Source organism: Shewanella sp. 38A_GOM-205m (assembly GCF_000518445.1).
Lineage (GTDB): Bacteria > Pseudomonadota > Gammaproteobacteria > Enterobacterales > Shewanellaceae > Shewanella > Shewanella algae.
This window is the reverse complement of the sequence record NZ_KI912441.1, coordinates 14,518-71,406: the sequence shown is the minus strand read 5'-3', so window position 1 is coordinate 71,406 and position 56,889 is coordinate 14,518. Positions and strand designations below refer to the sequence as shown.

Below are 56,889 nucleotides of genomic sequence, written 5' to 3'. Positions count from 1 at the left end.
CAAACAGGGCAAGCCAATAAAGATGAATAGCTGAAGATAGCGGCCGGAAAAAGCATCAAGGCGCCCTTGAACAATGAAAGCGCCTTGATGTGTTTGACAGCCTTATTCGCCCTTGAGGCGCCGGTCCAGTTGATCTTTTAAGTTGGCGGGCACGCCTTTGATCAAAATGGTATCCGAGATAGGGTCGTAGATGACCCGTTCGCCCAGATGTGAGCTGTCAAAGCTCAGGGTCAGGCCGCCGCCGGTGCCGGAGAATTTCTTCAACTGCCTCAGGGTGGATTTATCGGCCGGAAACTCCTCTTCCAAACCGTAATCACCGCCAACGGCAAAGTCATAGAAGGAATCCATGCCGGATTCTGCCAGTTCATCGGCCAGATCCTTGAGCATGACTTCACTGCCGCTGTCGACCTGGGAGGTGCAGTATTCAAACACCCGGTCGCGGCAGGTTTGACGCTCTTCTTTGGTCAGTTCACCGCCACCGACAAAGTCTTCCACCGCCTGCATCAGGGTCTTGCTCTGCTGCTTGGGGTTAACCCCTTCGACGCAGCCCATAAAGTCGAGGAAGAAGTCGGCCACCTTGCGACCGGCTCTGCCGCGGATAAAGGAGATATATTTGCGTGACTCACTGTCGGCTTGCCACTCGGTGAGATCGATTCGGGCCGCCAACTGGATATTATTCAGATCCAGATGGTCGTTTTGCGACAGCTCCATATCATCCAGCACTGTCATTGACGACTTGGCATTCAGCAGTGCCACAAACAGGTAGTCGCTGGCCATAAAGGTATAGCAGGCCAGCAGCAAAAATCCGCCCTGGCTGAAGTCATACTTGGAGAGTTCTTCCTGCAGCAGTTTGCCGGCAGTGGCTGAGAATTCTACAAAGCCTTGCTGCCCATCGCGATAAGACTTGAGTGCTTCCTTGAAGGCGGGGTTGGCTTCGCCATCATCACCAGGGACGCCAAAATAACCAAAGCCTTTTCCCGCTTTGCTGGAATAGCTTTGGTGCAGCTCATCAAGCATGGTCTCAACGGCCTGGCTGTTCAGCAGTGGTTGAGGGCGCAGACGGCAGCTGAGCTGGCCTTCGCCGTTTTGGGTGATTGCGTGAATAATCGCTTGTTCGACGTGAATACTCATAAGCCCCGATAGTGATACTCTGTTGTAAATCCGCTATTATATGCCGCTAATCCTAATCTGAGTGAATCATTTTTTATTTATGGCTATCCAATCAAAATATACCAATGCTCAAGTTGAATCCCTGATCGCCGAATTGCTGGCTGTGCTGGAAAAACACCAGGCTCCGACCGATCTTGGCCTGATGGCGCTGGGGAATGCGGCTTCGCATCTGTTATCGACCAAGGTGCCCAAGGAAGCCCGTCAGCAGGTGGCGGAACAATTTGCCAAGGCATTGACACAATCCCTGCGTTGACTTGTAACAACTGAAATGCGCTAAATAGTGGCGTTGTAAGTCAAAAAGCACATAATAGCAATCAATGTAAGATACACAGGCAACTTACAAAAAGCGGATCCATATGGTCGAGCGAACAAAGCAGTTGGGCAAGGATAGGGTTTCACGCCTAATCAATTGGGGGCACTGGTTTGCCTTCTTCAATGGCTTTTTGGCCATGATAGTCGGCAGTCGATATCTGGAAAGTGTCGGCTACCCGGAAACCTGGATTGGTTGGGGTTACCTTGGCGTCAGTACCATAGGCCATTTCAGCTTCCTGGCGTTTATTGTCTATCTGGTGTTGCTGTTTCCCGTTACTCTGTTGTTGCCTTACTCGCGTATCCTTCGGGGATACGCGGCAGTGGTGGCCACCCTTGGCCTGTGTATCATGCTTTATGACACCATAGTCTATGACGACTATGGTATGCATTTGAGTCCCTTCGCAGTCGATTTGGCCTGGGCTGACCTCAACAGTCTGCTGCATGGCACTTCCTATATCGTCACCCCCCTTGGGATCCTCGCTCTGGAGTTGACCGCCGCCAACTTTATCTGGAAGCGGATTGAGAAAATTCAAAAGCGCAATTATGGCAACAAGGTGGTGGCCTTTATCGGGGTTTGCTTTGTCAGTAGCCATCTTATTCATATCTGGGCCGATGCCGCCGATGTCACTGAAATTACCCGTTTCGATGATGCCTACCCGTTATCCTATCCGGCAACGGCGCGCACCTTCATGGAAAATCACGGTATCGATGGCTCCAGCAGCTTGAAGGTGGATACCGAAACCAGCTTTAAATACCCAAGAGCGCCGCTGACCTGCAGCGCCGAAGAACATCCCAATGTGCTGCTTATTGCCATCGACAGCCTCAGGGCCGATATGGCCGACGAGCAGACCATGCCGTTTTTCAGCCGCTACAGCAAACAAAACCATGAGTTTATGAATCACCTCAGCGGTGGCAATACCTACCGCAGCGGCATGTTTTCCCTGCTTTATGGGCTGCAGGGCAGTTATATGGACGCGGTGGAACTCAATTACACCAGCCCCTTGCTGGGGCAGAGCCTCAAGCAGCAGGGTTATAATCTGGGGCTGTTTACCAGCAGAAGCAATTATGCAGAGGCGCGGCCCCAGGCAATTTTCCGCGACTTCGACGCTCATATTGCCGAAGATGAGGGTGGCAGTGCCATGGCCGATATTCAAAATATCGACAGTTTCAAGCAGTGGCGGGCCCAGCAACAAGCTCCTTGGTTTGCACTGCTGAACCTCAAATCACCGGAAGACTATGATACCCCGGTAGGTTTCCTCGGCGTGCAGACGGTAAAACCCGACAGTGCCCTCAAGCCGGCGCAGAAGGTGTTGTTCAATCAATATCGGCAATCGCTGAACTTTATCGACAAACAGCTGGAGCAACTCTTGTCTGCTATGCCGGAAAATACCCTGGTGATTATCACAGGTGTCAATGGCAAGGTGTTCACCAGTAATGCCGATGAAGCCAGGCGCGACCTGTCACCGGCCAATGTCAATGTGCCTCTGGTGATCCATTGGCCCGTCGGCGGCCACGCCCAGGCTAAATACCGCACCAGCCACTATGGTTTGGTGCCAACCTTGATGAGCCAGGTGCTGGGGTGCAGCAATCCGGCCACAGATTACAGTGCCGGTCGTCATTTGCTGCAACCGGACAGTCTCACTTGGGTCTATGTCGGTGATGCCAGAATTTTTGCCATCTATCAGCAGTCGGAGATCACTGTGATTGACCGTCACGGTCAATATCGTATCTATGACAAGGCTTATCAGAACCGCCTGGACAAGAAGATGAGTGCCCCGGAACTTATCGAAGTGATGCGTGAAGGGCGGCGTTTGTACAACCATTAAGCGCTGTGGATTAAAGACTGTACGATAGAGAAAAAACAGACCACAAACTAGGCAGTTAAACTAAAAATCCTCAGATGGAGCTTGCACAGCCTCGCGACTGTTGATAAAGTTCTGCCTCGTTGAGACGGCACACTGCGCCAGCCGCTCAAGACAAATATCGGTATGTAGCGCAGCCTGGTAGCGCACTGTCATGGGGTGTCAGGGGTCGGAGGTTCGAATCCTCTCATACCGACCACATTCAAAACAAAAAAGCCCAATCTTATGATTGGGCTTTTTTGTGGCTGTTTTTTGTATCTGTCTTTGGGTAAACAGCGAAGTCAGCAGTCTTGCTGGTTTATGCTGCTGTGCCTGTTAATGGTCAAGGTTCCCAAGCCAGGAGAATGAACGGCGGATAAAGCGGTCGGCATCCCGGGACTGACATTCGCCGTGGGCTATGATGAGTTTCTCCGCTCGCCAGCCAAGTATAGTCGCCAGGGCCTTTCGGGCCTGAGGCTTGCCAAAGCTGAAGCTCAGGCGCCAATCCAGCGGTGTCTTGCCGTTAGGGGCCAGTATGCCGCTGATGCGTGCCAGCGGTCTTTGCCAGGCTTTGAAGCACTCGGGCTGAAAGTTCTCAATCAAATCTGTCAGGATCAGTGTGCGGCTGTGGCGATGAAAGAATACAGCCTCCTGCATCACAGGGCTGCCCTGAAACAGGCAGAAGTCCAGCTCGTCAAGCCAAGGGGCTTTGGCATTGTGTTGCGAGTCTGCCAATTCGCTGAGCAGCAGTTGGTCGAAATGCAGATCGCTGCGTTTTTTTGCCAGTTCTTCGGTCGCGTAGCTTAGAGCGTTGGGAAAGGCTTGCTGCCAGTCTTTGACAAACAGATGGTGCAATGAGTTGGGCGCCAGCAGATAGCCGACTTCACCGAGGGCCTTGACCTCCTCGAGCAGTTCGCGGCTGAGTTCAATGGGGGAGTGGAGCCAAAGCGTGCCATCATCAAGCCTGACCACTGTCATCCGGGTACTGTAAGGCAGGCCAAAGAAAGGCACTGTCTTGCCTGCAACTATCCAGATGTTATCACCGAAGGGTATGAGTCTGTGATTTGGCATTCCGGCTCCTTGGTCTCACTTCTTCCATGGCATTGTCATCTAACGCCGATGATCCCGCCCATTGTCAATGTTACTCCTGTGGGTTTTTTAATTCCCTCAGGTAGCGGTAAATGGTGTGCACAGAAATATCCAGGCGCTTGGCGGCCACTTGGGCACTGTCCTTGAGCTCAAAAATACCGGCATCGAAGAGGCGAGTCACTATTTCACGGCTCTTTTTCGATGGCGGGATCAGTTCACTGTGGCGTACTTCCTGGTTGACCTTGTCTATGGTGCTGTGCAGCGCCTCTTCGATATTACGGGCAAAGACTTCCGATGTGCCACTGCTCTCTGTGAGCGGACATTGCTGCGGCAGCATGGAGCGCAGTACAGACATCAAGGGCGCATCCATATCCGTATTGATACACAAAAGGCCTATGGCCATCTGCTTTTCGTTGCGAATAACCGTGGTGATGGATTTCAAGGTCTTGCCGTTGCTGCTCTGGCTGAGATAGGCCTCGGAAATATCGTGGCCGCTCTTGAGCTTTTCCAATGCCAGATTGGTAATTGGAGCGCCGACACTGCGGCCGGTGACATGGCCATTGGCTATTTTGATGATTGAAGGGTGGTCTCGGTCCAGACTGTGCAAAACCACTTCTGTGTGTTGCCCATACATGGTGGCTATACCATCGACCACATTTCCCATGGCGTTGAGTATGTCCATATCTTTGGGGGTCAACTTATGAAGTTTCACAGCTATCCTCTTGCGATGGCCCGGCAATTGCCGGGCGTCGGAGATTAGGCAGACATAATACTGATAATGGTACTGTCGGTCGACACCATTCCATCACAGATCATCTGTCCCAGATTCTTGATTGTTTGTTCGACATCGGCGGCGACTATGCCCTGAGTCGATACGGCATGCTGGTTAAGCGCCATCAAAAACGCCCTGACTGCTGTGCTTGATGAGGTACTGACCTTCATGGCGCAGGAGGCTTTGGCGCCGTCACAAACCATGCCGGCACTGTCACTGATAACGTTCTGAATGGCGTAGCAACCTTGCTCAAAACTGCCTCCGGCGAGATAAACCATGGCCATGGCAGCGGCGGCACTGGTTACTGTATTGCCGCAAAAGGCTGACAGTGGCGGATAGTGGGACTTGATATAAATCGCGCCCAAGTGGCTCATGATGAGTGCCCGGGCCAGCTGCTCTTCACTGCAGTTGAACTTCTTGGCCGTTACAACCACAGGCACGGTGGCGGCTATCCCCTGGTTGCCACTGCCAAAATTGCTCATGGCCGGCAGGGTGGCGCCACCCATGCGGGCATCAGAAGCCGCGGCCGTATACATGACTATGGAGTTGAGCAGGTCATCACTCAGCAAGCCGGTATCTATGTTTTTCTTCAGCGTTCTGCCCACCTCCAGGCCATAGGCCGAATTCATGCCTTCGTCGGACAAACGGGAATTCAGATCCGATGCCGCCAGAATAAATCTGATCCGGTTAACATCTATCCCGGTGGCAAACTCATATATTGAGGCGATGCTGATATCGACCCCGTCGCATACCGAAGCGGTACTGCCCTTGGCAGAGGCTTCTGCCCGATACAATAGTTGGCCGTCGAGCCATTTCTCGGCAATTCGGGTATGGCTGCCACTGATAACGATTTTGGCCTGGTGCTTGTCGTTGGCAGCTGTCACAGCGCAGTAAATAAACTCGTCGGCCTGAATGCGGCATACCTTGACCTTACCTGCGTCAATAAGCGCCTGGGCCTTGGCCACTTGTGCCGGGTTGATATTCGCCAGCACTTCAAGGCCGGCATTGGCATTGCCCCCAAGGGCTCCTGCAGCTGCGGCAATGGCCAGGCCTATCTTGCCTGTGCCGGGAACAAATACTCCCATGGAGTTTTTGTAGAGGTTGTCCGAAACCTGAACTTCCAGGCTCAAAGGCTTGGCGCCCAAGGTTTCGGCTGCAACGGCCGCGGCATAAGCCGCCGCGATAGGCTCGGTGCAGCCCAGCGCGGGACGCACAACTTGATTAAGGATATCTATATATTGTTGCCACTGTGGTTTCATCACTAGGTTCCACCGAGTCTGGTTTAAGGATTGATATGGGCAATGGCTTCGACTTCCACCAAGGCGCCCATGGGCAGATCTTTCACCGCAAAACAGCTGCGGGCAGGGCAGTCTTGCTTGAAGAAGGTCTTGTAGACTTCGTTGAAGGCGGCAAAGTCATTGATGTCGGATAGATAACAGGTGGTTTTGAGCACGTTTTGCAGGCCACTGTTGGCGGCTTCAAGCACATATTGCAGATTCAAAAGCGATTGGCGGGACTGTTCACTGATCCCACCTTCGACCAAAGCACCTTGTTCACGGCAGACTGGCAGCTGGCCTGAGGTGAAAAGCAGCTCACCATAAGCGGCTGCATGAGAATAGGGGCCTATGGCTGCGGGGGCTTTGTCTGCATTGATAGTCTTTTTCATGATATTCCTTGCAAATATATTTGAGTAACAAGCGATTTTGTCTGCACAATTATTTGCAAATAGGCTTCTTCTTGCAAATTTATTTTATAAAAAGGTGGGCTGTAATTGCTTTTAGTGTGACGGTGATCTTATAAGTTGGCGGTTTTGTGGTTAAATTCTCGGCATCAGCAAAAGTTGCAAAAATCTGGTTGCTGCTGTCAGTTGGTTCAAATATATTTGCAAAAAATAACATGTTGGGTATCCAACAATAACTAAGGTTGTTATATGAAAACTGACACTTTGACATCAGAGTGGGGCGCAACAATTACTCGGGAAGACACGCAGGCCTGGAAGGAAGCGACCCGATTCGACAGTACTGACTGGGGCTGGATCATCATGTCCATCGGCATGGCTATAGGCGCGGGCATAGTATTTTTGCCTGTGCAGGTGGGGTTAATGGGATTATGGGTGTTTCTTTTGTCTGCCGTGGTGGGTTATCCGGCCATGTACATGTTTCAGAAGCTGTTTATCAATACTCTGGCCGAGTCCCGCGAATGTCAGGATTATCCCAGTGTGATCAGTGGCTATCTGGGGAAAAACTGGGGCATATTTCTCGGCGCACTCTACTTTGTCATGTTGGTCATCTGGGTGTTTGTCTACTCGACGGCGATCACCAATGACAGTGCCTCTTTCCTGCAGAGTTTTGGAGCCACCAAGAGCCTGCTGTCTGAAAACCCCTTTTATGGTCTGGGGCTTATTTGTCTTCTGGTCGCATTGGCCTCCCGCGGCGAAAACCTGTTGTTCAAGATTTCTACCCTTATGGTGCTCACCAAGTTGGGTGTGGTGGCGCTGCTCGGCTTAATGATGGTCGACAAGTGGGATATCAATAATGTCGGTGCAGTGCCCACTACGACTCATTGGATCCGTGATGCCGTGGTGATGTTGCCCTTTACCTTGACTTCCATTCTGTTTATCCAGAGTCTAAGCCCCATGGTGATCTCTTATCGTTCGCGGGAGAAGTCGATTGAAGTGGCGCGCTTCAAGGCGATGCGAGCCATGAATATTGCCTTTGGTGTGCTGTTTGTTACCGTGTTCTTCTACGCCGTTTCTTTCACTCTGGCGATGGGCCATGAGCAAGCTGTGAGGGCCGAGCAGGAAAATATCTCTGCCTTGGCCATGGTGGCTCAAGGTATGCCTGGCCAGACGCTGAAACTCCTGAGCCTGACGCTGAACATCTTTGCCGTGATGACGGCTTACTTCGGGGTGTATCTGGGTTTTCGGGAGGCGTGCCAGGGGATCACCATGAACCTACTGCAGCGGGTTATGCCCAAGGAGAAGATCAACGCCAAGCTGGTGGGGTATGGCATCATGGTATTCACCATACTGCTGTCCTGGGGTGCGATTGTGCTGAATGCCCCTGTGCTGAGTTTCACCTCCATCTGCAGCCCGGTATTTGGTTTGGTGGGCTGTCTGATCCCTGCCTATTTGGTTTACCGGGTACCTTCGCTGCACAAATACAAGGGCGTTGGCCTGTATGTGATTATCGCCACTGGTATCTTGCTGTGTATCTCGCCCTTCCTGGCGTTCAGTTGATAGATGCAATTGGCTTTAAGAACGCAGTCTTAAAATCAGTGCCAAAGAGCCCCGCAGATGTGGGGCTCTTTAAGCTTCAGGCGGCAGACTCAGGCTTGGTCCTGCTGCTGCAAAAACTCATGAAATTCCTCTTCATAGAGACGGAACAGCACCAAGGTAACGGCAAAGATGATCGGGCCGTAAATCAGACCGATTAGACCAAATAGCTGCAAGCCACCCAGCAAAGAGAAGAAAATTAACAGGGTGCTCATTCCGGCAGATCCCTGCATCAGAATCGGCCTCAGGAAGTTGTCAATGGAGCCAACCACCAATATGCCCCAGGCGCAAAGGAACAGCCCCCAGCCCCAGTCTCCGGTCAATGCCAGATAGAGCGCCGCCGGCACCCAGATAAGTGCGGTACCCACCACAGGAATAAAAGAAGCGAATGCCATCATGGAGCCGAGGAACAATCCCGGCAGGCCGACTATGGCCATGGCAATACCACCGGCAAAACCCTGTGCCAAGGCCGTCAGGAATGAGCCGAGTACCGCCGACTTGGCGACTTTTTCCACCTCATCGAGAATTTTGTCTTCCTGACTGCGGGACAGGGGGATTACGTGTCTGAGACTGGCAATAATCTGTTCGTTGTCCCTGAGGAAGAAAAACAGTACGAACAACATCAGGGAGAAATTGACAAAGAAACCTGTGATATTGCCGAGCAATGCCGTGCTCAAGCCAACCAGACGGGTGCTGAGCTCCGTAAGCGCTGCGGTGGCTTTTTGCAATATCTCCTGCGGCTCTATGCTGTCAAACGGCAGCCATTTATTGGCCAGCGCCAGTGCCGACTGTACCCAAGGATGTTCCAACAGCTCCTTGGCACCACCATGGGTCAGCCATTGATAGGCATGGGTGGCGGAGCTGACGCCCTGTTCAATCACGGAAATCAGCATGAACAGCAAGGGGATCAAGATGATCACCGTCAGCAAGATGCAGGAAAGCAATGCACTCAGGTTGGGATGTTTGGGGAGTTTCGCTTCTATGCGCTTGTGCACAGGCAAAAACAGCAAGGAGACGATAAATCCCAGCAGTATCGCTCCCAGATAGGGAGCGACCAATAGATAACAGGCGTAGGCAGCAATGGCCAACGCGGCGAGGATCAACCAATGGCGGGGTTCAACCCGAAAACGTACGGACACGGGAATTCCTTTTAATCAAGAGTGTGTTGAATTTGCCATCTGCAGGGAAGGGCATGGTTTATAGACTCATCGGTCTGTTGCCAAGGACTCCAGCTTTTAAGCCAAGCATATCCGGGACTTGCTTGTACCTTCCCCTGCCCGTCCGGGCGACCCAGACTCGGTTACAGCGGAAGTTATTAAACCACGGAGCGACGGGGCAAGAGAAGCACAGCTTGGTTGATAAGGGGGATTGGCGCTGGTTTTGTGTGCTATGCGTTGCCGCCGGTGCCTTAGGGGGCGGATACTGGGGAAAAATGCTTGTCAAACTTAGGTTTTTTAGTTGCATTGCCGCATAACTGGCGGAATAGACTTTTAGAACCGTTTTTTATAGGCTAACTCATTGAAATTAGGAAACGAGCGTTAATCCCGTTAGCAATAAACCTATAGCAGATATGAGCAGATGTAAGGCTATGTTTAGATCATAAGCCGCTGTTAACTGGTATGCAGACTGAGAAAATAAATTAGCCATGAATCTACTTTTTGTATGCAGTGAGAATCGCTTGCGAAGCCCTACCGGAGAAGAGGTTTTCTCGGCATTTGAGGGGATTTACGCGATTGGAGCCGGTACAAAGGAAGGTGTGAATAAGTCCTCGCGGCCTTCTCTTTTGTAGAGAGTGGCTTACACAGCAATTGGCGTTCAAGGCATCTGACTGAAGGCATGCCGGGGCCTGTCGAAGTCGGATAACGCAGAGAGCCGGTTGCTGTGAAAGCCCCGAAGGGCGTGGCTTACAGACCTGCCTGCTGTGTTGTGCTTCTTACAAAGGACTAGGGCCATTTGCTGCGAACCACGCCTTGCATCCAGGCCCGTAAGCCGACGCAGAGCACGCATGGGACTTGTTCGCACCTTCCCTAATGCCGAAACTGTAGTAAGTGGCGATCTTATTCAATGGGCTGACTTTATCTTTGTCATGGAAAAGTCTCACAAGATTAAGGTCGCAAAGAAGTTTAAGGAGCTTCTGAAAGGCAAGAAGCTTGTGTGTCTGGATATTCCTGACAATTACCAGCGGATGGATCCTGCTCTTGTGACCTTACTTAAAAATAAGGTTGCCCAGCATGTTCGATTATCTTAGAAAATAATAAAAATCATGAAGTTGCTATGTTAAGGCCTTAAATTCCGGAAAAGATAGCAACTGGCATAGCTTCAGTTTACCGAATTCATTATGCATTGACTTGAAATAAACAAGATATTGACCAGCATCACGCATACTTGTGTCTATGTAAAAAGGGCTCCTTCAACGGAGCCCTTGGTTTAGCGATTAACTGCGATTAAGTGCGACTAAAAGTGAGGCGTTGGCCCAGGGTATTGTCGATAAAGCGACTGCCGTCAAACAGTTGGTTACCATTGACCCAGGTACCACTGATAGAAGCGGCAAACTTGTGGCCGGTAAAGGGCGACCAACCGCAGTGATAGCGGGTGTTTTCCAGCGTGGCCTCGAAAGGCTTGTTGAGATCCACCAGTACCAGATCCGCCAGATAGCCTTCGCGCAGATAGCCCCTGTCTTTGAGTTCAAAGCGCTCGGCCACCGCATGGCTGGTCTTTTGGACGATTTTTTCCAAACTGAAGTGCCCCTTGGCATGCAGATCCAGCAGGCCGAGCAGTGCATGTTGCACCAGCGGCAAACCGGACGGCGCCTTGAAATAGCTGTCGGCTTGCTTCTCTTCCCAGGTGTGCGGCGCGTGATCTGTGGCGATAATGTCAATGATGTCGCGATTGACGGCATCTATCAGTGCCTGTTGATCGGCAAGGGTCTTGATGGCCGGGTTACACTTTATCTGGCTGCCGAGGCGGGCGTAGTCACTGTCGTTGAACGAAAGATGGTGTACACAGACTTCGGCGGTAATGTTGGCACCCTTGAGTTGTGCCAGTTGCTTGGCCGGCTCAAACAGATAGAGTTCGTCGGCGGTGGTTAAATGCAGTACATGCAGGCGTGCCTTGTGACGGATGGCCAGTTCGGTCGCCAGTTGAGATGACTTGAGGCAGGCTTCACGGGAGCGGATTTCGCCGTGCAGCTCCATAGGTATGGCATCGCCGTATTTTTCACGCATGGCGGCTTCATTGGCGGCTATGGTGGGGCTGTCTTCACAGTGAGTGGCAATGACCACAGGAGAGTTGGCGAAGATGCCGTCAAGAGTGGCACTGTTATCCACCAACATATTGCCGGTAGAGGCGCCCATAAAGATTTTTACACCACAGGCCTGGTTGGGATCGAGACGTTTAATCTCTTCCAGGTTATCGTTGGTGGCGCCGAGATAGAAAGCAAAGTTGGCCAATGAACTTTGAGACGCGCGGGTATACTTGTCTTCCAGCGCCTGCAGATTGGTGGTTTGCGGGTTTACATTGGGCATTTCCATAAAGCTTGTGATACCCCCGGCCACGGCGGCGCGGGATTCACTGGCGATGGTGCCCTTATTGGGGAAACCCGGCTCACGGAAATGCACCTGATCGTCGATCATCCCCGGCAGCAGGTGTTTACCCTGAGCATCTATGACCTGAGCCCCTGCCGGAGCCGTGATCTGGGGGGCAATCTGGCTGATGCGGCCGTTGTCGATCAGCAGATCCTGAGTACGGATTGTTCCTTCATTAACCAATTGGGCGTTGCAGATGAGGGTTTTCATAGGATACCTGATTAGCGTTATTAATATTGGCAGTGACTTGCGTATAATACCGGAAACTCAAGCAAAAAGCTGTGGAGCTTTTGGACAAGATCACAGACTTTTTGCGAAAGATACGTCAAGTGCCGATACCCTGGCCGGTATCGGTTCAATCGGTGCCAATATCGGCCGGCCGATAACACATGGGTGGACTGTTTATCTGCCTGGGAGCGAGAATGCAATTATTTGTCAAAGATTTAACTGTGGTTGATTTTTCTTACCTGTGCCCGTTTCGCGGCATGGTAGGCGAAAGTTGGATAGTCGATGTGCTGCTCGACGGTGGCCTGGATGAGCAAAACATGTTGCTCGACTTTTCCAAGGTCAAGCGCACCATAAAGCAAACCATAGATGAGGTGGCCGATCACCGTTTATTGGTGCCCACCGCCTGTAGCCAGGTACGCTGGCAACAGCAGGGCGACAAGGTGTGGATGGACTTCCATAGTCTGCGCGGCAGCATTCACCTGGCTTGCCCGGCGCAGGCTTTCGCCCTTATCCCCAGCGAGATTATCGACTTTGACAGCGTGAACCAGTTTTTGCACAAGGCGCTGACAGATGCCTTGCCGGACAATGTTAAGGGTATCAGCCTTACACTTCGCAACGAGGTGCTGGAAACACCCTATTACCATTACAGTCACGGCTTGCGTAAGCACGACGGTAACTGCCAGCGTATCGCTCACGGTCACCGCAGTCCTGTCAATGTGTTTGCCGATGGTATCGCCGCGCCCAAATGGGATGAATACTGGGCCAAACGTTGGAAAGATATCTACCTTGGCAGTGAAGAAGATGTGGTTGGTGTCAGCGAGCTTGAGCTGTCACCCCAAACCAAGATAGATGACAAGAGCCATATTGGCTTCAGATACCAGGCGCCGCAGGGTGATTTCCAGCTGGCGATGCCAAGAGACTGCTGTGATTTGATCCCCCACGACACCACAGTCGAATTGCTGGCTCATTTTATGGCCGACAGCATGGCGGGCTTTGAGCCGGGCAAACATTTTAAAGTGGTAGCCTTCGAGGGCATAGGTAAGGGCGCCATCGCATCGGCGCAGCATCAGGGCGACTGATAGATACTGCCTGGCCTGAGCCGGGCCAAGAATAACGCCAACCTAAAAGCAATCTAGAGGCATCCGCAAATAGACCTCACCTTGGGGTCTATGGGGCGTAAAGATAAAGAGGAGCAAGAGTGAAGTTCAATAACAGCAAGATGCCAATCCCATCTTTTAAGGCGCTGCCGCTGATGCTGCTGGGCACTTTGGTTGTGAGTCCTATGCTGCAGGCCGAATCCAAGTCTGAGCCTCAGCCCAACATCAAACCCGAGTCATCACGGGTGCAGTTTCAGGGCAAGTTTGAACAGGGGGCCCTGATCAGAGCCAGAACAGAGCCGGGCACTGAGGTACAGCTCAATGGCGAGAGCATTACCTTGACGCCGGATGGCAGGTTTGCCTTTGGTTTTGAGCGTGAGGCCGCGCTCGAGCAGACGCTGACACTCAGTTACCCGGATGGCAGCAGTGAGAGCCGTAGCCTCAAACTCGACAAACGGGATTATCGCATTCAGTACGTTGAGGGGATCAGCAAGAAAATCATGAAGCCGGATCCCAAGGCCCAGGAGCGCGCCGCCAAAGACAGCGCCCAGGTCAAGACGGCCCGCAGTCATTTCAGTACCCGGCAGGCGTTTGCCGACGACTTTATCTGGCCGCTGACCGGGCGAATTTCAGGGGTTTATGGCAGCCAAAGGGTCTACAACGGTAAGCCAGGCACACCGCATTATGGTGTGGATGTCGCTGCAAAAACCGGCACTGTGGTGGTGGCGCCGGCCGATGGCGTTGTCAGCCTGTCGGTACCGGACATGTTCTATTCCGGCGGCACCATGATTATCGATCACGGCTATGGCGTCAGCTCCAGCTTTTTGCACTTAAGCAAGCTCTATGTCAAAGAGGGCGATGAGGTGAAACAGGGCCAGGCGGTGGCCGAAGTGGGGGCGACAGGACGAGCCACAGGGCCACATCTGGATTGGCGGGTGAACTGGTATCAGATGCGTCTGGATCCTACCACTTTAGTGCCGCCAATGAGTCAGGTATTACAGCAAGCCAAGAGTGACGCGAAAAAGTAGCGCTTTACTTTGACTGACTCATTGGACTGACTCACACTCGATGTCATACGCCGCCGGACTTAACCCCAGGCGGCGTTGTTTTTTTCTTTGTCAGCCACAGGCTTAGAAGGGGTTGGCTATACTCATTCTATGAATATAGCCGGAAGAATAAGTGACTGATTTGAGACGTTGGGGGCGCGACGAATGGCTGCTGCTTTTGCTCGGAGGTTTGGTCTGTTATCTCAGCGGCCGACTGGGCATGGCCACTCTGGTATTGCAGCCGAGCAATATAACCCTTCTATGGTTACCTTCGGGGATAGGGCTTATTCTGTGCTTGCGTTTTGGCGCCGTCGCCATAGTCCCTTTGTTTGTCGCCTCCTTTCTGGCCAATCTTCCCGGGCTCAATAACGGTCATCTGAGCCAAACCTTGCTGCACACCTGGGTCTCCGCCGCAATTGATGCCCTGATGCCACTTTTGGCCGCCAGAATGCTGCGTTGGGCCCTGCCCATGGGGTTGCAAAGAGCCAGGGAGTTACTGGGTTTTGGGATCTACGCTTGCGTTATTCCTGTGGCGTTGTCCAGTATCCTGCTGGCGGCAAATCTTGTTTGGGGCGGTTATATCGACAAGAGTTACTGGCCAACCATGGCGGTGATGCTGTTTTTGGCTGACGCCCTGGGGATAGTCTTGGTTTATCAGGTGTATCTGGGGTGGTCTGAGCGGTTTTTTATCAGCCAACGGCAAATTCGGGCATCTTTGCTGTCGATCCTGGCTTTAGTACTTATTTTCACTCTGGCATTTGGCAATCAACCCTGGGTCTTGTATCTGCTGTTGCCTGTGTTGGTGATGCAGGCATTCGAGGGCAGTTTCCTGTTGACTTGCAGCCTCAGCAGTAGTGCCTTCATTGTCGTTATCTGTGGCAGCGCCAAGGGGCTGGGGCCCTTCGATGCCGGATTGTATTCGGCAGAAACGGCTGAACTGGCGGCGTTTTGTTTTGCCAATGCGCTGGTCTTACTGGGGATTGCCCTGCAAAATCGCCAGTTGCGCCTATCCGAGCAGCACAGGGAAGCCTGGCAACAGGTGGCCTTTCGCGATCCGCTGACAGGGTTACTCAATCGCCGTGGATTCGAGCCGCAATTGGAGCTGGTGGATAAGCAGGCCAGGCTCAATCGTGAAGACTACAGCCTGGCGCTTTTGGATCTGGATCATTTCAAGTTAATCAACGACAGCTTTGGTCATGCCACCGGCGACAAAGTATTGAAGCAACTGGCCGGCTTGATGCAGGCCCAGTGTCGCCAATCGGATGCCATTGGCAGAATTGGTGGTGAGGAGTTTGCTATCTTGCTGCCAAACTGCGCGCCGGCTCAGGCTGTTAATCTGATGGAGCGGCTGCGGGCCAGAGTGGCCGATGAAGATTTCCATGATGAGAGCGGCCAACCTATCCGCCTCAGTATCAGCGTCGGCCTGGTGTCCGGCCCCGCTGGTTGCCGCTCGGGTAAAGATCTGCAGGATAAAGCCGATCATTTTCTTTATGTTGCCAAGGCCGAAGGGCGCAACCGGGTCGTTCAAGGGTAAAGCGGCATCAGAGCCGCTTACTGCTCACTGGCGATGATGGCCTGAATGCTGTGAGGGTGCACCTTGACGCAGACACCGCCGGCCTTGAACGCCAACGTCGGGTTGGCCAGGCGTTCGGCTTCGCCTTTGGGGCTGCTGGCCTTGAGTTTAATATCCGTGTCGCCATCGAGTGTGGCTTGGGTCCGGGGGCAAAGAGTACGCAGTTGCTCAGCCAGTTCATCGCAGCTTTGGGCGCCACCAGGCAAAACCAGCTCCAGATGTTCCCATCCCTCTTCGGGATAGTGTTTATCGCCGGGGAAGGGCAGCTCGACACAGGGAATTTGCCATTGACCCAGTTGCAGTGGCTGCTGCAGCCGTATGATCAGGATAGGGCGGCCGTTGATGATGTTTTCCGAGATAATTTCTCCACCTTGGGCAAACTCGGCCTTGAGCTTTTCTGCCGCGGCGACAGAGTTGACCCGCAGCGCGACGTGATCGCACTCGCTTAAACGCTCGAGTCCCAGGCGCTCAATCAGAGGCATGATTTTGTCGGCAAAGGCTTGCCAGTCTGCCAGCAATTGCGACAGAGATTGAAGGTTTTGCATATCTGATTCCTGTTTCAGGGCCAAATTTCTATTGGTGTGCCCGGCTCAATCAACTGCCAGAGTTCATCCATCTCTTTATTGGTGAGGGCGATACAGCCGTTGGTCCAATTAAACTGCTGCGCCTCTTCCGGAGTTAACCCAGAGCGGGGATTTTGGCCGTGGATCATGATTTGGCCGCCCGGGCTGACCCCAAGCGCCTTGGCCCTGAGTCTGTCCTCGTCATTGGGGTAGGAGATGTGAATCGCGCGGTAAAAGGCGCTGTCGGCCTTTTTGTAGTCCAGCAGATAGCGGCCCTCTGGGGTACGTTGATCGCCTTCCTGATATTTGTGGCCCTTGGGCATATCCCCCATGGCGATGCGATATTCCTTGATGACCTTACCGGCCTTAATCAGGCTAAGACGTGAATCTGACTTGTTGACCAGCACCAAATCCACCTGTGCCGAGGCAAAGGGGCTGTACAACTGGGCAAACGCCAGCAGAAATATTGCATAAACTATATGACGAAACGATGGGCCCATGACCACTTGGCTCTGATTATGGTTATTTTGACGGGATAATAACTGAAAAAGGGGGCCCTCTTGAAGCCCTTGAACAAGATTGTTGCCGAGAGTCGCAGAGCGTCAGCCAGAGAATATTTGGCACTCACGCCAATGCGTGGCAGACTTACGCCCCTGCCTTTTGGGCGCGGCGCCACGAACTCGCATGCGTGAGACTCGAAAGGGTAAAGATTGAGGTGCCGTTTGGTTGGAAAGTAAGGAAAACTTAGCGCATGAATCAACATAAGATGACAGATACGCCGCCGGAGCCGGAACTCAAGCGTAAGCTCAGGATCATCATCTTTGGTACAGAAACGCCCGCCGGCCGCTGGTTTGATATCAGTTTGATCATCTGCATTATTCTCAGTGTTGCCCTGGTTTTTCTCGATACAGTGGCCGACGTCCATGCCCGTTTCGGACATATCATCCTGGCACTGGAATGGGCCTTTACCTTGGTGTTCACTCTGGAATATCTGCTGCGGCTCTATTGTTCCAGCAATCGCTTGAGTTATGCCCGCAGTTTTTACGGTGTAGTGGATCTGCTCAGTATCCTGCCCAGTTATCTGGCGCTGTTCTTCCCCGGGGCCAATTTTACCCTGGTGATCCGTATTCTGCGGCTGTTCAGAATTTTTCGGGTACTCAAGCTGCTCAGATACTTGAGTGAAGGGAACCTCCTGCTCAAGGCGATGCTGCAGTCGAGTCGCAAGGTGTTTATCTTCTTTTTCTCTGTGAGTCTTATCATTATGGTGCTCAGCGCCATCATGTATGTGGTCGAAGGCCCGGACAACGGCTTCAGCTCGATCCCCAAGTCTGTCTATTGGACCATAGTGACCATTACCACAGTAGGGTACGGTGATATCACTCCCAAGACAGAACTCGGCCAGGCGATAGCGGCGTTTACCATGCTCTTGGGTTACTCGATAATCGCCATCCCCACAGGGATCCTCACCGCCGAAATCTCCCAGGAGATGGGCCGTAACCGTGATCTGCGCCGCTGCGCCAACTGCTTGAAAACCGGGCATGATCACCATGCTATCTACTGTAACCGTTGTGGCAGTGAACTGGAGCCACCTCCGGAAGAAAACAAGGACTAGGGTGTCAAACAACCAATCATCTGCTAAGACAGTCACTCAAACAGGCACTCAGGCCATCACTCAGGCTAAGTTTGTTGAGGGCAATATACTGCGTCACATTCTGGTGATGAGCTCTACCGCGGCCGTTGGGATCTCGGCACTGTTTGTGGTGGACCTGCTGGATATTTTCTTCCTCAGCATGCTGGGAGAGCTGGAGTTGGCGGCCGCCGTGGGCTATGCAGGTACCATCTCTTTCTTTACCACTTCCATAGGTATCGGCCTGTCGATTGCGCTGGGGGCACTGGTGTCCCGCGCCGTAGGCGCCAGAGACACAGAAGGGGCCAAGCGCTTGCTGCTGAATGCCGCCATGGTAACTCTGCTGGTATCCAGTCTGATGGCGATAGTGGTGACGGCTCTTATCCCTGAACTGCTGGCGCTGGTGGGTGCCAGGGGACATACCGCCGAGCTGGCCGCCGATTATCTGTATATTCTGGTGCCTTCCTTGCCGGTCATCTGTTTGGCGATGGCGCTTGGCAGCGCCCTGCGCGCCGTGGGTGATGCCCGGCTCTCCATGCTATCGACCCTGGCGGGCGGCGCGGTCAATGCCGTATTTGACCCCATTTTTATTTTCCTGTTTGCCATGGGCATAGAAGGCGCGGCTACCGCATCGGTATTGGCGCGCCTCAGTGTGCTGCTGATCGCGGCAAGAGGTGTGTTTATCAAACACGGCCTTTGGAGCCGTTTCGAACTTGCGAGCTTTCGCGGCGATCTGCGCGCCATTTTTGCCATCGCAGGGCCGGCCATGCTGACCAATGTGGCCACCCCTATAGGCAATGCGGTAGTGACCCGGGCGATTGCCGACTTTGGTGACAGCTTCGTTGCCGGCTGGGCCGTCGTTGGGCGTTTGACCCCTGTGGCCTTTGGAATGATCTTTGCGCTTTCCGGCGCCATAGGGCCCATCATAGGGCAGAATTATGGCGCCAGGGCCTATGACAGGCTCAGCGAATGCCTGACAAGGGCGCTGCAATTCTGTATCGCCTATGTGCTTGGTATGTCGCTGCTGCTGTGGTTGCTGCGCGAGCCTTTGGTATTGGCATTCGACATGCGCGGGGATTCTGCCGAGCTGGTACGTTTCTTCTGCCAGTATATGGCGCTGTTTTTCCTGTTCAACGGCGCACTGTTTGTGGCCAACGCCTCGTTCAACAATCTGGGTAAAGCCAAGTATTCGACCGCCTTCAATGTGGGCAAGGCCACTATCGGGACGCTGCCATTTGTTTATCTGGGAGCCGAGCTCAGTGGGGTATATGGAGTCCTAATTGGTCAGGCACTGGGGTCAGTGCTCTTTGGTGTATTGGCGGTGATCACCGCCTACCGCTTGGTTGCCAGAGTGGCCGCGAATGGCCGCCAGCAAGGTCTTGAGGCCGACGGGCTTGATGAGGAGGAACTCTCCATGGCCTCCAGCAGTCCATTGTCGTCTTCCTGTACCCAGATGGGGCAGATGACCGAAGAGCTGGAGCCGATAGCCAGTGCCCAGGCTACCTCGCCCCAGCGGGAGAGGTCTTAATGCCAGGAACGGCTCATGCGTTTAAAGAGGGGACCTGGAAACGTTTTATTGGGTGTCAGATTGGCAAGTTGCGGCCGCAGCGCTTTCAGTAGCGCCGTTATCTGGCTGCTCAACTGCATTGTTTTCTGCCTGCTCGGCGGCAGCGATTTTGGCGCGCTCGGCCTTGGAGATGTAACCCTGTTTGGCGGGGCCTGAGTTGGGGATCTCTTTCTTGTTTTCCCGGGCTTTGGCACGCTTGGCCAGTTTTTTGGTCAGTTTTTGTCGCTTGTTCATGCTAAATTTCCTGGTACTTCCCACTTGGATGGGCAAAGGGCAGGCATTTTAGCCTGCCGGCGGCCGGGCAACAAGCTCAACCTGTCTCAGTGTCGGTGTTTGAATACCGCGATGACTGGAGCCTACTTACAGGAACAGGGTCATGAAGACACCGATATAGCTCATGGAAACCGCGACCCCAATACTGAGCAGGGCCATATCCAACATCAGTGGCCTATCCGGCGTTTTGGCAGCCTTGATAAGTTCTACCACGCTGGTGGGGATCACTATCAACCCCGAGACTATCAGCAACAAAAAACCGGGGCGGAACAGGCTGAGTTGCAGTGCGCTTTCATCCTGCCACAGGTGCGCATATTGATCGCCAAACAGCAATAACGCCATGGCGACCACGGCCGACAGACTGGTGGCCAACAACAACTGACGATTAACCTTGCTGCGGTTAACCGGCTCTTCTATCTCCTGAATAATTCCTGTGGGTTCCATCTCAAATACACCTGAAGCGGGAAACTGCGGCAAAACTAGCAAATTTGAGGCTTATTTTCAAAAAAATTACTTGTTGCCGAAGCGACTCCTGTCCATCTCACTGGCGCCATCCCGACATTCACCGCGGATCTCTCCTCTGTCGGATTGCAGCAGACGACTGAGTTCATAAAAACCTTCACGGCAATATTGATTCATTTTGAGGGTATTATCGAGCCCAAGCTGCAGTTGCTGTTCAAATACGGCTTGCCTGGCTTCTCTGATCGCCAGTTGTTGGCGCATCTCCTTTGCCGTACGCGGTGTCTGGACACTTATGCTGTAACTGCCGCCAGAATCGGGCGTTATCAGCCGCGCCGTATAGGTAAAGAGCTTCAAGCCATCGGCCTTGATATCCGTCTGGAAACTGTCTTTGATGGCACCGGCAAAATCGGCCGGATCTATGCTGGGTTTTGAGCTGCAACTACAAAGCAGCAGTGGCAGTAATAACAGAAAAAGCGCACGCATAAGCTGGGGTGATTATCCTTATTATTTTTTTGGAGATACAAATTATCGTTAACTTACTGCAGAATAAGCACAATTGCATTAACGGCGTGATAAGTCAGCGCAGCATCGACCTCTACCGCCTTTGTTTGATAACCGGATGGTAGGTTATGTTCGAGTATCTTCAACATCTTTTCGATAAGGTGCAATGGCAACCTGGGCTGACGGATATCCTCTATTTGGTTCTGCTCGTTGGCTGGTTTGCCTGGATCTGGCCCAAACGGGACTGGCAACAACTGCTGGCGGACAAGAGCTTGCAGTGGCGGGCGCTGCTCAGTACCTTGGCCATTAATGGCCTTTGGCTGCTCAATGCCAGTGTTACCGAGGGGATCCACGCTCATTTTTTGGCCCTGGTAACCCTGATGCTGATGTTCGGCTGGCGCTTGGCGTCCGTATTGATGCTGCTACCTGTAAGCTTCTTTTGCCTGTTTGTCTATCACCAGCCCTGGATGCTGGGCCCCATGATGTTGTTTGCTGTCTGCCTGCCGCTTTTATTGGCATTGGCAGTACACAGCTTGAGTTATCATAAATTACCCAAACATTTGTTTGTGTTCATTTTTGTGGCAGGTTTTCTCAATGCCGGGCTATCTGTCGTCAGCCATATTCTCGCTTGGTCAACTTATCTCTGGGCCAGCACGGATTACAGTGCCGCTTACCTGGTGGATAACTATCTGCTGCTTATTCCGCTGCTTGGGTTCCCGGAGGCTTTACTCAACGGTATGGCAGTGACTCTATTGGTGGTTTACCGGCCCGAGTGGCTCTACGACTACTCGGACCGGGTCTATCTCTGGCGTCACTGACAGGTGCGACTTTAGTCTTTGGGGGCGCGGATCACCAGGGTGCCGGCGAGTTTGTCATGCCAGCTTTGTTTCCGGGGATCGAAGGCCACCCAGAGATAGCCAAGGCCGAATACCAGAGTAGAGGGGATATAGCCTAAATAGCGCACTATCAGGCTGGCGGTCGATGGCTTTTGCAAAGTGTCGGCATCAACAATGACGGCTCTTAGCACCATCTTGCCCGGAGTCGCCGACTTATAATGCCAGAACAAGATGATCAAGATGAAAGGCAACAGGTAGTTGATCACAACATCGAGCGGGCCCAAGATTAAGGTATCGTTCTCCAATATGGCATCAATGCCAAAGACTAGCAGAGTCAGTGGCACTGTGATGCACATCAACATGAGTGAGTCCAGCAGGGTTGCCGCCAGTCGCTCCCAAAAACCGACATAGATGGGATAGCTGGATTCATTGCTTGCTGCTTCTGCTACGGGCGGTGGAGGCGTCATTCCTGAGGCCAGTTCCGTAGGGATTGTCTGTTCTTGATGAGCCAAGACTGACTCTATGTTGCGTGAGTTTTGCTCTGCTGCCATTTACTCTGTCCCTGATTAATAATTACTGTTGGGACGATACACAGGAATAAAGCTTGGAACAAGCTGTGCCTGCCGTATTGGCACGGCAGGCAAGGGATTGATCAACCGAAACGCTGATTGAGATAGCTGATGATGTCGTTGGATTCATACATCCAGGTCACTTCACCGGCTTGTTCTATTTTCAAACAGGGAACTTTCATGGTGCCGCCCCCGTTTTGCAGGGCACTCTTGTGTGGCTCCTGCTTGGCATCCAGGGTGGTGATATTCAGGCTCTGGCGTTTCATGGCTCGTCTTACCTTGACGCAGAAAGGGCAGGCCGGATACTGATACAGGCTGAGGCTACGACATTGTTCATCGATATCCGCCTGCTGCTCGGGTTGCCGCTTAAGGCCCTTGGGTGAAAAAACAAAGTTGAGCAGCAAAATAATCCGCCCCAGGATCCAACGAATAACAAACATAAGCATCCTCTATATAAGCTTGAAACGGCAGGCAGTTTAACTCAGTGGTGGTGAAACTCAAGCCCGGACTTGGAGTTCAAGGGTAGCGATGATTTCATCTTCATCCTCCGGATCCGGCCCTTGCTCAACAAAGCCGAAACCGGCGTAAAACTCTCTTGCTGTTTGGTTTTCATCTGCATAGCAGATATGCACCCGCTGCGCATTTTCCTGGGCGCGGATCTCCTCGAGTACCAGAGCCATCGCGCGGCTGCCTATGCCTTTTTGCTGATACCCTTGGGCTACCATGAAGCTGAATATGTTGTAATCGTTGGGTTTGCCTTCTTCAGCAAGCGATTCATACATCAAAAAGCCTACCGGAGTGTCGTCCAGGTAAATCGCCTTGGGCACATAGAAAGGAAAAAACTGGGCTTCGGCGATGGAAAGTATGTTATCAGCCAGCAGATCGCGTTGCTTCGGCTTGGGGGCCTACGATTTCAAAATTGTCTCGGGTTATCTGTTGCAGACTTATTGGCATTTGTGGTTATTGGTTTTGGCCGAATTGATTGCCGGCGATAATAACAGCCCTGCAACACTTTAGCAGTTCAATAATCCGTCATGAATATGAAAAAGGCTCCCATAGGAGCCTTTCATAGGTGATTTCAATAGGTTTTAATCGGCATTCAGTGACAGAATCGCCTGAGATGCATCCTGTTTCATCTCTGTCTTGCTGTCGAGCAGGAAGACTCTTTCCGGCGCGACGGCGGCACTGTCCACCAGGAAGGCCTTGATGGCCTGGGCCCTGGCCTGAGCCAGATTGGCCAGCTCGTTATTGCTGATCTCCTGAGCGCTGAGCAGTTGGTTGTAAAGGCCCATATGCCAGACGGTGAGCAGGGTATCTTCATCAACTTTTTCACCGTCGGCCTTTTCGGCAAGCCTTTGCTTCACTTTGTCTTTTTCCGCATCGGCGTCCAGTTTGAGCTGCTGTTCAAACAGCTCTACCAGGGTATCTGCCAGCTTACCCTGGGTAGGGAATCGACTGGCGCTCAGCTCGTCCGGTAGGGCTGTAAGCTTGCTGGCCTTGAGCAGTTGCCGCTGCAGTTTTTGCTCTGCCAGCGCCTCACTGTCTTCCCGCAGCGCCACGCTGCCTTCAATGCTCAATTGCAGCTTGGGCCTGTCATCCAGCGCCTTGGCCAGCTTGCTCAGCTTATCTTCGGCGTCAGCGTCCAGCGTGGCTATACCGGGTTGGAAAGCAACCAGGTTCAGCTCTTCATCACTGCCAACCAGACCGGCCAGTAAAGAGAAGGGGGCAGTGACCGCTTTGGTGATGACATTGGTGATGGCGGTCATCACTATGCTGCCAAAGCTGAAACTTGGGCTGTCGAGATCTCCTGAAACCTGTAAGCCAAGATCTATCACCCCATGTCTGTCCTGCAAGAGGGCGATAGCCAAGGTAATCGGCAAACTGGTGGACAGCTCGGAATCACTGGGTTTACCCAGTTTAAGCTGATCTATTACCAGATGATTGTCTCCCTTCAGCTGGTTGTCTTCCAGTTGATAGTTGAGCGCCAAAGACAGCTGGCCTTTGTCTATGTAGTAACCGGCATAAGTGCCCGAATAGGGATTCACCGAGGTCAGCTCGACACTCTTGAATACCAAATCCAGATCCAGATAGGGTTTTTCCAGCAGCGGGTTCACTTCACCCCTTAGGGTGACTGGAGCATACTTGTCTATCTTGCCCTTGATATCGACACTGGCCTTGGTTCCCGGGGTAGAAGACAGGTGGCTTATCTTGCCTTCCAGCGCCTCGATACCGGAAGCAAAGTTAGGGGTGAGGGAGTTATCGGCAAAATAGGCCGAGCCGTTTTTGATGGCAATGCTGCCGATATCCAGTTTAAATGCCTTATCTGCCGAGGCCTTGGCAGCCGTTTGCTGCGGCGCTTCTGCCTGGCTTTGTTTTGTCTGTGACTGAGCCGCTGAGTTATCACCAGGTGGTTCGGCGCGGATCAGCTCGCCGATATTAGTGCGCTGATCTTCGGTGATCATCACTTTGGCGTATGGCTGTTCCAGCAATATATTGCTGATTTTCAGGCTGTTTGCTTCGGAATCAAAGCTCATCGCATCTATCGCCATATTCTGCCATTTCAGCAGAGGCTCAAATGCCAATCCATCCTTGATAAACAGTTTGCCAATTCCGGCCTGTCCCTGAAAATGGGCCTTACCCTCGGCGTTGGCAGTGAACTTGCCCTGAGTGCTCAACTTGCCGCTTTCAAGCTGCATATTGAGATAGGGCGTCAGATAGGGCTGGAACTGCTGCAGCTCCAGCTCAGTCAGCGTCAGCTCGCCATTGACAGTGAATGCCTTGGCATCTATTGCGCCGGTGGAGCTGAACTGGCCTTGGCTGGTTTCCGGCTGGGTTTGGGCATCAGAACCCCGTGCCAGTTGCAACTGGTAGTCTATGCTTCCTTCGAGATCTGAACGCACTGGACCTGTGGTGATATCCAATGGATAGACACGCCAGTGCACACCATTGCTTTGCTGCTGCTCAAACAGGTTGAGATCGGCCTGTTTGAGACTGATTTTGCCAATAGTCAGCAGCCACTGTTTGTCTTGCTCCTGGGCTTTGTTTGGCTCTGCGGCTGTATGCGCTGTGGCTTTTTCTTGCGCTGTAGCCTTATCTTGCACTGTAGCTTTTTCTTTCGCTGTGGCTTTTTCTTTCGCTGTGGCCTTATTTAGCGCCTCGGTTTCATCTGCCGCCTCTAGTTGGGCTACCGTTGGTTCCACTTGAGCCTTGGCATTTGTGGCGGGCATAAAGAGCTGTTGCAGATCCAGGCCTTGCTTATCCAGGCGGACATCGGCCCACAGGCCTTGCAGCGCCAGTTCGTCGATATCAACATTCTGGTTGTCGCCGTCCACCCGAATGTTATCCAGTGCCAACAGCGGCAACTTGACTCTGGCTTGCTGTTGGTCGGAGAAGAGCAGATTTTCCAGAATAAACCGGCCCTTGTGAGTACTGTAATGCAGTTGGTCTTGTTGCTGTTTCAACTGGTACTGGCTTTGGAAGCTGAGTTCACCGTCACTGAGCTTAGCGGCAATAAGCCCATCGGCAAACGGCCAGAAGGGTAGCAGGGAAACTTTGGCCAGTTGCAGCTCACCGCTGACTTCGAGAGGCTGCAGCTGAAACTGTCCCTGAGTCTGCAATTGTCCGTTATCGCTGCCGGTCAACGACAGGGCATAGCGGTTGGCATCTTTCGCCAGTACCGGTTCGTTCTCGTCTTCCGGCAAGCTGAGGTTATAAGCCTTGGTATCCAAAGCTTGCAGGCTGAAATTAAGCTCGTCGTAACGGAGCTCTGTATTGGCGACCTTATCCATATAAGCGAACTTACCCTCTGTCACCCGGATATCCCGGGCAATGACTCTGGGCGGTTCAGAGGTGTCTTCTGTAGCCTCGGCTTGCGGTGTTTGCTTGGCTTCAAGGTGGGCAAGCATATCGCTGAAGTTGAATTGAGCTTGGCCATTCTCTGACGCCAGCCTTTGCACATTCACTTGCGGATCAAAGAGGTAGATATGATCTATGGCGATGGCCCCTTGGGTCAGCGAGCGCCAAAATGCCAGCTCCAACTCAAGCTGGCTGAAAGATGCAAAGACTTGCTGTGGGTCGCTCTCCTGCAGGGCGAAGTTATCCAGGCGGACTCTGAGAAGGAACGGGTTAATGCTGATATCGTTCAGGCTCGCCTGACGGCCGAGCAGTTGTTGCAGTTGCTTTGGGGCTTGCGACTTTATCACCCAGGGGGCGAGCCCACCAAGCAACAGGGCGTAGAGGCCATACCCGAGGAGCAGATAGATGCCTGTTTTGATGGCGAGCGGCGCCCGGCGAAAGCGTGAAAAGAGCTGAGTCAGCACATTGGGCATAGCGGTGTGAGATCCCTTGAAGCAGGTTTGCGGCAAAAATTTGGCGTTATTCTAACGCGTATTCGGTATGCTTTGTAAGTCACTTCTGAACCTATGATTTTTGTTATCTTGCTCGATACATGCATGATACAAAAAGAAAACTTAGCTAAGGAAGGTGTGAATAAGTCCTCGCGGCCTTCTCTTTTGTAGAGAGTGGCTTACACAGCAATTGGCATTCAAGGCATCTGACTGAAGGCATGCCGGGGCCTGTCGAAGTCGGATAACGCAGAGAGCCAGTTGCTGTGAGAGCCCCGAAGGGCGTGGCTTACAGACCTGCCTGCTGTGTTGTACTTCTTGCAAAGGACTAAGGCCATTTGCTGCGAACCACGCCTTGCATCCAGGCCTGTAAGCCGACGCAGAGCACGCATGGGACTTGTTCGCACCTTCCCTAACTCATGTTGCAATGATCAAGAGCGCTTTTCGCTGAACATTGCATTCACAAGAGGGCAATAACCAAGGTTGTAAAGACCTTGAATGCTCAGTATCAGCTCAGCAAACCTGAATCCTGGCAAGGCTATTGCCTTTGCCCGTCTTTATCCTTTGGTTGGGCTGCTGTAGGTGATGGCGGCGATAATGGCACCGCAGGGGTCTTTTATCCAACAAAAGCGGCCGACCTGGGGAATGTCCTCAGGGCCGTAGAGTACATCGCCCCCCAGTGCTTTGGCCTTAATGGCGACGGCGTCGACATCTTTAACGGTAATGTAGCCGGTCCAGTTACTTGGCATAGCCGGCGCCGGGCTGTCCGTGATGCCACCTATGCTGATACCGTCATTTTCTATGATGTGATAGGGGCCTTGTGGCAACTGCATCGTCTTGAAGCTCCATCCAAAAATATCACCATAAAACCGCATCGCCAGCTCAGAATCATTGGCGGTCAGTTCGTGCCAACTTAAGGCTCCATGGGTAGTAAAGGGGGAGTTCATAGATAGGTTCTCCTGAGACTGAGGGGCTGACAATTCGGCTGCGAAGATCGCCGGCCAGCGGATCTTGAGCCGCTTTGAGTTCAGCTTTGAGTGTAGTCGAGTCGGCTGTGCTTTGTGGCTTTCTTGGACTACGAAGAAGAGGGGCACAAGATGCCGGAGCCCGAATTATGGAAACCTTTTCGGCGCTGAAGAATGTGCTAACAGCAAAGTTGAAGGGGGAGGTTAGCTGATGAGCTTGATGTAATCTGCAATCTCAGTGCGGCCCCATTCATGGGCAAACTCAAGGGCTCCCATTTCCTTCATCGTCTGGCCGGTATAACGGATGCTGGTATCTATACCCGCCTCAACCAACCGCTTCACAATATGGAAGTGGCCATAGTGAATTGCGGTAAAAAGGGGATTACGGTCCGGCTCAGAAGTATCGAGCCTTGCGCCAAGACCGATGAAGTAGTTCAAAATATCTTCGTTGCCATTCGAAGCAGCCCTATGGATTGGGCTGCTACCACTGATATTGTCTCTGCTATCTATATCGGCTCCCAGCTTGACTAGAGCCTGGCACAATTCCAAGTTGTCATTATCAGCCGCAATATGAAGAAAGCTGCCCAATGGCGTTTGTAACTGCACCAGCTCAGTGTTCATTGATAGAAAGTCGATTGCATCAGCGGTTCTCTTCTCCCTGATGCATGCCATGAGTGTCCTTAATTTCAGTATTACTGCTTCGTTCACTTATTTATCCGTCCTGACTTAATGATTCCCTGTGGGTATCAAGCCTAGTGTTTTCGAGTGTATTCGATTAATCGACAGCCTCATGCTTGCCGAGTTTTACCGTAAAATACTGGCAAACATTCACAAGTGGCCTGTATACCTAAGGAAGGTGCGAACAAGTCCTCGTGGCACTCTGTTTATAGAGATAGGCCTAAATTGCAGTTGCCGCTTTGGCAGAAGGTTGCGGCGACTCACTAGGTGCAGAAGTTCTTACTATTAGGATCATCAGGGTTCAGTACTTGTATCCTGAAGTCCGGTGCCAAATTAAACCGTTTTATAACGCTCGATATTCGGTCAGATGTTAATGCAGAACCGAAATCCGAGAAGAATGGGATTGGATCATTATTGATAGCCCACATTTCATTCATTTTCTTGGCTAATTCTCTGGCTTGCTCCCAATCTCCTGCAAATATCTTGGAGTAATCAAAATAGGGCCATGCTGCGATATCATCTTCCTCTGCCGAATCTTCGCTGAAGAGAAAGGATACGCTAATCTCCGAGTGCCAGGGAAACACGCCTACATCAATGATCCTTAGCTCTTTTTTACCAAAATTTTCTACCGCTTCCTGCAGTTTTCCTTCTAGCAGTTGCTCAATATTTTCTCTGCTGTATTCCATATCCATTTCTTTTGATGTCTTAATTAAGTTGTATTGGCTTACATGAACAATCGGGCTTCATGCCTGCTTCACCAAGGATGCAAGATGCAGTCCGGTTTGCCTATGTCCAGACCTTTATGGCGAAGAATATCGTAGGCCGTAACCATGTGGAAGTAAAAATTGGGGATGAGGAAGTCATTGATATATAAGGTACCTGGAAGGTCTATGTACGAGCCTTGACCCAGCTCAATGCGCGTTACTTCCGAAATCTTTGAGTTATCACATGTGCAGCAAGTAACAGTTGTTTGGTGTTGTTGATCTGTTCCAGCGCCTTATCTAACGACTCCACACACGAATCCAGATTGTCCATAGGCTGATTGGCACACCAAAGCGCGAAGTTGCGTGGTTGATTGTATGTAAAGGCTATTTGTGTCCCTAATTCCACAAGACCATCATGAATGAGTTCTATCAGGTCGCGTTCCGCAAAAAGCTGTACGGCACACTGGAGGAACTGCAAAAAGACTTGGACGAATGGTTGGCGCTGTATAACAATGAACGCACCCATCAAGGCAAAATGTGCTGCGGCCGCACACCGATGGCAACATTAATTGATGGAAAACGGATTAGGGCAGAAAAGCAGAAAAGCATTTAACCCAAATCTAATCTGACAACGGCACCCAAAAATCGGGTAACTGTCAGCTCAGGTCTGAGCTAGTACAACTTACACGAGTACATACTTTGTCTTTTTACCTGCTAGCGAGCTTTCTGCGATTTCTATGAGTCCGCCCCATTTCGATTCAGTACATGCTAAAAGAAAACCTTTAGTTAAAGCCTGAGGCCAATTGTAGCAAGCTGCAGCAATGTAACATCTAGGTGTTATTACTTTACCTTCATCCGAATCTCTTTTAATGACGGAGCTTAATAGCATATTGATCGTCTTTTTATCTGGTACCATGCCCGACGTTAAAATTGCAGCACATGCCCCTGAAAGCAAAAGGTCATTCTCTGTATCGAGAATGCTCAAAATGTATAAGAATGAATCATTGCTCACATCATTAATCATGCAAATTGCAAAACCTATATCCTTGTAAAGAACTGTTGCATCATGACTCTTGCTTTCAAGTTCTCTTAGGTATTCAAGAGATAAACTAGAACCAACGAAGCCAAGAGCTCTTATCACTTCAGATTGTGCTTGCCAGGAATTTGGCCTCTCTACCAAACACTTTAAAGCATCCAGCAATAGTTGTTCATAACCGCCAAATTTACTCTTGGCTATCTTTTGGGCAGCTTTCTTAATTCTAGGTGGTGACTTTGACTTTAATTCTTCTTTGAATTCCATAACTGACTACTTTAGGTATTTAGACATAATGATTCTCTATGCCGTTGTAGGCCTCCACGTTTTTGCGTGGATTAGTTAAATATAGTTAAACAAGAGCCACTGTTTGTTGCCTTTATTGAAAGACCTGGCAAACAATTACAGAGGGCCGACATGTCTAAAGTAAACACACTTTTTATCGGGTTGGATGTACACAAGGAGACCACTGATGTGGCCTGGCTTTCTGACAAGCCCGCTTATGAGGCAGGTCCCGGAAAACATGGTCATGTGGTTAAACCTCACGCCGCTCTCTTCGAAATAGTTGCAAGGTCAGCCGTCGACCTGGCTCGCCAAAGTCCGATGCTGCCTTTGCATGTTATGCTTATGGCTGCCAATTATAATTTATCCATTCTTCATAAAAATCAACTTCATACTGTAGATTGGTTATTTTATGGGGCAATTTAGCAGCTCTTAAAAACTCTGAAAATTGTGAAACGACTTTTCTGGCCGGGATCGGGGATTTATGAGATGTAAACATTGAAAATGTGTATACATCATTTTCCTGAGATTCAAACGTAAAACCTGCAATTTCAGATACTTTGTTTTGCTTTAGTACAAATGTGTTTGAGAGAGCCTCTACAAGTTCTAACTCTATAGGACACTTACTGAGATGCTTTTTCAAGCATTCCAGACCCATTACTGCCACTATCTCTATATCGAAATCCTGATCCATGATTCTTAATTCCACATAACGTCCGTCTGATCTTGATGCGTTGCTATTAAATCCAAGAGAGCCATAGTTCTTGCACTAACGTCTATAGCCGAATGGCCTAATAAAGAGACGAAAGACTGATGTTCTCTTCGTGGAAACATCAGTCTTTTAGGAGTCTGGGTGCTAGAGTCTCTGCTCTACTAATAGTGGGTGTCCATATTGTTCGCACCGCCACATCAATGGCAAAAACAGCTTCCAGTTCAAACAATAACGATTCCACCCAACCACGGCGGTGGTCATAATTCTTGCCCGAGTAGGCATCATCACCACACAAGAAGGCACGCTGTACCACGCGGCTGCAACAGTGGTAGTAAGGTGTATCTTCAAGGCTGATTTGAGTTCGGCGAGGGCGCGGCATAATAACCTCCTTGTTAAATGCTTAAACAAAGCATAGTCGGAGGCTAACTACCGCGCCATTAACGCTGGGTGTCCATATTTTTATATTTTTGTTGTTCATACTATTTCCCCTGAGATCCTATGGGTTCAAACACATCTTTAGGCTCTATGGTGGTAATGAGATTTGATGCAAAGTATACATATCGAGAATCTAACCCTTTCTTTTGGAAAATCAGAAGTTCGCTCTCTGAGCTCGCCATCACCGCTGCCATAGCTGAGAAATTCTCCGTGATTACTAATTGCGGGCTTTGATTCCGCAAGAGATCCGCGCGCATTACCCCTAAAATAAACGAGACAACAATTGAAGCTCCAGTCGCTGTTACCAGTGTTGCAGATGCGGCAAGTCTGGCGCGCGCTGGCCGGCTTTTTATCTTCCGAATGAAAACGTTGACTTTTGGCTGAAGAAAAAAACCAGAACGAACAAGCCCGGTCAGGAGAACAAGCAGCAGGGAGGAAGCTAATGCTGCCCCGCTAAACCAACCCATATCGAATTTCACATAAATAGCTAACATAAGGAGAAGGAAGAGCACTGATTGAAGAGCCAGCCAATAATAGCTTTCCCATCTTATGGTTTGAGTGTGGGATTTCACAAAGTGGCGCTGATTGGACCAGCTCATCCGCCGGAATAGCCCGCGATCGAGTCTATCCATCGCTGCCATGAACGGTAGAAAGGCGAGCTGAAACATCGAAGCCATGACCCTCGCGCAAACCGCACAGAAAAACACATAGAACAGAAAGGTAGCTGTCACGCCAGGGGCAAGCGGAGCTCCTGCTACCGCTATAATCTGCACTGGAACCTTCATTAGAAATCCAGCGTAATGTGCCAAGGATAAAGATAAAATCCCGAGCAAGACCCCGATCAAAGATGTCTTGTGTTCCCGCAAATTGGATATCCGGACCCGATTGATTACGGGTAAATTTGGCATTTACTCATTCTCCCTTACGCACAACGCTTGGTTCAGGTGCGGCGTAGGCGTCACCTGGAACCACTTGTTATAACTAAATTAATTCCAATGCTTCAATTGGATTTGTTATTTCGTCAATTACATCATCCAGATCTGCATTTTTGAGGAAAAAATAGAAAGTTGAATCAACTACTTTGATTTTCTTTGAAGTTGCATCATAGGCTATTACAGGGGGATTAATAGACTTGTTTGACTGCAGTTCTACAAGCCCCTTAAGAGCAGTAGTCAAATGCCCCCCTTTGAGGTCATTAGCTCGATGGTGTTTTTGCTTAATACTATGCATCATACAAAGCTTAGACATTCCACCATTTTTAATTGCATCGTAACCTTGCGCCAAGATATCAGTTACAATGTAATAGTGCATAAAGAACGGCAATGGTTTGTCTTTTTGTATCTGTGTGTTATTTCCAGAAGCAATTGCCTCAAGGTTCTTTAAGTGACGCTCAGAATAATCATGCGTTTTTTCAACTAGGGCTTTATTGAAAGAGTCTTCAGAGTCAATAAAGATATTTTCACCTTTATTGAACACTTCAGAGTTTATGCAGGTTAATCTTAGAAGTTCTTGAAAAACACCAACACTTGAAAACGAGTTATCCAAGCATAACTGCTTTATCGTTGTAGCGAATTGAATGTTTAGTTCTTGCTCACCTTTAGCAATGATTCTGAGAAAGTCATCATCTGTCCAAGGCTCTACTGGTATTTCATCTATTCGATCTTGCAGCTCACCATTAAATTGAGATAGCCTATTCGATTCTTTCCAAACCCCGACGATAATAAATCTTACTTTTAACTCTTGAAATGTTCGTAAATCATACGCAAAATCTTTCTGAACCTCTTCGCTTAGATAATGAAAATTTTCAAGAATCACTACTTTTTTGTTACCATGCCTATTTATGATGTCAGCAACATCATCAGGGAGTTCTAAGTTAAATTCGATCTCTTCATAGTTCTCAGTTGAAGACTGATTAGTAGATTTATCTAGGCCTACTTCTGCAGTACCCTTCAGAACTAATGCGATAGCTCCTTGAATACGAGCTTTTCCTTTTACTGTGCTAGATTGACCAGAGCCTTTTGTGTATGAAGTTCTAAGAGTTACCCCTGACTTCCGTAATATTGTTTGATAAATATCCTTTAGTGTGTGTTTTGGCGATAAACTAATAACAATATTTTCATCGTAATCGATGTATTTTTTTACAAGTGCGCTTTTTCCTTGTTTAGATGAGCCATAAACAATAATTTGCTTATCAGACTTCAATGCTTCCGTAAATTTGTTATCGACCTGTTCACGTACAATATAGCTTTTAACTTGCTTTACGCTTACACCAAATACATCTTCGACTTTTGTCACTTTACTTCCTTTTAGTTATAACAGCTGTATAGCACGCATGCGCGTTTTAGTCCTCGGAGGAGTGTAAACGCGCATCGCTATCTGTTTGTATTAGCTGGATATAATACAATTTAGTCCTAATATCCCTTGCAGCTAAACGCGCATGCGCGGTTTCCAAACCTATTATCTACCCACTGTATTTTTTAACTTTGTGAATTTAATGAAATTTTCTAAAATGTTACGGAAATAACGCGCAAGCTTAGCTGCAAATTCCCGGCATTTTTCCTGGAACGTCAATAATACTGTATAAAAAAGGCTCTTCGTTGTTATTGGTGGAACCCCATATCCAGCTTACCAAAGTGAAAGAAGATGGCACGTTGAAATCTCTCTGAATTTCGATACCCCATAGCCTTTACTCTGAGTAGTCTAATTTGGCTATTGATTGCTTCTGCCAAACCATTTGATAGACCAAAGCGCATGGCATTAAGTATGCCCCAGAGTTTACTCTCGATAGTATCTGCCACCGCCATTAAAGGTTTTAGTCCGCTGGCTTTAACTAAAGCTATCCAGTCTGTCCATCGTTGCTTTGTTCCTCGAACACTATTGCCATGCCAGATGTTTCTAGCCTGCTCTTTGAAATACCATGCGAGCGCCGTATTCATCATTGCCGGAATGAGTCTATTGACTCTCTCTCGGTCGGGTTTACTGAGATTATCTCGTCGCTTTAACCAGTAAAAACGCGTTCGATGTGCCTCTTGCCGCATTGATGGCGCCAACCTGAGTAACTCTTCTTTGCGGATCCGGTTAACCGCTTCCGTTAGCATCTTGGCTACATGGAAGTGATCAAATGCGATTTTCCTCTCTGCATTTGGTAACGCTTTCCTTGCAGCTTTAATGTAAGCAGGGCTCATATCCATACAGATGGACTGTGTTTGACGTAATGCATCTGAAGGCAGTTGTGTTAGGCAGGCATCAAAACTTGCAGCTGAGCGGCCCTCAGAAACCGCTAAAACTTGTCCTTCATGATTAGAAAGTAACGTGACATATTCATGCCCCTTTTTAAGTGCGGTTTCATCAACTAATAGATAGTCTGTATTAATCTGTTTGCGCTTTGCCAGTCCGCGGTAAACAGCACGCGCCATAATCCTGTCGATGGCTCCCCAGCTCAGTTTAAAGAATCGACTGACGGCATTAAGAGAACTCATCGCAAGCAAGGCCAGTACACGCATCTCAAATAGCTCAGTGTAACGACTACTACCACTGGCCCATGGGACTTGAAGAGTTTGATAACCGTGTGAAGTACAGTGTACTCGTGGCACGTTAGCTTGAATGAGCGTTTGATACTGGCAGGTATCCAAGTGACGCCATTTCCGTATACGGGAATCGTAATGGCGACTCGCATTGTGGCATATAGGGCATTTAAAGCCTGTTTGAGAAGCATAGGCGATGGTAACAATTATGCTCTGATGTGGTTCATCGAGTTGAACACTGGATACAATCCAGGGTGTCTTTAACCCCAAAATTTGTTGATATAAAGCTGCTTCACTCATCACTGATATTTAAGAGGAATTTGGCTGGAACTATACCTACTCCACCATGTTCAGAGAAGAGCCATAAAAAATCAGTTCTGAGGCGCTTGTCTTGAGCGCTTCAAGTCCTGCAACCAAGCGCCTTAAAACTAAGAGCCTTAAAACCAAGGACCCTAAAACCCAGGCCCTACAAAAAGCGTTAAGTAAAGCCATAGCTACCGCACGGGCGCGACATCATGCTGTTCGTCCCTGAATACCGTTACAAACGGAAAAGTATCCTTGTCGCAGAGCTTTCGTTTAAGAAAAAGCTAAAGCTAACTGGTTGAATTGGCTATACAATACCCAGTACTTAATTTGAAAACAATTAGCCAAAGGTCAAGTTTTTAGCAAAGGTTATAAAACCCTGATTTTGTGGGTATTGACAACATAATTCGCCATAAAAACAACTGTGCCCGGCAAATCATATGAGCAATGTTCCAATTGATTGCCTTGCTTAAATTGCCTGTTTCAGTGCTTGATGGCTGGGGGAACTATTTAGGAGCCTTGGAGTGGCCGGGTGACTTGCTTAATGGCGGGGGCAGTTGTTATCGCCGGCCAATACGGCGAAATCCGCTTGGGTTTGTGTGCTCGTTGAAAACGGCTACCAGGATGGGTATGAACGGGAACTGACTTATGGGGGAGGGCGATTAAAGCTGCTGCCAGAGAAGCTTTTCTATGTTAACCTTGCGTTGTTTAAGGAGTTTATTGTCGTTTTGCCTCTGGCAAATAGTAAAATTTCAACTTGTATTCAGGGATGAAAAATGCAAATACGTTTGGCTACTGAAATGGATTTGGAACAACTGGTCCTGCTGTTTGACGAGTATCGGCAGGAACTGGGGCAGGGCTCGGATCTGAGTCGTTGCCGTGAATTTTTACGGGCCCGTTTACTGGAAAACGATTCGATGATCTTCATCGCCACCGAGGGCGATTATCCGGTGGCCTTCACTCAGGTTTTTCCCTCATTCTCCTCCTTGTTGCTAAAGCCTTTATGGTATCTGGATGATCTTTTCGTATTGCCCGATTACCGTGGTCAGGGCATTGCCAAAGAGCTGACTTGCCGAGCCCGAACTTTGGCGCAGGATGCCAAGGTGCTGGCGGTCAAGCGTGAATTTGGCGAGCTGTCTCAACAAGTCGAGACAGATGGCACCGAGCAAGGTCTGTATCACGCACTACTTTAATCTGCTGCCCCCTGTTTGCTACCATTAGCGGGTTTTAATTTCAGGGGATTTCAGATTGAAAACAGCAGTACAACAGACACCTGTGCTCGACAAGAGCGCCGTTACCAACCTCTTGGCGCTGGCCATTATGCTTACCGGCTATGGCATGCACTCTGATGTGTTATTCAACATCGGCCTGTTTGCCGTATCCGGCGCCATTACCAACTGGCTGGCGGTGCATATGTTGTTTGAAAAAGTACCGGGTCTCTATGGCTCAGGGGTGATCCCGGCCCGTTTCGAACAGTTCAAGCAAGCTATCAGCGAGCTGATGATGGAGCAGTTCTTCTCTGAGGCCAACATAGACCGTTTCCTGTCGACCCGCTCCGACAAACAGAGCCTGGATCTGTCCGGCGTTATCGGCAAGGTAGACTTGGCTCCAGCCTTCGATGCTTTGGTGGCCACGGTTGCCCAATCTTCATTGGGTGGTATGTTATCCATGTTTGGCGGTGAAGAAGCGCTCACCCCACTCAAGCAACCCTTTATCGAAAAGATGCAGCAATCTCTGGCAGATATTGCCAAGAGCGATGATTTTTACGAGCTGCTCAAGGGCGAACTGGAACAGCCCGGGGTGATGGCGGATATGCGTAGCCAAATTCAGGATATTGTCGAGCAGCGGCTGGCCGAGTTAACGCCGCAGTTGGTCAAGGAGATGGTGCAGCAGATGATCAAGACCCACCTTGGCTGGTTGGTTGTCTGGGGCGGTGTCTTTGGCGGTCTGATAGGGCTGGCCAGTGTAACGCTGCAGCGCTTGCTATAACTATGACAAGCCTGCTTGAGCGATAGCCCCGGTCCAAGTTTCAGCCGCCCAAAGTATTAAGTACTTAAGTATCACAGCAATCAAGTCGCCCAAGCGGCGGGAGGAAAGCCATGGCGTTACATCATAGGATTAATTATCTTGAACTTCCCGCCCGGGAGCTGGAAGCCACCAAGGCGTTTTTTCAGGCGGTGTTTGGCTGGGGCTTTGTTGATTACGGCCCGGATTACAGCTGCTTTACCCAGGCCGGGATCGATGGCGGTTTTTTTCGCTCATCACTGAGCTTTGATACCCTCAACGGCAGCCCCTTGTTGGTGATTTACTCAAATGATCTGAACGCCAGTCTGGAGGCCGTCAAGACTCATGGCGGGGAGATCTGCAAAGATATTTTCAGTTTTCCCGGTGGCCGGCGCTTTCATTTCCGCTGCCCGAGCCAAAACGAGTATGCCGTCTGGTCTGAATAGACCCAGATGCTTCTGCCTTTAACAAGGAAGGATTATGCCTCACTGTATTATTGAGTATTCGGCGCCCTTGGCGCAGCAGTTGTCGATTGCCAAGCTGGTTCAGGCGGTGCACCAAGGTGCCATAGATTCAGGCTTGTTCACACCATCTGCCATCAAGAGCCGAGCGCATGCCTGTGAACATTTCCTGGTTGGGGAGGACAGCGCTCAAAGCTTTATCCATGTGCGTTTGGCCATTATGCCGGGACGCACCGATGAGCAAAAGCAAGCCCTGACCCAAAGTGTGTTTGCCGCACTGGAGCCAATAGCGGTCAAAGTCGACAGTGTATCGCTGGAGGTTACTGAGCTGCATCAGCCAAGCTACCTTAAACGCGGCAGCTAGGAAGCCAATATGTCCAGGCAACCAAAGCGCAGTAACAGGGTGGACTCTCCCTGTATTCGCCACTGCTGCCTGGACTTGCAAGATGTTTGCCTTGGATGTTTCAGGACGCTGGAAGAAATTCTGGCCTGGCATCAGGCAACTGACAGCGAGCGGCAGGCTATTCTTGAGCGCTGCCGGCAACGGCAAGTTGAGCGTGACCAAGCAACGGCCGGGCTCAGAGTGATGAGAACAAGGCGCAAGTGAACAAGCTCAAAGCAAATAAAGCGGCACAGAAGCGAAGCTCCTATTTCCGCTAATGAATAAAGGCGCCATTCGGCGCCTTTATGGTTTTTACTTAAGTTCAATAAGATGCGGTATGCACAGAGCGCACCGCTCGGCCGGAAGGATCTATGATGCCGGACAGGCTTTCATCCCAGGCCAGCGCTTCCGGGGTAGAGCAGGCAACCGATTTACCACCCGGTACAGTCAGTGCTGCCGACTCCAGCGGGAAGTGCTCTTCAAAGAAACAGCGATAGAAGTAGGCCTCCTTGGTTTCCGGCGTGTTGTGCGGGAAGCGGAAACGGGCGTTGGCCAGCTCTTTATCCTCCACCTGGGCGGCGGCATGTTCTTTCAGGCCATCAATCCAGGAGTAACCCACACCGTCACTGAACTGCTCTTTCTGGCGCCAGGCGACTTCGGCCGGGAGCTTATGCTCGAAGGCTTCACGCAGAATATGCTTTTCAATCCGGCCATCGCGCGACATCTTGGCTTCTGGGTTCAGGCGCATGGCCACGTCCATAAACTCCTTGTCGAGGAAGGGTACCCGGGCTTCCAGGCCCCAGGCTGCCATGGCCTTGTTGGCCCGCAGGCAGTCGTACAGGTGCAGCTTGTCGAGTTTACGCACCAGTTCTTCGTGGAAGGCGCGGGCGTTTGGTGCCTTGTGGAAATAGAGGTAACCGCCGAACAGTTCATCGGCCCCTTCGCCTGAGAGCACCATCTTGATCCCCATAGCCTTGATCTTGCGCGCCATCAAGTACATGGGGGTTGCAGCGCGTATGGTGGTGACATCATAGGTTTCCAGGTGATAAATCACCTCCTTGATGGCATCCAGGCCTTCCTGGAAGGTGAAGTGCAGTTCATGGTGTATGGTGCCTATGGCATCGGCGACCTTTTGTGCCGCCGCCAGATCCGGCGCCCCTTTCAGGCCCACGGCAAAGGAGTGCAGCTGTGGCCACCAGGCATCGGAGGCATCGTTGTCTTCAATACGGCGTTTGGCAAAAGTTTGGGTTATGGCGGAAATCACCGAGGAGTCCAGCCCGCCAGATAGCAAAACGCCATAGGGCACATCTGACATCAACTGGCGCTTTACCGCGGCTTCCAACGCTTCGCGCAGCTCTTCGCTGGAGGCGCTGTTTTGGGCTACCGCTTCATAGTCGCGCCAGTCACGCCGATAGTATTGCACCGGCGCGTCATCTTCACTGAAGAGGTAATGCCCGGGGCTGAAAACTTCCACGGTTTTACATACGGGTACCAGCGCTTTCATCTCAGAGGCGACATAAAGGTTACCGCTGGTATCGCGGCCGGTGTAAAGCGGGATGATCCCCATGTGATCCCGGCCTACGAGGTAGCAGTCCTTGGCCTTGTCATAGAGTACGAAGGCAAAAATACCGTTGAGCTTATCGAGAAAGTCGCAGCCATATTCCTGATACAGTGCCAGGATCACTTCGCAATCCGAGTTGGTCTGGTAGCTGTACTTGTCGCCGAGCTCGGCCTTGAGTTCTTTGTGGTTGTAGATTTCACCGTTGACTGCCAATACCAACTGGCCATCTTCAGATAACAGCGGCTGGGCGCCGTGTTCGATATCGACAATGGCCAGCCGCTCATGGGCGAGAATCGCTCTTGGAGTGGTATGAATACCCGACCAGTCCGGGCCGCGGTGGCGCATCAGTTTGGACATCTCCAGCGCAGTGCTTCTCAGAGCGGCGGCGTCAGACTGGATATCGAGAATGGCAAAAATTGAACACATGGTAAGACTCCAAACTTGGTGTTTCTTCAGCAATGGCTTCACTTTGCCTGTAGAATTCTCAAAAGCCAAGCTTTATTTTTGAATATAAATCATAAAAATGGCTAAATTTGTAAATTATAATGCGTTTTGTGACCTGTTTTTTTGAGGGTTAAACAATTTAATCGCTTAATTGGTGAAAGATTTGCATTTTAGCTCGCTGTAACAGCGTGCAAATTGGCACTTTCCCAAAGCCGCTGCTTTTATCGGCGATTGATTTATCTGCCCGGAAAACAACGCAAAAAGGCGCCGGAGGCGCCTTTGGGGATGGGGAAATGTGTCTGGTTAAATCGCCGGAGCAACGCCGGTTTCCGGCCGCAGGCTATAAAACTCTGTGCCCTTGAAATAACCCGGGCGGTCGGCAGAATCCGCCAAGCCTTTGGCGGCCTTGTAGTACACGGCGAGATCTTCCAGCGCGCCGGAGAGATCCCAGTTGGCATGATACTCATCACAGAGGTTGTGATAGCAGCCCTTCATCTGCTGCTTCATTGCTGCTTTGTAGTCAGCGGTGGCCTGATCCACAGGTTCGCTGCCGCCACCGGCAAATACCGCAGGTACGCCATACTGGGCAAAACTGAAGTGATCCGAGCGGAAGAAACCGCCGGACTCGGGGTGTTTCTCTGCTGTGGCATAGCGGCCCTGGGTCTTGAGCGCGGCTTCCAGATAACGCTCAAGCTCAGACTTGCCTTTGCCCACTATGGTGAAGTCTTTGGTGCGGCCATAGATATTGGTGCTGTCGAGATTAATCACCCCTATGGTGTTTTCCAAAGGGTACGCCGGTTGGGCGGCATAGAAACGTGATCCCAGCAGACCTTGCTCTTCGCCTGTGGTGGCGATAAAAGTCAGCGAACGCTTGAGGCGCTTGCCAGCCTTGGCGTCGGCGGCAAACTCACGGGCGATAGCCAGCATGCCGGCGATGCCGGAGGCGTTGTCCATGGCGCCATTGAATACCCTGTCGCCTTCGGCCGAACTGCTCATGCCCAAATGATCCCAGTGGCCGGTAAACAGAATATGCTCATTGGCACGGCTGCTGCCCGGCAGAGTGGCAACCACATTGTAGCTGTCGCCATACTCGGCCTTGTTATCGAAACCTATGCTGGCGGTTTGCCCCAGCGTCAGTTGCAGTGGACCGTGGGCTGCGCGGCTGATGGCGCTGTCCAGTTCAAGTCCGGCTTTGGTAAACACTTTTTTGGCGGCATTCAGGGTTATCCAGCCTTCCACTGCCACTCGCTCGTTGCCGGAATCCGAGGCCAGATCCTGTTGTGGGCCGGTCCAGCTGTTTTCCACCACAGACCAGGGATAAGCGGCAGGAGCTGTGTCGTGAATGATAATGGCGCCCAATGCGCCCTGACGGCTGGCTTCTTCATACTTGTAGGTCCAGCGGCCGTAATAGGTCATCGCCTTGCCGTTGAATTTACCGAGATCCGGGCGGGCAAAGCCGGGGTCATTCACCAGAATAAGGGCGATTTTGCCCTTCATGTTCAGACCCTGGTAGTCGTTCCAGTCGTACTCGGGGGCGTTGATACCGTAACCGACAAACACCAGCGGCGCGTTGGTGATGTCGACGCGTTTAACATCATGGCGACTGCCGAGCACCAGATCTTGGGGATATTGAAAATCGATATCGGCCAGCTGTATTGCCTGGGTTTCACTGGCGGTATAGCTCACCATGGGCACTTTTTGCAAAAAGCTGCCGTTGGAACCGGGCTCAAGCCCCATATCGGCAAAGGCCTTGCTGAGATAGTCCAGAGTCAGCTGCTCGCCGCGGGTTGTCGGCGCCCGGCCTTCAAATTCATCCGAGGCCAGGGTTTGGATGTCCTGGCGAAACTCTTGTTCATTGAAACTGACAACGCGGATGGGGTCGTCGGCAGTATTGTTTTGGCTGCAGGCACTCAAGAGTGCCAGGGTACACAGGGGGATCATCAAGCGCATAACGGATCCTGTTGTTGCTTTTATTGTCAGGTATGGAGTGGCAAAGGCTTTGCCCTTGCCCGTGCGCTATCATGGACGAAAAAACGCCCCCGATACAAGCGGAGGCGGTAAAAGGAATGTTACCAATGGTTTCAGATCACATCTATGTCGGCGGCGCAGGCAAAGACATGGTTGGGTCGGAAGGGCTCTTTCTCTATGTCTTCCAGCTTGCTGACACCACTGGTGACCAGTATGGTTTCCAGTCCGGCCTGAAAACCGGCCAGAATATCGGTACGCATGTTATCGCCGATAATCACGGTATTTTCGGAATGACCATCGATATGGTTCAGGGCCGAGCGGATGATCCAACTGCTGGGTTTACCCACGTAGAAGGGCTTGCGACCGCTTATTCTCTCAATAGGCGCACAGAGAGCGCCACAGGCGGGACTATAAGCCGGGCCATGGGTATCCGGGTTGGTGGCAATAAAACGGGCGCCGGCGGCAACAAAGCGGGCGGCCTTGTGGATCATGTCCCAGTTGTAGGAGCGGGTTTCGCCGACGATAACAAAGTCGGGGTTGATATCGGTAATGGTAAAGCCGGCCTTGTAAAGCTCGTGGGTGAGGGCGCCTTCACCTATGACAAACGCCTTGCTGCCTTCCTGGTGCTTGAGAAAGTCGGCGGTCGCCATGGCCGAGGTATAGAAGCACTCTTCGGGGATATGCAGCCCGGCGGCGCCGAGGCGGTTTTGCAGATCTTTGCCCGTCTGCACCGGATAGTTGGTCAAGATAACCAAGGGGTTTCCCTGTTCCAGCACCCGGGCGATAAACTTGTCACTGCCGGGGATTAACTTGTTGTCGTGCATCAGCACGCCGTCTATATCGCAGATAATATTCTTCATGCGCGTCTCATTCTGTCCTGATAACTGCCCCTATCTAACGCCATTGGTCATAAAATTACAATTGGCCGCTGTAAAAAGCCGGTAACGGAGCGTCATATCCGGGTAAATTAAGCGGAGAGTCAAGCTTGCGCCACAGCCGTAATAGCCATTGTTGGAATGAAAAAAGGAGCCGTATGGCTCCTTTTTGCTGAATTAATCAACCTAAGGAAGGTGCGAACAAGTCCCATGCGTGCTCTGCGTCGGCTTACGGGCATGGATGCAAGGCGTGGTTCGCAGCAAATGGCCTTAGTCCTTTGTAAGAAGCACGACACAGCAGGCAGGCCTGTAAGCCACGCCCTTCGGGGCTTACACAGCAACCGGCTCTCTGCGTTATCCGACTTTGACAGGCCCCGGCATGCCTTCAGTCAGATGCCTTGAACGCCAATTGCTGTGTAAGCCAGAGTGCCGCGAGGACTTATTCGCACCTTCCCTAAGTTTACTCAGAGATCAGTCCGGGGCGTAGCCGTTGGGGCCGATGGCTTCATCGTCGAGCCAGGCCTTACCGTCAACCATCTTCAGTCGGCCCTGGCAGAACCAGCGCACCACTATCGGGTAGATGGCGTGTTCCTGCTCGTGCACCCTGGCCGCCAGAGTTTCCACTGTGTCATCGGCAAACACAGGTACCTTGGCCTGCAAAATCACCGGGCCACTGTCCAGTGCCGGGATAACGAAATGAACACTGGCGCCATGTTCGCTGTCACCGGCTTCGATGGCGCGCTTGTGGGTATCCAATCCAGGATACTTGGGCAGCAGTGACGGGTGGATATTGAGCATCTTGCCCTGGTAACGGCTGACCAGCTCATCACTGAGAATACGCATAAAGCCGGCCAATACGATGAGGTCGGGCTGATATCTGTCGATAGCCGCCTGCAGTCTGGCATCGTATTGGGCGCGGGACTCCTCTTTGCGGGCGATGACGCAACTGGTGTCTATTTCGGCATGATGGGCCCGGATCAGACCATAGGCATCGGCCTTGTTGCTGATCACCCCGACCACGCGCCCTGGCATCTTGCTATCACAGCTGTCGATAACAGCCTGCAAATTACTGCCATTGCCCGAAATCATTACCAATATGCGACAACTCTCCTGCATTAAAGGATCTCCACTTGCTCTTCTTGTTGAGTTCGATTGGCGATAGTGCCTATCTGCCAGGCGTTTTCACCTTTGGCCTTGAGTAGCTCAATGGCGGCGGCGGCTTCGGCCTGAGGCAGGGCAACTATCATACCGACACCACAGTTAAAGGTGCGGTACATTTCATGTTCTGTGATATTACCGGCTTGCTTGAGCCAGTTGAATACGCTGGGCCACTGCCAGGACTCGCCTTGGATAACGGCCTTGGCGTTTTCTGGCAGTACCCTTGGAATGTTTTCCCAGAAACCGCCGCCTGTGATGTGTACCATGGCGTGAACCGGGTGTTTTTCCAGCAGTTCCAGCAAAGGTTTGACATAGATGCGGGTCGGTTCCAGCAGGTGATCGATAAGCGGCTTGCCGTCCAGATCTTGCTGTGGGTCGGCCTGGCTGACTTCCAGGACTTTACGGATCAGTGAGTAACCGTTGGAATGAGGACCACTGGAGCCCAGGGCTATCAGTGCATCACCGGCCTGTACCTTGCTGCCGTCGATGATGGCTTTTTTTTCCACCACACCGACACAGAAACCGGCCAGATCATAGTCAGCGCCTTCGTACATGCCGGGCATTTCGGCGGTTTCACCACCGATTAGGGCACAACCGGATTGGAAGCAGCCTTCGCCGATACCTGTGACCACATCGGTCGCCACATTGACGTCCAGCTTGCCGGTAGCATAGTAGTCGAGGAAAAACAGCGGCTCGGCCCCCTGTACCAGCAGGTCGTTGACACACATGGCCACCAGGTCGATACCGACAGTGTCATGCTTTTTGAAGTCAATGGCCAGGCGCAGCTTGGTGCCCACGCCATCGGTACCGGAAACCAGCACAGGGTGCTTGTATTTGGTTGGCAGTTCACACAGGGCGCCAAAACCACCCAGGTTGCCCATGACTTCAGGACGGTGAGTGCGTTTGACTACGGACTTGATGTTATTGACGAGTGCGTTGCCTGCATCGATATCGACACCGGCGTCTTTATAGCTCAGTGGGGTAGGGGTACTCACTTGATCCTCTCGGGTACATCGTTATGGATTTTATGCGGCGCTATTCTAGCAGTTTGCCGGGGGGGTCGAAAGCCAAGATTGCACTTTATTCATAGGGATATAAGTCACGATTTACCAGATTTATAAAACTTTCTGTTTTACCGCCGGAACAAATCAACTAAAATCTCAGAAATTTGCCCAAATCCGGCTGGTTTGTGCTCTGCACGCCGGGAGCCGCCAGTCTGATTGCTCGTCCCGCCCGCAAGATCAGGAGAAAAAGAATGAAAGTTGTCGAGGTTAAACACCCGCTGGTACGCCACAAAATCGGTTTGATGCGCGAAGCTGAGATCAGCACCAAGCGTTTTCGTGAGCTCGCCGCCGAGGTTGGCAGCCTGTTAACCTACGAGGCAACCGCAGGTTTGGAAACCGAAACTGTGACCATTGAGGGCTGGAACGGTCCCGTTGAAGTGGAGCAGATTAAAGGCAAGAAGGTGACTGTAGTGCCTATTCTGCGTGCCGGTCTTGGCATGATGGACGGCGTGCTGGAGAACATTCCCAGTGCCCGTATCTCAGTGGTCGGTGTTTACCGTGATGAAGAAACCCTGGAGCCTGTGCCTTATTTCGAGAAGCTCGCCAGCGATATGGAAGAGCGTTTGGCACTGGTAGTTGACCCTATGCTGGCTACCGGCGGCTCCATGATTTGCACCATAGACTTGCTGAAAAAGCGTGGTTGTAAGCATATCAAGGCGCTGGTGTTGGTCGCGGCTCCTGAAGGCGTCAAGGCGCTGGAAGAGGCTCATCCTGATATTGAACTCTACACGGCGTCTGTCGATAAGTGCCTGAACGATAAGGGCTATATCCTGCCTGGTCTGGGTGATGCCGGTGATAAGATCTTCGGTACCAAATAAGTCCCTTTAGTGAGCACAACTCTTTATTGTTTTAAATAAAAGAGTGAGCATAAGAAAGGCGCCCTCGGGCGCCTTTTTGCTTATTTCGACCTTACTTATTTCTTCTGCTCTTAGGCGGTTTTCATGGTGATAACCGCGGCGATAACCACGGCTATGCCGACCCAGCCTATGGGCTTGAGTCTTTGTTTGAACAGCAAGGCGCCGCCGATAGCCGTTCCCAAAATGCCTATGGCGCCCCAGGAGGCGTAGGCGATCGCCAAGTCTATCTCTTTCACTGCCTGTGCCAGCAGAGTAAAAGCGCTCAGCACCAGCAGGATTGCCAGCGCGCCCCACAATTTACGCTTGAACCCATTGGAGCGGGTGAGCGCCATATTGGCGGCAATATCAATCAAGGCGGCCAGCACCACATAGCCAAAGGAGAGCGTCAGAAACTGGTTCATGTTCGCCTCCGTTACAGGCTACCGGCGGTGCTGTTTGCTCCTAAGCCGGTATCCTGAACTTTGGTTTTATCACCTTCATGGCTTTCGCCCAGAGTCACCAGCACTATACCCAGGATGGCCAAGGCCAGTCCGGCAAGCTCCTGCGGGTTGAGCCTGGAGTCAAACAGCAGCATGGATACCAGGGTGATCAGGGCTATGCCCAAACCTTCCCAAACCGCATAAGCCACGCCTATGGCAATCTTCTTCGCCGCCAGTGATAAAAAGAAGTATGACACACCAATCAAGAGGTACATCAACAGGTAGCCCCAGATTGAGCCTTCGGGCCCCAGCAGGTTCATGGTACTGGTACCCGCCACTTCGGCGGAAATCGCAAACAATAGAAATACGCGTGCAAGGATCATAATTCACCTTCTACATGAAATTAAAAATATGCATAACGGAGAATTGCGCATTACACCCGGAACTATCTGGCCAGATAAGTGATGAAAAACGGAGTAACAACAAAATTAAGTAGCAATTCCAAACTTACGCCACTAGGTTAACCGGTCAATTTTTGAGTTGGTAGGTAATTGAGATATTCAATTTTGAATATCTATTTCAGTCTGGACAGACGCTTGCGATGGCTGAAAGGTGTCTTGCATTACCTTGTGAAGATGCCGGTGCAGCGGGTGATTACGGTAGGTCTGCAAAAAGCCGCCGGACACCACGAAGTGGCTGAACTCCCGATTGACCTGGGGCATGGGGAAGGAGACCAGTTCCGGCATCAACCTGGCAGTGCCTTGACTGGCGTACATGATGGCGTCGGTTTCCAGCAACATCTGGCAGGCGACCCTAAGATTGTAGGACTTGAGCAGCACATGGGGCTGATAACCCATACGCTGATACTCTGACTCCACAGTGCATTGCGGATTGTAGGAGGCCGGTGCAGGCAGGGAGACTATCGGCAGCGTGGACACTGTCTGCCAATCATTTTCATCGCCGAGCAGCGGATGATTTTTGCGTGCCAGGATCACCCGTTTCTCGGTGAACAGCGGCCGCATATAGATATCCTTGGACAGCTCGGTTTCCTGATCCAAAATACAATAGTCATGTATGCCTTCGAGCATCTCATCATGGCTGTAACCGTTCCAGCTGGAAAAGGTGAAGCTGGCTTTGGGAAAGGCCTGGTGACAGCTTTGCAGCAATCTTTGTCCCTGTTCATCCATCAGGTAGGGATCTGTCACTATGGCTATTTGCCCTGTGTAGGTGTCGGCGCTGAAGTCTTCGAACTCCAGCAGGACTTTCTCGATAGGGGCCAGAATATTGTCAAACTCTTCAGCCAGGCGCAGCGCCATGGGAGAGGGCTCTACACCATGGGGTTTACGGACAAACAGGGGATCCTGGAAGGTTTGCTTCAGGCGCATTACACCCCGGCTGGCGCTGGGCTGAGAGATCCCAAGTTGCATGGCGGCCAACTTGATACTGCGATTGTCGACAACCGCCTTAAGCAGGCGCATCAGATTGAGATCCAGAGTATCCAGTTCATGAGCCATTTATCTATCACCCCTGTTTGCGGCTGGCGCCACTGTATAAGAGCGCGCGGCACAGGATAAAACATCAAAGTCTGCCATGGCTTCTGTGTTGCTTACGGCAATGATTGCAGGTGACTCGAGAGTAACACAGCTTAACGCTCGAAGCCCCTGTGGGGTTACATCGGCTCACTTTGGCGCTTGGCTAATGTCCCGCTCAGAGCAACGCCTTGATTACTCAGTTTCTTTACTGAGTTCTTCTATCGACTTTCGGGCCTGCTTGAGACCTTGCCACAGCAGCAAGCCGCCGAGTATCAGCACCAAAATAACCACGGGTCCACCGACCGCATAATCGTTTAAGGCGATCATCGGCGGCAACTGGGCCGTGTCTCTGTATGATGCATCGGACACAAGGATTAGAAGCGCCAAACCTGCTGCCGCCAACAAGGCGATACCGCTGGAGCGGCGCCAGTTACGGCGGCGGTTGAGAAAACCGGCGAGGGTAAGGCTGACAGCCGCCAGCAAGGCACCGAAGATAACCATAAAGTATTTTGCCGGTTGTTGCTCCGGCAGGCTCTGGAAGGCACCAAAAATACAGACATAAGCTGAAAAAGCGCTGACCAGCAGTAACAGGTAAGCAAGCAATATACGCAGCAGTGACATACGGGTCCTTGTTGTCTTTGGGAAAGGTGGCGATTAAAACATAAAAAAAAGCCCACTTGAAACAAGCGGGCCGCAAAAATTAAATCATTGCAATCAACAAATTGAAGGAAGGAAGTCAAGCATAAGAACCAGGGAAAACTGCCATGAAAACTACACAACAGTTTTGAAGTTCTTGGTTTTCATATTTACCGGGGTAAATACTTCCTGAAAACGAGGCACATTTTAGTGACAGAATGTGTCAGCAACAAGCGAGAAAAACTACGTCATGAGATAAGTAAAACTAATGTCACAAAGGTGATGCAGGTCACGTAAATGCACTTATAGCCCGTGTTTCGCTTCTTTACTCAATGTGGATGCATAAATCTGCAATTTATATAATTAATCCTTGTTGCCGTTTTATTAACATTTGTCATTGTTCAATCCTTGCACAGATTGTCATTTGACGATTGTGTCGGTTTTTTTTGCTTGTATAGTACTTTGCAAGTCGCTGCGTTTGCATTTTTTGCTAAAACGCCGCTGTACGCCTCTTTATTTAGTCGGACAGGAAGTTTCCATGACAATAACTACAAAATTGGCTCGCCCTATGCTGTTGGCTGTAGGCTTGAGCCTGGCGCTCGGCGCCTGCCAGAGCACAGATACTCCAAATGGCCAGAATGCGCTGGCTACCGTTAAGTCCCAGTATCCGGCGACCCGCGCCGAAGTGCTGGTTGAAAACATTCACGGTGTTCAGGTTGCCGATCCTTATCGCCACCTGGAAGAAAGCACCCCGGAAACCGAAGCCTGGGTTAAGGCTCAGCAAGCTTTTGGACAGGAATATCTGTCGGCTATCCCCAACAAGCAGGCGGTAGTCGACAGGATCACCACCCTGTGGAACTACGAAAAAATCTCTGCCCCCTTTGAAAAGGGTGACAACACCTTCTACTACCGTAACGACGGCCTGCAGGCCCAGTCAGTGCTCTATGTCAAAGACAAGCAGGGTCATGAGAAGGTGTTGTTGGATCCCAACGCTTTCTCCGACAAGGGCACAGTTGCCCTGTCCGGCGTGTCAGTGAGTGACGATGGCAAGGTGCTGGCTTATGGTGTCTCCGAGTCCGGCTCCGACTGGCAACAGTGGCAGTTTATGGATATTGCCAGCGGCAAGCTGCTCAGCGACAAACTGGAGTGGATCAAGTTCTCCTCTGCCGTGTGGGATCATGCCAACGAAGGCGTATTCTATGCCCGCTATGATGCCCCGGCCGGCGGAGACAAGATGGCCGATGTCAACTTCAACCAAAAGGTTTACTACCATAAGCTGGGCACAGATCAGAGCCAGGACAAGCTGGTTTATGAAAGGCCACAAAACAAGGACTGGGGCTTTGGTATCGGTGTCTCTGAAGACGGCGACTATCTGCTGCTGTCCATCTCCCAGGGAACAGACAGCCGCAACCGCTTCTTCTATAAGTCACTCAAAGATCCCAAAGCGGAAGTGGTCGAGCTGATTTCCGACTTGGAAGCCGAGTACAGCTTTATCGGCAACGACAAGTCAGTGTTCTACTTCAAGACAGATCTCGATGCCCCCAACGGCAAAGTGATTGCGATAGATTTGCGCCGTCCGGCCAAAAAAGACTGGAAGACAGTGATCCCTGAGACAAAGGATCCTATCGCCAGTGTAGGGATCATCAATGATCATCTGGTGGTGAGCTCACTGCATGATGTGCTGGGGCAGCTGTCCATCTACTCCATGGGCGGCGTCAAGCGCCAGGACGTGACTCTGCCGGGCAAAGGCAAGATTGCCGGCCCATACGGCAAGCGCAGCAAAGACTACTTCTATTACACCTTCAACAGCTATGTGCAGCCGCAGACCACCTATAAGTTTGACTTCAAGACAGGTGAGTCCGAGCTGTACCAGAGCCCTAAAATCGCCTTCAATCCGGATGATTATGTATCCGAGCAGGTGTTCTACACCAGCAAGGACGGTACCAAGGTGCCCATGATGCTGTCCTACAAGAAAGGGCTGAAGAAAGACGGCACCAACCCGACACTCCTGTATGCCTATGGTGGTTTTGCCATCTCCATGACCCCAAGATTCAGCCCGGCCAATATCGCCTGGTTGGATATGGGCGGCATCTATGCTGTGCCCAGCCTGCGTGGCGGCGCCGAATATGGTGAGAGCTGGCACCAGGCCGGTATGTTCGACAAGAAGCAAAATGTGTTTGACGACTATTTTGCCGCTGCCGAATACCTGCTGGACCAGGGCTATACCAACAAGAGCAAGCTTGGCGCCTATGGCCGCAGTAATGGTGGTTTGTTGATGGGCGCCGCCGTGACCCAAAGACCGGATCTGTTTGCCGCCGTGCTGCCCGCCGTAGGGGTACTGGATATGCTCAGATTCCACAAGTTCACCATAGGCTGGGCCTGGACCAGTGAATACGGCAGTGCCGACAATGCCGAGCAGTTCCCGGCGTTGCTGGCTTACTCGCCATATCACAACGTCAAGTCTCAGGCTTATCCTGCGACCATGGTGATGACAGCCGATCATGACGACAGGGTGGTGCCGCTGCACAGCTTCAAGTTTGCCGCCATGATGCAGGCCAAGCAACAGGGGGATCAGCCGGTTATCATGCGTATCGAGTCCAATGCCGGTCACGGTGCAGGTAAACCCACGGCGATGAAGATAGATGAAGCGGCGGATATCTTCACCTTCCTGTGGCACAACTTTGGCTTGACCCTGCCGAGCAAAATCGACGGTTAAGCTTAAGTTAAGCCTTGAAAAAATAAACTGGGGCCTGCGGGCCCCTTTGCTTTTTCCGCCATTCACAAGCGGATTGTGGATAAGGTATAGTAGGCCTCACTTTTGGCGCATTAAAAGCAAGTGGAAGCATGTTTCGTTGGCCTATCACTGTCTATTATGAAGACACAGACGCGGGTGGGGTGGTTTACCATTCCAACTATTTGAAATTTTTTGAAAGAGCCCGAAGTGAGTGGCTCAGGTCTATGTCGGTGAGCCAAACCGCCCTGTTGCAGCAGGATATCGCCTTTGTGGTACGCCACGCCGAGCTGGATTTCTGCAAGGCGGCGCGATTTGAGCAGAACCTTTGGGTGGAAACCCGTGTCTCAGAAGTGAAGCGGGCATCTTTGGTGTTTGAACAGCGCCTGGTAGATGCCGAGGGTGAGTGTTATTGCGCAGCCAGTATTCTGGTTGCTTGTATTTCGCTCGAGCGCATGCGGCCATTGGCCATTCCCCAACACATATTGCAGGAGTTTAAAAAAGGTGGAAGCTGAGATTTCGTTTATTGGATTGTTCATGCAGGCCAGTCTGTTGGTAAAACTGGTGATGCTCACCTTATTGTCTCTGTCTATCGCGTCCTGGGCTGTGATTATCCAGAGGCGCAAACTCCTGAAAGCGGCCAGGCAAAATGCCGAACGCTTCGAAGAGAAGTTTTGGTCCGGTGTGGATCTTAATCGTTTGTACCAGGAGCTGTCGGCGCGCCAGGAAAGCAACTCAGGGCTTGAGTCCATGTTCGTATCCGGCTTTAAGGAATACGCCCGCCTGTCGAAACTGAACGGCCGGGTGCCAGAAGCCATTATGGATGGCAGCTATCGCGCCATGCGGATCTCCCTCTCCAAAGAGTTGGATAAGCTGGAAACCCATCTGCCACTCTTGGCAACCATAGGCTCCACCAGTCCCTATATCGGCCTGTTTGGTACAGTTTGGGGGATCATGAACTCCTTTATCGCCTTGGGCGCGGTGGAAAATGCCACTCTGGCCATGGTGGCACCGGGTATTGCCGAAGCGCTTATCGCTACCGCCATGGGCCTGTTCGCCGCGATTCCAGCGGTTATCGCCTATAACAGATTCTCCACTCAGGTGGAAAAGGTCGAGTCTTCCTACGCCAACTTTATGGAAGAGTTCTCCGGCATATTGCACCGTCAGGCATACAGCGATAAGGAAGCCGTATGATGCAGGGATATCAGCGCAAGCGGCGTCGCCCCGTCGCTGAAATCAATGTGGTACCCTATATCGACGTGATGTTGGTGCTGCTGATCATCTTTATGGTGACGGCGCCGATTGTGACTCAAGGGGTGAAAGTGGACTTGCCTCAGGGTAAGGCCGAGCCGTTGCCCGCTGACAGCAAGCCGCCTGTGGTGGCCTCCATCAATGCCGAGGGTGAGTATTTTCTCGACTTGGGTGGCTCACCCAATAATGAGGTGCTGGATCTGGAAGAGATCAGCACCCGGGTCAGCGCCATCATCAAGATGGAGCCGGATCGCCCCGTGGTGGTCAAGGGCGATCGCGCCATTCCCTACGAGCGGGTAATCCAACTGATGGTGTCGCTGCAAAATGCCGGCGTGCCTTCGGTCGGTTTGATGACAGATTCGCCAGAGGAGAAGTAAGTGGCTGGGAAATCTGATTTTACTGTCCCCTTTATCATCTCAGCAGTGCTGCATATCGGGGTTATTGCAATTCTGGCCATGGGCGTGGACTTTCAGGAAAAACCCAAATTGCCGACACCACAGGCTCAGTCTGCGCCAGTGCAGGCCGTGGTGGTCGATCAGCAGAAAGTGGATGACTATGTCCAGAAGCTGAAACAGGACAAGGCCGCCGCAGAGCGCCGTGAGCGCGAGCGGCAGCAGGAGCTGGATCGCAAGGCCAATGAAGCCAAAAAGGCCCGTGAGCAGGAGCAGGAACGGATCCGCAAGCTGGAAGTCGAGCGCAAGCAAAAAGAGCTGGAAACCCAGAAAGCTGCCGATGCTGCCAAGGCTGCCAAGCTGAAAGAGCAGCAGGAGAAAGAAAAGGCCCAGAAGGCCGAGGCCGAGCGAAAGGCCAAGGAGCAACAGCGTAAGGAAGCCGAAGAGGCTGCTCTTAAGGCAGAGCAGAAACGCAAGGCTGAAGAAGCCGCCGCTAAAAAAGCGGAAGAGGAGCGAAAGGCCAAAGAAGAAGCCGAGCGTAAACGCAAGGCCGAGGAGGAGGCCCGTCGCCGTCAGGAGCAGGAGTTGGCCGATGCGCTGGCCGCCGAACAAGCCGCCTTGTCTGCTACCCGTAATCGTCAGGTCATGAGTGAAGTCGACCGTTACCGGGCGATGATCACCGCCACTATTCAGCGCAATCTGGTGGTGGATGAGTCGATGCGGGGTAAAGTCTGTAAGGTCAAGGTGCGTCTGGCCAAAGACGGCTTTGTCACCAACAGCCAGATCATCGAAGGGGATCCTGTGGTATGTCGCGCCGCCAAGGCCGCCATCAACAAGGCCGGGCGTTTGCCGGTTTCCCAGGAGCCTGATGTGTATCAACTGATGAAAGAGATTAATTTAGAAGTCAGACCGGAATTCAACTAAGGGAGCCCCATGAAACGAATTGCCAAGAGTCTTATCTGTTTGCTGGCTGTGCTGGTGCTGCCGGCAAAGGCGGCACTGGATATAGTGATCACCGAAGGGGTGGACGCCGCGCGTCCCATCGCCGTGGTGCCATTTGTCTGGCAGGGCACTGGACCGGCCCCAGAGTCGATTTCGGATGTGGTGATGTCCGATTTAACCCGCAGCGGTACCTTCAAACCATTGGATGAATTGTCATTGGGTCAGCGCGCCATCAGCAAGATGGACGAATTCAATGCCGCAGCCTGGAAAAATGTTTCTGCCGAAGCCGTGGTGATGGGCTATGTGAAACCCTATGGCGCCGGTAAGTATCTGGTGAGCTTTGATTTGGTGGATCTGGTGAAGGCGCAGATGCAGTCCGGTGGTCCTCAGTCCCGCAGCGAACTGCTGCTGGATAGCCGCGAAACCGTTATCAGCGAAGCACAGTTCCGCCAGTATGGTCACAGGATCAGCGATATAGTCTACGAGAAGCTGACCGGGATCCGCGGCGCCTTTTTGACTCGTATCGCATATGTGGTGGTTAATCACCAGGAGAAGAATCCCTACCGTCTGATGATTGCCGACTACGACGGCTACAATGAACAAATGCTGCTGCGCTCGCCTGAGCCTTTGATGTCTCCTGCCTGGTCTCCGGACGGGCGCAAGCTGGCTTATGTCAGTTTCGAAAACAAAAAGGCCGAAGTATTTGTCCAGGATATCTATAGCCAAAGCCGTACCAAGGTTACCAGCTTCCCCGGTATCAACGGTTCGCCGAGCTTCTCGCCCGATGGTAGCAAGCTGGCGGTGACGCTGTCCCGTGATGGCCAACCTGAAGTCTACGTGGTGGATATTGCGACAGGTGCGCTCAAGCGGATCACCAACCACTATGCCATTGATACTGAAGCCACTTGGTTCCCCGATGGCAAGTCGCTGCTGTTCACCTCCGAGCGGGGTGGCAGGCCCCAGCTATATCAGGTAGAGTTGGCCTCAGGCAAGGTGACCCGCCTGACATTTGAAGGCGAGTGGAACCTGGGGGGGACTGTGACCCCTGATGGCCGCAGTATGATTTTCGTCAACAGAACCAACGGCAAATACAATATTGCCCGTATGGATCTGCAGACGCGTTTTATGCAGGTGTTGACCTCAACCCGGCTCGATGAATCACCCAGCGTTGCCCCTAACGGCACCATGGTGATTTATGGCACCACCTATAACGGCAAGCAGGTGCTGGCAGCGGTATCTGTCGATGGCCGTTTCAAGGCGCGGTTGCCAGTGGGGCAGGGCGAGGTGAAATCACCCGCTTGGTCACCGTTTCTATAACTTATATTTCAGAAGGATAACATGATGGATCTCAACAAGTTGTTTAAGGCAATCGTAATCGCTGCGCCATTACTGGCTCTGGGTGCCTGTAGCTCAACTTCAGAATCAGAAACGGACGCCAGCGGTTCGACAACTTCCGGTAGCGAGTACGGCAATGGTGCCGGCGGCGTGGAAATCGGTGGCGCCAATCCGGTTTTGAGCCCGGAAGAGCAGCAGCGCCTCAAGTTCCAGGAATTGCGTAAAGAACACATCATCTACTTTGATTTTGACCGCAGTGAAGTGCAAACAGAATTTGCTGAAATTCTGGAAGCCCACGGTACTTATCTGGTTGAACATCCTAACGTACGCGTGTTGATCGAAGGCCACGCCGATGAGCGTGGTACTCCGGAGTACAACATAGCTCTGGGTGAGCGCCGCGCCAAGGCTGTAGCCAAATACCTGCAGGGTATGGGTGTACTGCCAAGCCAGATGAGCATTGTCAGCTATGGTGAAGAGAAGCCTCTGGATATGAGCCACACAGACGAAGGTTTTGCCAAGAACCGTCGCGCTGTGCTGGTGTACTGATCTCGGCATTAGAGGGACATTGAAGAATGAAGAAAGCCGTTATCATCACGGCCATGCTTCTGGGAACTGGGGTCGCTTATGCGGCCCCAGCGCCCGTTGAAGACATTGGCGGCGGTTCCAGTGAGGATCGCATCGCCCGCCTTGAGCGGATCATCAAGGCCCGTCAGCAAGCCGAGTTTGAGACCATGCGCAGAATGGATACTCTGCAGCAGGAGGTGCTGGAACTCCGAGGCCTGACCGAACAACAGAACTATCAGATAAACCAGATGTTGCAGCGTCAGCGCCAGCTCTATGACGAAATCGCCAACCTGCAAAGCAAGCCTGCGGCGCCCGCCGTCAGCCAAACCCCATCAAATCTGGTGGCCAGTTCGTCTTTGTCCGAGACCGACAGCTATCAAAGGGCGGTCGATCTGGTACTGAAAGAGCGCCAGTACGACGCAGCAATTCCGGCATTTCGTGACTTTATCAAGCAGTACCCCAATTCGGGCTTCGCCGATAACGCCAACTATTGGCTTGGCCAACTGCTCTATAATAAGAATGAATTTGCCGAAGCCAAAACCGCTTTTGCCAATGTGGTCGATAACTTCAAGGAATCGGGTAAGCGGGCCGACAGTCTGGTTAAACTTGGGCTGATTGCCGAAAAAACCGGCGATAAAACGGCGGCAAAGAACTACTATCAGCAAGTGGTGAAACAGTACGCAAACAGCGCTGCAGCAAGGATTGCACAGCAGCAATTGGCGGCAATTAAACCATGATTTAACTAAAAAACATCCGCCCAGTTTGTTTTTCATGCAAACAACAAAAAATCGGGAATTTACACTTGCATGAGAATCACAAAGCGGTATTATAGGCGCCCTCAGCACGGCATGGCCTGCTGAGGCGAAACTTGAATGGGTCGTTAGCTCAGTCGGTAGAGCAGTTGGCTTTTAACCAATTGGTCGAAGGTTCGAATCCTTCACGACCCACCA

58 protein-coding genes, 2 tRNA genes and 2 pseudogenes are annotated in these 56,889 nt (G+C 51.5%); 27 read left to right on the top strand and 35 right to left on the bottom strand.

Annotated elements, in window-relative coordinates:
* Positions 1–102: 102 nt before the first annotated feature.
* Entirely contained in the window at positions 103–1,131 is a 1,029-nt protein-coding gene (yejK, locus tag N512_RS0121740; protein WP_025889702.1) for a nucleoid-associated protein YejK, read from the bottom strand.
* Between the two features lie 79 nt (positions 1,132–1,210).
* Here yejK and N512_RS0121735 point away from each other — a divergent pair, with 79 nt between their 5' ends.
* The 3 genes from N512_RS0121735 (at position 1,211) to N512_RS0121725 (ending at position 3,543) form a co-directional block, all read left to right on the top strand.
* Positions 1,211–1,423: a YejL family protein gene (locus tag N512_RS0121735; RefSeq protein ID WP_025011457.1), complete on the top strand. Its 213-nt coding sequence runs from the start codon at positions 1,211–1,213 to the stop codon at positions 1,421–1,423.
* A gap of 103 nt (positions 1,424–1,526) precedes the next feature.
* Positions 1,527–3,308, top strand: a complete 1,782-nt coding sequence (locus N512_RS0121730; protein WP_025889703.1) for a DUF3413 domain-containing protein — start codon at positions 1,527–1,529, stop codon at positions 3,306–3,308.
* Between the two features lie 158 nt (positions 3,309–3,466).
* Positions 3,467–3,543, top strand: a tRNA-Pro gene (locus N512_RS0121725).
* A gap of 116 nt (positions 3,544–3,659) precedes the next feature.
* On the opposite strand, the gene N512_RS0121720 is transcribed toward N512_RS0121725, so the two are convergent.
* The 4 genes from N512_RS0121720 to N512_RS0121705 all read right to left on the bottom strand — a co-directional run bounded on the left by N512_RS0121720 (position 3,660) and on the right by N512_RS0121705 (position 6,850).
* A complete protein-coding gene (locus N512_RS0121720) occupies positions 3,660–4,394 on the bottom strand; it encodes a DUF4336 domain-containing protein (protein WP_028781674.1) in 735 nt (244 codons plus the stop codon).
* A gap of 70 nt (positions 4,395–4,464) precedes the next feature.
* Positions 4,465–5,124: a helix-turn-helix transcriptional regulator gene (locus N512_RS0121715; RefSeq protein ID WP_028781673.1), complete on the bottom strand. Its 660-nt coding sequence runs from the start codon at positions 5,122–5,124 to the stop codon at positions 4,465–4,467.
* Positions 5,125–5,168: 44 nt separating this feature from the next.
* The gene (locus tag N512_RS0121710; protein ID WP_028781672.1) at positions 5,169–6,443 is read right to left on the bottom strand and encodes an L-cysteine desulfidase family protein; all 1,275 of its coding nucleotides are present in this window, start codon (positions 6,441–6,443) and stop codon (positions 5,169–5,171) included.
* Positions 6,444–6,466: 23 nt separating this feature from the next.
* Complete coding sequence (locus tag N512_RS0121705) at positions 6,467–6,850, bottom strand: RidA family protein (protein WP_028781671.1); 384 nt, start codon at positions 6,848–6,850, stop codon at positions 6,467–6,469.
* A gap of 264 nt (positions 6,851–7,114) precedes the next feature.
* Between N512_RS0121705 and N512_RS0121700 the strand changes: the two genes are divergently transcribed.
* Positions 7,115–8,422: an amino acid permease gene (locus N512_RS0121700; protein ID WP_025889728.1), complete on the top strand. Its 1,308-nt coding sequence runs from the start codon at positions 7,115–7,117 to the stop codon at positions 8,420–8,422.
* An 89-nt stretch (positions 8,423–8,511) separates the two neighbouring features.
* Here the strand turns inward: N512_RS0121700 and N512_RS0121695 are convergent, their stop codons facing one another.
* Entirely contained in the window at positions 8,512–9,597 is a 1,086-nt protein-coding gene (locus N512_RS0121695; protein ID WP_028781669.1) for an AI-2E family transporter, read from the bottom strand.
* 866 nt (positions 9,598–10,463) lie between these two features.
* Between N512_RS0121695 and N512_RS23640 the strand changes: the two genes are divergently transcribed.
* On the top strand, positions 10,464–10,706 hold the full coding sequence (locus tag N512_RS23640) for a hypothetical protein (protein WP_223828836.1): 243 nt from the start codon (positions 10,464–10,466) through the stop codon (positions 10,704–10,706).
* 196 nt (positions 10,707–10,902) lie between these two features.
* Here the strand turns inward: N512_RS23640 and N512_RS0121680 are convergent, their stop codons facing one another.
* Positions 10,903–12,252 (bottom strand): dihydroorotase, encoded by a 1,350-nt coding sequence (locus tag N512_RS0121680; RefSeq protein WP_028781667.1) that lies wholly within the window; start codon positions 12,250–12,252, stop codon positions 10,903–10,905.
* 212 nt (positions 12,253–12,464) lie between these two features.
* Between N512_RS0121680 and N512_RS0121675 the strand changes: the two genes are divergently transcribed.
* The 3 genes from N512_RS0121675 to N512_RS0121665 all read left to right on the top strand — a co-directional run bounded on the left by N512_RS0121675 (position 12,465) and on the right by N512_RS0121665 (position 15,947).
* Positions 12,465–13,349: a 6-carboxytetrahydropterin synthase gene (locus N512_RS0121675; RefSeq protein ID WP_028781666.1), complete on the top strand. Its 885-nt coding sequence runs from the start codon at positions 12,465–12,467 to the stop codon at positions 13,347–13,349.
* 203 nt (positions 13,350–13,552) lie between these two features.
* Positions 13,553–14,395 carry a M23 family metallopeptidase gene (locus N512_RS23635; protein ID WP_231473641.1) on the top strand — a complete coding sequence of 281 codons (843 nt, stop codon included), beginning with the start codon at positions 13,553–13,555 and terminating at the stop codon, positions 14,393–14,395.
* A 151-nt stretch (positions 14,396–14,546) separates the two neighbouring features.
* Positions 14,547–15,947, top strand: a complete 1,401-nt coding sequence (locus N512_RS0121665) for a GGDEF domain-containing protein (RefSeq protein ID WP_081737237.1) — start codon at positions 14,547–14,549, stop codon at positions 15,945–15,947.
* A gap of 17 nt (positions 15,948–15,964) precedes the next feature.
* Here the strand turns inward: N512_RS0121665 and N512_RS0121660 are convergent, their stop codons facing one another.
* Entirely contained in the window at positions 15,965–16,531 is a 567-nt protein-coding gene (locus tag N512_RS0121660) for a VOC family protein (RefSeq protein ID WP_051472924.1), read from the bottom strand.
* Between the two features lie 14 nt (positions 16,532–16,545).
* A complete protein-coding gene (locus N512_RS0121655; protein WP_025011447.1) occupies positions 16,546–17,049 on the bottom strand; it encodes a L,D-transpeptidase family protein in 504 nt (167 codons plus the stop codon).
* Between the two features lie 251 nt (positions 17,050–17,300).
* On the opposite strand from N512_RS0121655, the gene N512_RS0121650 reads away from it, so the two are divergent.
* Together N512_RS0121650 and N512_RS23630 are read left to right on the top strand one after the other, a co-directional pair.
* Entirely contained in the window at positions 17,301–18,161 is an 861-nt protein-coding gene (locus N512_RS0121650) for an ion transporter (RefSeq protein ID WP_028781663.1), read from the top strand.
* A 55-nt stretch (positions 18,162–18,216) separates the two neighbouring features.
* Positions 18,217–19,704, top strand: coding sequence for an MATE family efflux transporter (locus N512_RS23630; protein WP_037475937.1), 1,488 nt, complete (start codon positions 18,217–18,219; stop codon positions 19,702–19,704).
* 45 nt (positions 19,705–19,749) lie between these two features.
* On the opposite strand, the gene N512_RS0121640 is transcribed toward N512_RS23630, so the two are convergent.
* The 3 genes from N512_RS0121640 to N512_RS0121630 all read right to left on the bottom strand — a co-directional run bounded on the left by N512_RS0121640 (position 19,750) and on the right by N512_RS0121630 (position 20,961).
* The gene (locus N512_RS0121640; protein WP_028781662.1) at positions 19,750–19,977 is read right to left on the bottom strand and encodes a DUF2986 domain-containing protein; all 228 of its coding nucleotides are present in this window, start codon (positions 19,975–19,977) and stop codon (positions 19,750–19,752) included.
* 126 nt (positions 19,978–20,103) lie between these two features.
* A complete protein-coding gene (locus N512_RS0121635; RefSeq protein WP_025011443.1) occupies positions 20,104–20,460 on the bottom strand; it encodes a hypothetical protein in 357 nt (118 codons plus the stop codon).
* A gap of 66 nt (positions 20,461–20,526) precedes the next feature.
* Entirely contained in the window at positions 20,527–20,961 is a 435-nt protein-coding gene (locus N512_RS0121630; RefSeq protein WP_028781661.1) for a hypothetical protein, read from the bottom strand.
* A 146-nt stretch (positions 20,962–21,107) separates the two neighbouring features.
* Between N512_RS0121630 and N512_RS0121625 the strand changes: the two genes are divergently transcribed.
* On the top strand, positions 21,108–21,797 hold the full coding sequence (locus N512_RS0121625) for an energy-coupling factor ABC transporter permease (protein ID WP_028781660.1): 690 nt from the start codon (positions 21,108–21,110) through the stop codon (positions 21,795–21,797).
* 11 nt (positions 21,798–21,808) lie between these two features.
* Here the strand turns inward: N512_RS0121625 and N512_RS0121620 are convergent, their stop codons facing one another.
* The 8 genes from N512_RS0121620 to N512_RS24880 all read right to left on the bottom strand — a co-directional run bounded on the left by N512_RS0121620 (position 21,809) and on the right by N512_RS24880 (position 29,304).
* Positions 21,809–22,366: an RDD family protein gene (locus N512_RS0121620; RefSeq protein ID WP_231473639.1), complete on the bottom strand. Its 558-nt coding sequence runs from the start codon at positions 22,364–22,366 to the stop codon at positions 21,809–21,811.
* Positions 22,367–22,467: 101 nt separating this feature from the next.
* Positions 22,468–22,824, bottom strand: coding sequence for a glutaredoxin family protein (locus tag N512_RS0121615; protein WP_025889405.1), 357 nt, complete (start codon positions 22,822–22,824; stop codon positions 22,468–22,470).
* A 57-nt stretch (positions 22,825–22,881) separates the two neighbouring features.
* Entirely contained in the window at positions 22,882–23,211 is a 330-nt protein-coding gene (locus N512_RS23895) for a GNAT family N-acetyltransferase (protein WP_197021481.1), read from the bottom strand.
* A 261-nt stretch (positions 23,212–23,472) separates the two neighbouring features.
* Positions 23,473–26,712 (bottom strand): DUF748 domain-containing protein, encoded by a 3,240-nt coding sequence (locus N512_RS0121605; RefSeq protein ID WP_051472922.1) that lies wholly within the window; start codon positions 26,710–26,712, stop codon positions 23,473–23,475.
* Between the two features lie 572 nt (positions 26,713–27,284).
* A complete protein-coding gene (locus N512_RS0121600) occupies positions 27,285–27,674 on the bottom strand; it encodes a VOC family protein (RefSeq protein ID WP_028781657.1) in 390 nt (129 codons plus the stop codon).
* Positions 27,675–27,896: 222 nt separating this feature from the next.
* On the bottom strand, positions 27,897–28,400 hold the full coding sequence (locus N512_RS0121595) for an ankyrin repeat domain-containing protein (RefSeq protein ID WP_144162025.1): 504 nt from the start codon (positions 28,398–28,400) through the stop codon (positions 27,897–27,899).
* Between the two features lie 233 nt (positions 28,401–28,633).
* Positions 28,634–29,056, bottom strand: coding sequence for a hypothetical protein (locus N512_RS0121590; protein WP_025889403.1), 423 nt, complete (start codon positions 29,054–29,056; stop codon positions 28,634–28,636).
* Between the two features lie 68 nt (positions 29,057–29,124).
* Complete coding sequence (locus tag N512_RS24880) at positions 29,125–29,304, bottom strand: DUF1993 family protein (RefSeq protein WP_197021482.1); 180 nt, start codon at positions 29,302–29,304, stop codon at positions 29,125–29,127.
* A gap of 170 nt (positions 29,305–29,474) precedes the next feature.
* Here N512_RS24880 and N512_RS24275 point away from each other — a divergent pair.
* Positions 29,475–29,687: pseudogene (locus tag N512_RS24275) on the top strand (IS3 family transposase); the annotation flags it as partial.
* A gap of 69 nt (positions 29,688–29,756) precedes the next feature.
* Here N512_RS24275 and N512_RS0121580 read toward each other — a convergent pair.
* From N512_RS0121580 to N512_RS0121560, 6 genes and pseudogenes are all read right to left on the bottom strand, one after another.
* Positions 29,757–30,374: a hypothetical protein gene (locus tag N512_RS0121580; protein WP_028781655.1), complete on the bottom strand. Its 618-nt coding sequence runs from the start codon at positions 30,372–30,374 to the stop codon at positions 29,757–29,759.
* Between the two features lie 358 nt (positions 30,375–30,732).
* Positions 30,733–31,083, bottom strand: coding sequence for a hypothetical protein (locus N512_RS0121575; RefSeq protein ID WP_028781654.1), 351 nt, complete (start codon positions 31,081–31,083; stop codon positions 30,733–30,735).
* A gap of 208 nt (positions 31,084–31,291) precedes the next feature.
* Positions 31,292–31,480, bottom strand: a pseudogene (locus tag N512_RS24270) (transposase); the annotation flags it as partial.
* A 100-nt stretch (positions 31,481–31,580) separates the two neighbouring features.
* On the bottom strand, positions 31,581–32,444 hold the full coding sequence (locus tag N512_RS0121570) for a hypothetical protein (RefSeq protein WP_037475914.1): 864 nt from the start codon (positions 32,442–32,444) through the stop codon (positions 31,581–31,583).
* A 73-nt stretch (positions 32,445–32,517) separates the two neighbouring features.
* A complete protein-coding gene (locus tag N512_RS0121565) occupies positions 32,518–33,831 on the bottom strand; it encodes an AAA family ATPase (RefSeq protein WP_028781652.1) in 1,314 nt (437 codons plus the stop codon).
* A gap of 305 nt (positions 33,832–34,136) precedes the next feature.
* A complete protein-coding gene (locus N512_RS0121560; protein WP_028781651.1) occupies positions 34,137–35,360 on the bottom strand; it encodes an ISL3 family transposase in 1,224 nt (407 codons plus the stop codon).
* A gap of 779 nt (positions 35,361–36,139) precedes the next feature.
* Here N512_RS0121560 and N512_RS0121555 point away from each other — a divergent pair.
* The 5 genes from N512_RS0121555 to N512_RS24265 all read left to right on the top strand — a co-directional run bounded on the left by N512_RS0121555 (position 36,140) and on the right by N512_RS24265 (position 38,435).
* Positions 36,140–36,556 (top strand): GNAT family N-acetyltransferase, encoded by a 417-nt coding sequence (locus N512_RS0121555; protein ID WP_025011941.1) that lies wholly within the window; start codon positions 36,140–36,142, stop codon positions 36,554–36,556.
* Between the two features lie 127 nt (positions 36,557–36,683).
* Positions 36,684–37,352 carry a hypothetical protein gene (locus N512_RS0121550; RefSeq protein ID WP_044735846.1) on the top strand — a complete coding sequence of 223 codons (669 nt, stop codon included), beginning with the start codon at positions 36,684–36,686 and terminating at the stop codon, positions 37,350–37,352.
* Positions 37,353–37,462: 110 nt separating this feature from the next.
* The gene (locus N512_RS0121545; RefSeq protein ID WP_025011943.1) at positions 37,463–37,813 is read left to right on the top strand and encodes a VOC family protein; all 351 of its coding nucleotides are present in this window, start codon (positions 37,463–37,465) and stop codon (positions 37,811–37,813) included.
* Between the two features lie 34 nt (positions 37,814–37,847).
* Positions 37,848–38,192 carry a 5-carboxymethyl-2-hydroxymuconate Delta-isomerase gene (locus tag N512_RS0121540; protein ID WP_028781650.1) on the top strand — a complete coding sequence of 115 codons (345 nt, stop codon included), beginning with the start codon at positions 37,848–37,850 and terminating at the stop codon, positions 38,190–38,192.
* Between the two features lie 9 nt (positions 38,193–38,201).
* Positions 38,202–38,435, top strand: coding sequence for a DUF1289 domain-containing protein (locus N512_RS24265; RefSeq protein WP_081737235.1), 234 nt, complete (start codon positions 38,202–38,204; stop codon positions 38,433–38,435).
* Positions 38,436–38,532: 97 nt separating this feature from the next.
* On the opposite strand, the gene asnB is transcribed toward N512_RS24265, so the two are convergent.
* The 5 genes from asnB to purM all read right to left on the bottom strand — a co-directional run bounded on the left by asnB (position 38,533) and on the right by purM (position 45,211).
* On the bottom strand, positions 38,533–40,197 hold the full coding sequence (gene asnB / locus N512_RS0121530; RefSeq protein WP_028781649.1) for an asparagine synthase B: 1,665 nt from the start codon (positions 40,195–40,197) through the stop codon (positions 38,533–38,535).
* Between the two features lie 321 nt (positions 40,198–40,518).
* Positions 40,519–42,165, bottom strand: coding sequence for a M28 family metallopeptidase (locus tag N512_RS0121525; protein WP_028781648.1), 1,647 nt, complete (start codon positions 42,163–42,165; stop codon positions 40,519–40,521).
* Positions 42,166–42,296: 131 nt separating this feature from the next.
* Positions 42,297–43,043, bottom strand: coding sequence for an HAD-IIA family hydrolase (locus N512_RS0121520; RefSeq protein WP_025889385.1), 747 nt, complete (start codon positions 43,041–43,043; stop codon positions 42,297–42,299).
* Positions 43,044–43,529: 486 nt separating this feature from the next.
* Positions 43,530–44,174: a phosphoribosylglycinamide formyltransferase gene (gene purN / locus N512_RS0121515; RefSeq protein WP_025011947.1), complete on the bottom strand. Its 645-nt coding sequence runs from the start codon at positions 44,172–44,174 to the stop codon at positions 43,530–43,532.
* Complete coding sequence (gene purM / locus N512_RS0121510; RefSeq protein WP_028781647.1) at positions 44,174–45,211, bottom strand: phosphoribosylformylglycinamidine cyclo-ligase; 1,038 nt, start codon at positions 45,209–45,211, stop codon at positions 44,174–44,176. The genes purN and purM overlap by 1 nt, the downstream gene beginning before the upstream one ends.
* Before the next feature lie 260 nt (positions 45,212–45,471).
* Between purM and upp the strand changes: the two genes are divergently transcribed.
* Complete coding sequence (upp, locus tag N512_RS0121505) at positions 45,472–46,098, top strand: uracil phosphoribosyltransferase (RefSeq protein WP_028781646.1); 627 nt, start codon at positions 45,472–45,474, stop codon at positions 46,096–46,098.
* A gap of 110 nt (positions 46,099–46,208) precedes the next feature.
* On the opposite strand, the gene N512_RS0121500 is transcribed toward upp, so the two are convergent.
* The 4 genes from N512_RS0121500 to N512_RS0121485 form a co-directional block, all read right to left on the bottom strand.
* Positions 46,209–46,538, bottom strand: a complete 330-nt coding sequence (locus N512_RS0121500) for an SMR family transporter (RefSeq protein WP_028781645.1) — start codon at positions 46,536–46,538, stop codon at positions 46,209–46,211.
* An 11-nt stretch (positions 46,539–46,549) separates the two neighbouring features.
* Complete coding sequence (locus N512_RS23615) at positions 46,550–46,939, bottom strand: SMR family transporter (RefSeq protein ID WP_051472920.1); 390 nt, start codon at positions 46,937–46,939, stop codon at positions 46,550–46,552.
* Positions 46,940–47,116: 177 nt separating this feature from the next.
* Positions 47,117–48,070, bottom strand: coding sequence for a LysR family transcriptional regulator (locus tag N512_RS23610; RefSeq protein WP_051472919.1), 954 nt, complete (start codon positions 48,068–48,070; stop codon positions 47,117–47,119).
* Positions 48,071–48,280: 210 nt separating this feature from the next.
* A complete protein-coding gene (locus N512_RS0121485; protein WP_028781644.1) occupies positions 48,281–48,709 on the bottom strand; it encodes a hypothetical protein in 429 nt (142 codons plus the stop codon).
* Positions 48,710–49,262: 553 nt separating this feature from the next.
* Here N512_RS0121485 and N512_RS0121480 point away from each other — a divergent pair.
* The 9 genes from N512_RS0121480 to N512_RS0121440 all read left to right on the top strand — a co-directional run bounded on the left by N512_RS0121480 (position 49,263) and on the right by N512_RS0121440 (position 56,889).
* The gene (locus N512_RS0121480; RefSeq protein WP_028781643.1) at positions 49,263–51,440 is read left to right on the top strand and encodes a prolyl oligopeptidase family serine peptidase; all 2,178 of its coding nucleotides are present in this window, start codon (positions 49,263–49,265) and stop codon (positions 51,438–51,440) included.
* 128 nt (positions 51,441–51,568) lie between these two features.
* Positions 51,569–51,970 carry a tol-pal system-associated acyl-CoA thioesterase gene (gene ybgC, locus N512_RS0121475; RefSeq protein ID WP_025011952.1) on the top strand — a complete coding sequence of 134 codons (402 nt, stop codon included), beginning with the start codon at positions 51,569–51,571 and terminating at the stop codon, positions 51,968–51,970.
* Entirely contained in the window at positions 51,960–52,649 is a 690-nt protein-coding gene (tolQ, locus tag N512_RS0121470; protein ID WP_025011953.1) for a protein TolQ, read from the top strand. Before ybgC ends, tolQ begins: the two co-directional genes overlap by 11 nt.
* A complete protein-coding gene (gene tolR, locus N512_RS0121465) occupies positions 52,646–53,083 on the top strand; it encodes a protein TolR (RefSeq protein WP_025011954.1) in 438 nt (145 codons plus the stop codon). Before tolQ ends, tolR begins: the two co-directional genes overlap by 4 nt.
* The gene (gene tolA, locus N512_RS0121460) at positions 53,084–54,022 is read left to right on the top strand and encodes a cell envelope integrity protein TolA (RefSeq protein ID WP_028781642.1); all 939 of its coding nucleotides are present in this window, start codon (positions 53,084–53,086) and stop codon (positions 54,020–54,022) included.
* Between the two features lie 9 nt (positions 54,023–54,031).
* Positions 54,032–55,357: a Tol-Pal system beta propeller repeat protein TolB gene (tolB, locus tag N512_RS0121455; RefSeq protein ID WP_028781641.1), complete on the top strand. Its 1,326-nt coding sequence runs from the start codon at positions 54,032–54,034 to the stop codon at positions 55,355–55,357.
* A 24-nt stretch (positions 55,358–55,381) separates the two neighbouring features.
* A complete protein-coding gene (gene pal, locus N512_RS0121450; protein WP_025889363.1) occupies positions 55,382–55,921 on the top strand; it encodes a peptidoglycan-associated lipoprotein Pal in 540 nt (179 codons plus the stop codon).
* A gap of 26 nt (positions 55,922–55,947) precedes the next feature.
* Positions 55,948–56,676: a tol-pal system protein YbgF gene (gene ybgF, locus N512_RS0121445; RefSeq protein WP_028781640.1), complete on the top strand. Its 729-nt coding sequence runs from the start codon at positions 55,948–55,950 to the stop codon at positions 56,674–56,676.
* 137 nt (positions 56,677–56,813) lie between these two features.
* A tRNA-Lys gene (locus N512_RS0121440) sits at positions 56,814–56,889 on the top strand.

Bases quoted from the DNA above. Each gene is read 5' to 3' on its own strand.
- yejK (WP_025889702.1), bottom strand. From the start codon at position 1,131: ATGAGTATTCACGTCGAACAAGCGATTATTCACGCAATCACCCAAAAC.
- N512_RS0121735 (WP_025011457.1), top strand. From the start codon at position 1,211: ATGGCTATCCAATCAAAATATACCAATGCTCAAGTTGAATCCCTGATC.
- N512_RS0121730 (WP_025889703.1), top strand. From the start codon at position 1,527: ATGGTCGAGCGAACAAAGCAGTTGGGCAAGGATAGGGTTTCACGCCTA.
- N512_RS0121720 (WP_028781674.1), bottom strand. From the start codon at position 4,394: ATGCCAAATCACAGACTCATACCCTTCGGTGATAACATCTGGATAGTT.
- N512_RS0121710 (WP_028781672.1), bottom strand. From the start codon at position 6,443: ATGAAACCACAGTGGCAACAATATATAGATATCCTTAATCAAGTTGTG.
- N512_RS0121705 (WP_028781671.1), bottom strand. From the start codon at position 6,850: ATGAAAAAGACTATCAATGCAGACAAAGCCCCCGCAGCCATAGGCCCC.
- N512_RS0121700 (WP_025889728.1), top strand. From the start codon at position 7,115: ATGAAAACTGACACTTTGACATCAGAGTGGGGCGCAACAATTACTCGG.
- N512_RS23640 (WP_223828836.1), top strand. From the start codon at position 10,464: ATGGGACTTGTTCGCACCTTCCCTAATGCCGAAACTGTAGTAAGTGGC.
- N512_RS0121680 (WP_028781667.1), bottom strand. From the start codon at position 12,252: ATGAAAACCCTCATCTGCAACGCCCAATTGGTTAATGAAGGAACAATC.
- N512_RS0121675 (WP_028781666.1), top strand. From the start codon at position 12,465: ATGCAATTATTTGTCAAAGATTTAACTGTGGTTGATTTTTCTTACCTG.
- N512_RS23635 (WP_231473641.1), top strand. From the start codon at position 13,553: ATGCTGCAGGCCGAATCCAAGTCTGAGCCTCAGCCCAACATCAAACCC.
- N512_RS0121660 (WP_051472924.1), bottom strand. From the start codon at position 16,531: ATGCAAAACCTTCAATCTCTGTCGCAATTGCTGGCAGACTGGCAAGCC.
- N512_RS0121655 (WP_025011447.1), bottom strand. From the start codon at position 17,049: ATGGGCCCATCGTTTCGTCATATAGTTTATGCAATATTTCTGCTGGCG.
- N512_RS0121650 (WP_028781663.1), top strand. From the start codon at position 17,301: ATGAATCAACATAAGATGACAGATACGCCGCCGGAGCCGGAACTCAAG.
- N512_RS0121640 (WP_028781662.1), bottom strand. From the start codon at position 19,977: ATGAACAAGCGACAAAAACTGACCAAAAAACTGGCCAAGCGTGCCAAA.
- N512_RS0121635 (WP_025011443.1), bottom strand. From the start codon at position 20,460: ATGGAACCCACAGGAATTATTCAGGAGATAGAAGAGCCGGTTAACCGC.
- N512_RS0121630 (WP_028781661.1), bottom strand. From the start codon at position 20,961: ATGCGTGCGCTTTTTCTGTTATTACTGCCACTGCTGCTTTGTAGTTGC.
- N512_RS0121625 (WP_028781660.1), top strand. From the start codon at position 21,108: ATGTTCGAGTATCTTCAACATCTTTTCGATAAGGTGCAATGGCAACCT.
- N512_RS0121620 (WP_231473639.1), bottom strand. From the start codon at position 22,366: ATGGCAGCAGAGCAAAACTCACGCAACATAGAGTCAGTCTTGGCTCAT.
- N512_RS0121615 (WP_025889405.1), bottom strand. From the start codon at position 22,824: ATGTTTGTTATTCGTTGGATCCTGGGGCGGATTATTTTGCTGCTCAAC.
- N512_RS0121605 (WP_051472922.1), bottom strand. From the start codon at position 26,712: ATGCCCAATGTGCTGACTCAGCTCTTTTCACGCTTTCGCCGGGCGCCG.
- N512_RS0121600 (WP_028781657.1), bottom strand. From the start codon at position 27,674: ATGAACTCCCCCTTTACTACCCATGGAGCCTTAAGTTGGCACGAACTG.
- N512_RS0121590 (WP_025889403.1), bottom strand. From the start codon at position 29,056: ATGGAATACAGCAGAGAAAATATTGAGCAACTGCTAGAAGGAAAACTG.
- N512_RS0121580 (WP_028781655.1), bottom strand. From the start codon at position 30,374: ATGGAATTCAAAGAAGAATTAAAGTCAAAGTCACCACCTAGAATTAAG.
- N512_RS0121575 (WP_028781654.1), bottom strand. From the start codon at position 31,083: ATGGATCAGGATTTCGATATAGAGATAGTGGCAGTAATGGGTCTGGAA.
- N512_RS0121570 (WP_037475914.1), bottom strand. From the start codon at position 32,444: ATGCCAAATTTACCCGTAATCAATCGGGTCCGGATATCCAATTTGCGG.
- N512_RS0121560 (WP_028781651.1), bottom strand. From the start codon at position 35,360: ATGAGTGAAGCAGCTTTATATCAACAAATTTTGGGGTTAAAGACACCC.
- N512_RS0121555 (WP_025011941.1), top strand. From the start codon at position 36,140: ATGCAAATACGTTTGGCTACTGAAATGGATTTGGAACAACTGGTCCTG.
- N512_RS0121550 (WP_044735846.1), top strand. From the start codon at position 36,684: ATGCTTACCGGCTATGGCATGCACTCTGATGTGTTATTCAACATCGGC.
- N512_RS0121545 (WP_025011943.1), top strand. From the start codon at position 37,463: ATGGCGTTACATCATAGGATTAATTATCTTGAACTTCCCGCCCGGGAG.
- N512_RS0121540 (WP_028781650.1), top strand. From the start codon at position 37,848: ATGCCTCACTGTATTATTGAGTATTCGGCGCCCTTGGCGCAGCAGTTG.
- N512_RS24265 (WP_081737235.1), top strand. From the start codon at position 38,202: ATGTCCAGGCAACCAAAGCGCAGTAACAGGGTGGACTCTCCCTGTATT.
- asnB (WP_028781649.1), bottom strand. From the start codon at position 40,197: ATGTGTTCAATTTTTGCCATTCTCGATATCCAGTCTGACGCCGCCGCT.
- N512_RS0121525 (WP_028781648.1), bottom strand. From the start codon at position 42,165: ATGCGCTTGATGATCCCCCTGTGTACCCTGGCACTCTTGAGTGCCTGC.
- N512_RS0121520 (WP_025889385.1), bottom strand. From the start codon at position 43,043: ATGAAGAATATTATCTGCGATATAGACGGCGTGCTGATGCACGACAAC.
- purN (WP_025011947.1), bottom strand. From the start codon at position 44,174: ATGCAGGAGAGTTGTCGCATATTGGTAATGATTTCGGGCAATGGCAGT.
- upp (WP_028781646.1), top strand. From the start codon at position 45,472: ATGAAAGTTGTCGAGGTTAAACACCCGCTGGTACGCCACAAAATCGGT.
- N512_RS0121500 (WP_028781645.1), bottom strand. From the start codon at position 46,538: ATGAACCAGTTTCTGACGCTCTCCTTTGGCTATGTGGTGCTGGCCGCC.
- N512_RS23615 (WP_051472920.1), bottom strand. From the start codon at position 46,939: ATGATCCTTGCACGCGTATTTCTATTGTTTGCGATTTCCGCCGAAGTG.
- N512_RS23610 (WP_051472919.1), bottom strand. From the start codon at position 48,070: ATGGCTCATGAACTGGATACTCTGGATCTCAATCTGATGCGCCTGCTT.
- N512_RS0121485 (WP_028781644.1), bottom strand. From the start codon at position 48,709: ATGTCACTGCTGCGTATATTGCTTGCTTACCTGTTACTGCTGGTCAGC.
- N512_RS0121480 (WP_028781643.1), top strand. From the start codon at position 49,263: ATGACAATAACTACAAAATTGGCTCGCCCTATGCTGTTGGCTGTAGGC.
- ybgC (WP_025011952.1), top strand. From the start codon at position 51,569: ATGTTTCGTTGGCCTATCACTGTCTATTATGAAGACACAGACGCGGGT.
- tolR (WP_025011954.1), top strand. From the start codon at position 52,646: ATGATGCAGGGATATCAGCGCAAGCGGCGTCGCCCCGTCGCTGAAATC.
- tolB (WP_028781641.1), top strand. From the start codon at position 54,032: ATGAAACGAATTGCCAAGAGTCTTATCTGTTTGCTGGCTGTGCTGGTG.
- pal (WP_025889363.1), top strand. From the start codon at position 55,382: ATGGATCTCAACAAGTTGTTTAAGGCAATCGTAATCGCTGCGCCATTA.
- ybgF (WP_028781640.1), top strand. From the start codon at position 55,948: ATGAAGAAAGCCGTTATCATCACGGCCATGCTTCTGGGAACTGGGGTC.